This window comes from Paraburkholderia sp. J76 (genome assembly GCF_905220295.1).
In the GTDB taxonomy this organism is placed as follows: domain Bacteria; phylum Pseudomonadota; class Gammaproteobacteria; order Burkholderiales; family Burkholderiaceae; genus Paraburkholderia.
Genome location: NZ_CAJMZJ010000009.1, coordinates 228,932 through 282,617, shown reverse-complemented (window position 1 = coordinate 282,617; position 53,686 = coordinate 228,932). Strand labels below are relative to the sequence as shown.

46 protein-coding genes (1 of these 46 only partly in view) are annotated in these 53,686 nt (G+C 66.0%); 8 read left to right on the top strand and 38 right to left on the bottom strand.

The genetic code is table 11. The annotated features are described in order from the left end of the window. The 13 genes from U5768_RS19475 to U5768_RS19415 all read right to left on the bottom strand — a co-directional run. Window positions 1-1,866: ESPR-type extended signal peptide-containing protein (locus U5768_RS19475; RefSeq protein ID WP_322032021.1), on the bottom strand; the 1,866-nt coding region annotated here is incomplete at its 3' end. An 823-nt stretch (window positions 1,867-2,689) separates the two neighbouring features. Next, window positions 2,690-3,118, bottom strand: coding sequence for a nuclear transport factor 2 family protein (locus U5768_RS19470; RefSeq protein WP_322032020.1), 429 nt, complete (start codon window positions 3,116-3,118; stop codon window positions 2,690-2,692). A 182-nt stretch (window positions 3,119-3,300) separates the two neighbouring features. After that, a complete protein-coding gene (gene pyrF / locus U5768_RS19465) occupies window positions 3,301-4,116 on the bottom strand; it encodes an orotidine-5'-phosphate decarboxylase (RefSeq protein ID WP_322032019.1) in 816 nt (271 codons plus the stop codon). 135 nt (window positions 4,117-4,251) lie between these two features. After that, window positions 4,252-5,430 carry an aldose 1-epimerase gene (locus U5768_RS19460; protein ID WP_322032018.1) on the bottom strand — a complete coding sequence of 393 codons (1,179 nt, stop codon included), beginning with the start codon at window positions 5,428-5,430 and terminating at the stop codon, window positions 4,252-4,254. 319 nt (window positions 5,431-5,749) lie between these two features. Then, complete coding sequence (locus U5768_RS19455; protein ID WP_322032017.1) at window positions 5,750-6,664, bottom strand: SMP-30/gluconolactonase/LRE family protein; 915 nt, start codon at window positions 6,662-6,664, stop codon at window positions 5,750-5,752. After that, window positions 6,661-7,461 (bottom strand): SDR family NAD(P)-dependent oxidoreductase, encoded by an 801-nt coding sequence (locus U5768_RS19450; RefSeq protein ID WP_322032016.1) that lies wholly within the window; start codon window positions 7,459-7,461, stop codon window positions 6,661-6,663. The genes U5768_RS19455 and U5768_RS19450 overlap by 4 nt, the downstream gene beginning before the upstream one ends. A 50-nt stretch (window positions 7,462-7,511) precedes the next feature. Continuing rightward, window positions 7,512-8,540 carry an L-arabinose ABC transporter permease AraH gene (gene araH / locus U5768_RS19445; protein ID WP_322032015.1) on the bottom strand — a complete coding sequence of 343 codons (1,029 nt, stop codon included), beginning with the start codon at window positions 8,538-8,540 and terminating at the stop codon, window positions 7,512-7,514. Window positions 8,541-8,561: 21 nt separating this feature from the next. After that, on the bottom strand, window positions 8,562-10,073 hold the full coding sequence (gene araG, locus U5768_RS19440; RefSeq protein ID WP_322032014.1) for an L-arabinose ABC transporter ATP-binding protein AraG: 1,512 nt from the start codon (window positions 10,071-10,073) through the stop codon (window positions 8,562-8,564). Window positions 10,074-10,150: 77 nt separating this feature from the next. Further along, the gene (locus U5768_RS19435; protein ID WP_322032013.1) at window positions 10,151-11,152 is read right to left on the bottom strand and encodes an arabinose ABC transporter substrate-binding protein; all 1,002 of its coding nucleotides are present in this window, start codon (window positions 11,150-11,152) and stop codon (window positions 10,151-10,153) included. Between the two features lie 157 nt (window positions 11,153-11,309). Continuing rightward, the gene (locus tag U5768_RS19430; RefSeq protein WP_322032012.1) at window positions 11,310-12,089 is read right to left on the bottom strand and encodes an SDR family oxidoreductase; all 780 of its coding nucleotides are present in this window, start codon (window positions 12,087-12,089) and stop codon (window positions 11,310-11,312) included. Further along, window positions 12,086-12,775 (bottom strand): 2-dehydro-3-deoxy-6-phosphogalactonate aldolase, encoded by a 690-nt coding sequence (locus U5768_RS19425; RefSeq protein ID WP_322032011.1) that lies wholly within the window; start codon window positions 12,773-12,775, stop codon window positions 12,086-12,088. Before U5768_RS19425 ends, U5768_RS19430 begins: the two co-directional genes overlap by 4 nt. A 66-nt stretch (window positions 12,776-12,841) precedes the next feature. After that, complete coding sequence (locus U5768_RS19420) at window positions 12,842-13,867, bottom strand: 2-dehydro-3-deoxygalactonokinase (RefSeq protein ID WP_322032010.1); 1,026 nt, start codon at window positions 13,865-13,867, stop codon at window positions 12,842-12,844. Then, complete coding sequence (locus U5768_RS19415) at window positions 13,864-14,811, bottom strand: IclR family transcriptional regulator (RefSeq protein WP_322032009.1); 948 nt, start codon at window positions 14,809-14,811, stop codon at window positions 13,864-13,866. Before U5768_RS19415 ends, U5768_RS19420 begins: the two co-directional genes overlap by 4 nt. A gap of 498 nt (window positions 14,812-15,309) precedes the next feature. On the opposite strand from U5768_RS19415, the gene U5768_RS19410 reads away from it, so the two are divergent. Further along, window positions 15,310-15,681 carry a type II toxin-antitoxin system RelE/ParE family toxin gene (locus tag U5768_RS19410; RefSeq protein WP_322032008.1) on the top strand — a complete coding sequence of 124 codons (372 nt, stop codon included), beginning with the start codon at window positions 15,310-15,312 and terminating at the stop codon, window positions 15,679-15,681. Further along, window positions 15,653-15,997, top strand: a complete 345-nt coding sequence (locus U5768_RS19405; protein WP_322032007.1) for a helix-turn-helix domain-containing protein — start codon at window positions 15,653-15,655, stop codon at window positions 15,995-15,997. Before U5768_RS19410 ends, U5768_RS19405 begins: the two co-directional genes overlap by 29 nt. 47 nt (window positions 15,998-16,044) lie before the next feature. Here the strand turns inward: U5768_RS19405 and U5768_RS19400 are convergent, their stop codons facing one another. The 3 genes from U5768_RS19400 to U5768_RS19390 form a co-directional block, all read right to left on the bottom strand. Further along, window positions 16,045-16,434 carry a RidA family protein gene (locus U5768_RS19400; RefSeq protein WP_322032006.1) on the bottom strand — a complete coding sequence of 130 codons (390 nt, stop codon included), beginning with the start codon at window positions 16,432-16,434 and terminating at the stop codon, window positions 16,045-16,047. Between the two features lie 83 nt (window positions 16,435-16,517). Beyond that, window positions 16,518-17,999 (bottom strand): D-aminoacylase, encoded by a 1,482-nt coding sequence (locus U5768_RS19395; RefSeq protein ID WP_322032005.1) that lies wholly within the window; start codon window positions 17,997-17,999, stop codon window positions 16,518-16,520. Between the two features lie 32 nt (window positions 18,000-18,031). Next, window positions 18,032-18,958, bottom strand: coding sequence for a MurR/RpiR family transcriptional regulator (locus tag U5768_RS19390; protein WP_322032004.1), 927 nt, complete (start codon window positions 18,956-18,958; stop codon window positions 18,032-18,034). 127 nt (window positions 18,959-19,085) lie between these two features. Between U5768_RS19390 and U5768_RS19385 the strand changes: the two genes are divergently transcribed. Next, window positions 19,086-20,366, top strand: coding sequence for an amino acid deaminase (locus U5768_RS19385; RefSeq protein WP_322032003.1), 1,281 nt, complete (start codon window positions 19,086-19,088; stop codon window positions 20,364-20,366). Window positions 20,367-20,399: 33 nt separating this feature from the next. On the opposite strand, the gene U5768_RS19380 is transcribed toward U5768_RS19385, so the two are convergent. Together U5768_RS19380 and U5768_RS19375 are read right to left on the bottom strand one after the other, a co-directional pair. Continuing rightward, window positions 20,400-20,870 carry a MarR family winged helix-turn-helix transcriptional regulator gene (locus tag U5768_RS19380; protein WP_322032002.1) on the bottom strand — a complete coding sequence of 157 codons (471 nt, stop codon included), beginning with the start codon at window positions 20,868-20,870 and terminating at the stop codon, window positions 20,400-20,402. A 50-nt stretch (window positions 20,871-20,920) separates the two neighbouring features. Next, complete coding sequence (locus U5768_RS19375) at window positions 20,921-22,516, bottom strand: MDR family MFS transporter (RefSeq protein ID WP_322032001.1); 1,596 nt, start codon at window positions 22,514-22,516, stop codon at window positions 20,921-20,923. A gap of 122 nt (window positions 22,517-22,638) precedes the next feature. Between U5768_RS19375 and U5768_RS19370 the strand changes: the two genes are divergently transcribed. Beyond that, a complete protein-coding gene (locus U5768_RS19370) occupies window positions 22,639-23,538 on the top strand; it encodes an EcsC family protein (RefSeq protein WP_415913934.1) in 900 nt (299 codons plus the stop codon). Here U5768_RS19370 and U5768_RS19365 read toward each other — a convergent pair. The 3 genes from U5768_RS19365 to U5768_RS19355 form a co-directional block, all read right to left on the bottom strand. Continuing rightward, complete coding sequence (locus tag U5768_RS19365; RefSeq protein WP_322032000.1) at window positions 23,508-24,476, bottom strand: alpha/beta hydrolase; 969 nt, start codon at window positions 24,474-24,476, stop codon at window positions 23,508-23,510. The genes U5768_RS19370 and U5768_RS19365 overlap by 31 nt on opposite strands. Window positions 24,477-24,530: 54 nt before the next feature. Beyond that, the gene (locus U5768_RS19360) at window positions 24,531-24,965 is read right to left on the bottom strand and encodes a CHRD domain-containing protein (RefSeq protein WP_322031999.1); all 435 of its coding nucleotides are present in this window, start codon (window positions 24,963-24,965) and stop codon (window positions 24,531-24,533) included. A gap of 248 nt (window positions 24,966-25,213) precedes the next feature. Continuing rightward, a complete protein-coding gene (locus U5768_RS19355) occupies window positions 25,214-26,344 on the bottom strand; it encodes a porin (RefSeq protein WP_322031998.1) in 1,131 nt (376 codons plus the stop codon). 453 nt (window positions 26,345-26,797) lie between these two features. Here U5768_RS19355 and U5768_RS19350 point away from each other — a divergent pair, with 453 nt between their 5' ends. After that, the gene (locus tag U5768_RS19350; protein ID WP_322031997.1) at window positions 26,798-27,742 is read left to right on the top strand and encodes a LysR family transcriptional regulator; all 945 of its coding nucleotides are present in this window, start codon (window positions 26,798-26,800) and stop codon (window positions 27,740-27,742) included. 148 nt (window positions 27,743-27,890) lie between these two features. Here U5768_RS19350 and U5768_RS19345 read toward each other — a convergent pair whose 3' ends face one another. The 6 genes from U5768_RS19345 to U5768_RS19320 form a co-directional block, all read right to left on the bottom strand. Continuing rightward, window positions 27,891-32,495: an ATP-binding protein gene (locus tag U5768_RS19345; protein WP_322031996.1), complete on the bottom strand. Its 4,605-nt coding sequence runs from the start codon at window positions 32,493-32,495 to the stop codon at window positions 27,891-27,893. Between the two features lie 21 nt (window positions 32,496-32,516). After that, window positions 32,517-33,248 (bottom strand): aquaporin, encoded by a 732-nt coding sequence (locus tag U5768_RS19340; RefSeq protein WP_322031995.1) that lies wholly within the window; start codon window positions 33,246-33,248, stop codon window positions 32,517-32,519. 239 nt (window positions 33,249-33,487) lie between these two features. Then, window positions 33,488-34,171 (bottom strand): response regulator transcription factor, encoded by a 684-nt coding sequence (locus tag U5768_RS19335; RefSeq protein ID WP_322031994.1) that lies wholly within the window; start codon window positions 34,169-34,171, stop codon window positions 33,488-33,490. 26 nt (window positions 34,172-34,197) lie between these two features. Continuing rightward, on the bottom strand, window positions 34,198-35,001 hold the full coding sequence (locus U5768_RS19330; RefSeq protein ID WP_322031993.1) for a response regulator transcription factor: 804 nt from the start codon (window positions 34,999-35,001) through the stop codon (window positions 34,198-34,200). Then, window positions 34,998-35,639, bottom strand: a complete 642-nt coding sequence (locus tag U5768_RS19325) for a response regulator transcription factor (protein ID WP_322031992.1) — start codon at window positions 35,637-35,639, stop codon at window positions 34,998-35,000. Before U5768_RS19325 ends, U5768_RS19330 begins: the two co-directional genes overlap by 4 nt. A 244-nt stretch (window positions 35,640-35,883) precedes the next feature. Further along, window positions 35,884-37,206 (bottom strand): MFS transporter, encoded by a 1,323-nt coding sequence (locus U5768_RS19320; protein WP_322031991.1) that lies wholly within the window; start codon window positions 37,204-37,206, stop codon window positions 35,884-35,886. A gap of 149 nt (window positions 37,207-37,355) precedes the next feature. On the opposite strand from U5768_RS19320, the gene U5768_RS19315 reads away from it, so the two are divergent. Beyond that, entirely contained in the window at window positions 37,356-38,231 is an 876-nt protein-coding gene (locus U5768_RS19315; RefSeq protein WP_322031990.1) for a LysR family transcriptional regulator, read from the top strand. 19 nt (window positions 38,232-38,250) lie between these two features. Here U5768_RS19315 and U5768_RS19310 read toward each other — a convergent pair whose 3' ends face one another. The 6 genes from U5768_RS19310 to U5768_RS19285 all read right to left on the bottom strand — a co-directional run bounded on the left by U5768_RS19310 (window position 38,251) and on the right by U5768_RS19285 (window position 44,879). Continuing rightward, window positions 38,251-39,222: a threo-3-hydroxy-L-aspartate ammonia-lyase gene (locus U5768_RS19310; protein ID WP_322031989.1), complete on the bottom strand. Its 972-nt coding sequence runs from the start codon at window positions 39,220-39,222 to the stop codon at window positions 38,251-38,253. Beyond that, window positions 39,219-39,878, bottom strand: a complete 660-nt coding sequence (locus U5768_RS19305) for a helix-turn-helix transcriptional regulator (protein ID WP_415913933.1) — start codon at window positions 39,876-39,878, stop codon at window positions 39,219-39,221. The genes U5768_RS19310 and U5768_RS19305 overlap by 4 nt, the downstream gene beginning before the upstream one ends. Window positions 39,879-40,026: 148 nt before the next feature. Then, complete coding sequence (locus U5768_RS19300) at window positions 40,027-41,049, bottom strand: 2Fe-2S iron-sulfur cluster binding domain-containing protein (RefSeq protein ID WP_322031988.1); 1,023 nt, start codon at window positions 41,047-41,049, stop codon at window positions 40,027-40,029. Between the two features lie 17 nt (window positions 41,050-41,066). After that, window positions 41,067-42,734, bottom strand: coding sequence for a hydroxylamine reductase (gene hcp / locus U5768_RS19295; RefSeq protein WP_322031987.1), 1,668 nt, complete (start codon window positions 42,732-42,734; stop codon window positions 41,067-41,069). 269 nt (window positions 42,735-43,003) lie between these two features. Beyond that, complete coding sequence (locus U5768_RS19290) at window positions 43,004-43,552, bottom strand: single-stranded DNA-binding protein (protein WP_322031986.1); 549 nt, start codon at window positions 43,550-43,552, stop codon at window positions 43,004-43,006. Between the two features lie 151 nt (window positions 43,553-43,703). After that, on the bottom strand, window positions 43,704-44,879 hold the full coding sequence (locus U5768_RS19285; protein ID WP_322032031.1) for an MFS transporter: 1,176 nt from the start codon (window positions 44,877-44,879) through the stop codon (window positions 43,704-43,706). A 220-nt stretch (window positions 44,880-45,099) separates the two neighbouring features. Between U5768_RS19285 and uvrA the strand changes: the two genes are divergently transcribed. Together uvrA and U5768_RS19275 are read left to right on the top strand one after the other, a co-directional pair. Continuing rightward, complete coding sequence (uvrA, locus tag U5768_RS19280) at window positions 45,100-47,991, top strand: excinuclease ABC subunit UvrA (protein ID WP_322031985.1); 2,892 nt, start codon at window positions 45,100-45,102, stop codon at window positions 47,989-47,991. Between the two features lie 111 nt (window positions 47,992-48,102). Continuing rightward, a complete protein-coding gene (locus U5768_RS19275) occupies window positions 48,103-49,188 on the top strand; it encodes an AI-2E family transporter (RefSeq protein WP_322031984.1) in 1,086 nt (361 codons plus the stop codon). Window positions 49,189-49,218: 30 nt separating this feature from the next. Here the strand turns inward: U5768_RS19275 and U5768_RS19270 are convergent, their stop codons facing one another. From U5768_RS19270 to narH, 5 genes are all read right to left on the bottom strand, one after another. Then, on the bottom strand, window positions 49,219-49,932 hold the full coding sequence (locus U5768_RS19270; protein WP_322031983.1) for a response regulator transcription factor: 714 nt from the start codon (window positions 49,930-49,932) through the stop codon (window positions 49,219-49,221). Window positions 49,933-49,958: 26 nt separating this feature from the next. Continuing rightward, a complete protein-coding gene (locus tag U5768_RS19265; protein WP_322031982.1) occupies window positions 49,959-51,950 on the bottom strand; it encodes a type IV pili methyl-accepting chemotaxis transducer N-terminal domain-containing protein in 1,992 nt (663 codons plus the stop codon). Window positions 51,951-52,189: 239 nt separating this feature from the next. Continuing rightward, a complete protein-coding gene (gene narI, locus U5768_RS19260; protein ID WP_322031981.1) occupies window positions 52,190-52,873 on the bottom strand; it encodes a respiratory nitrate reductase subunit gamma in 684 nt (227 codons plus the stop codon). Further along, on the bottom strand, window positions 52,870-53,598 hold the full coding sequence (narJ, locus tag U5768_RS19255; RefSeq protein WP_322031980.1) for a nitrate reductase molybdenum cofactor assembly chaperone: 729 nt from the start codon (window positions 53,596-53,598) through the stop codon (window positions 52,870-52,872). Before narJ ends, narI begins: the two co-directional genes overlap by 4 nt. Before the next feature lie 16 nt (window positions 53,599-53,614). Continuing rightward, a protein-coding gene (gene narH / locus U5768_RS19250) for a nitrate reductase subunit beta (RefSeq protein ID WP_322031979.1) crosses the window boundary here: on the bottom strand, window positions 53,615-53,686 show its 3' end. The gene runs 1,482 nt beyond the window's last position; the window shows 72 of its 1,554 coding nt (coding positions 1,483-1,554); the start codon falls outside the window, past its right edge — the gene reads right to left on this strand; its stop codon occupies window positions 53,615-53,617.

Below are 53,686 nucleotides of genomic sequence, written 5' to 3'. Positions count from 1 at the left end.
TTGCGAACCGTTCACCGCGTCCATGCTCGTCGCGCTCAGCGTGCCGTTGGCCACGTTGTGCAGCGCCACTGCCGTGGTCGAACCAACACCACCCAGCGTCACCGACGTATGCGCCGACGAGTCGTACATCACCGCGTCGTTGAGCTTGCCGTTGATGTTGGTGATCTGGCTGTTGATGCTCGTGATCTGACCGTTGAGTGTCGTCACGTTGCCCTGGAGGGTCGTGACGTTGCCTTGCAGCGTGGTCACCTGACCGTTAAGCGTCGTGATGCTGCTCGTGTTCGCCGTAATCTGCGAATCCGCTGCGTACAGTTGCGAACCGTTGACCGCGTCCGTGCTCGTCGCCGTCACCTGGCCCGCCGCCACGTTCGTGATCTGACGTGTCGCGCCCGAGGTGCCGACGCTCACCACGCCGGTCGGCGTGCCGCCCGCATACGTGTAGGTCGTACCGCCGATCACGCCGCTTGCCGTCGTGACAGCCGCCGCCGTGGTCGCGCCATTGCCCAGCGCAACGGAATTCGCCACCGAGGCATTCGCACCATTGCCGAGTGCGATTGCATTTTGCGCGGCTGCAGCGGAATTCTGGCCAACCGCAACCGCGCCGGTCGGGAGCGCTGTCGCACCGAAGCCAACGGCTACCGCGCCGCTGCTGTATCCGGGCTGTCCGGCAAGCGCGGCATTACCCAGTGCCACGCTGCTTATACCTGTGGCACTTGCCGCCGAGCCGATGGCGATCAGGTTGCCGTCAGAGTTGTAAAGAGTACCCGTTTCCGTCTGCGCGCCGTTGCCCATGGCGATGGAGCCCTGCACAAACGCACTGGCATTCGCGCCAATGGCAATCGTTTGCCCTTGGGAGGCATATCCGGTTTTGCCAGAGACAGCATTTCCGCCAATGGAAATCGCATCCGCGCCATACGTCGTCGAATCGGCCAGCGTCGAATTCGTGTGGAAATACTTGATCCCGCCACCGTTCATGATGTTGTTCACGGTGTTCGTGACGGTCGTCACGTTGCCTTGCAGCGTGGTGATGCTGCCCGTGTTCGCCGTGATCTGCGAATCCGCTGCATACAGTTGCGAACCGTTGACCGCGTCCGTGCTCGTCGCCGTCACACGGCCTGCCGCCACGTTCGTGATCGTGCGCTCAGCGCCCGCTGCGCCTACGCTGACCGTGCCCGTCGGGCTCGTGCCTGCATACGTGTACGTCGTGCCGCCGATCGTGCCGCTGGTCGTGCCCACGGCCGCTGCCGTGCTCGCACCGCTGCCCAGCGCCACCGAGTTCGCGTTGTTCGACACCGCGCCGTTGCCGATCGCGATCGAGTTGCTCGCGCCCGAGCCAACCGTCGCGGACGTGCCCAAAGCAATCGAATTCGTGGCGCCGGACATGGCGCCATAGCCGACAGCATTCGAATAATCCCCTGCCGCGGTGTTGTATCCACCCAGCGACATCGAATAGTTGCCGGTCGCCTGGTTATGGGAACCCATCGACAGCGCCATCGTGCCCGAAGCGGTCGTGTGGTAGCCCAGCGCAACACCGCCCGGGGTCGTTGCCGTTGCACCGACACCGACGGCAACGGAACTGTCGCCCGTTGCGCTGCTCGCCACGCCAGCCGCAAACGCCCCCATGCCAGAAGCGATGGAACTGGTGCCGTATGCCGTTGCCGGGCCATAGGTCGAGGTAGCTCCGGTAGCCGTACCGCCGTCGAGCGTATTGGCAAACGCTACCGCGGAAGCGCCAAGCCCCGCCGTCGCCAGAAGTGCAATGGCCGCTTTGCGCGACGTTCCCTTTGTGCGTCCCTTGGCGTTTTCCTGAGCGGGAACCCAGGTCTGAGTCGACTCATTCCAGACGGACCGATATGTCTTGTTCACGTATATTCCTTAAACACGTTCATCAACCGACCCGCTGAAAATCAGGATGCCGGCCGAACTCAATCAGAAGCATCGGCACCCGACCGGCCAAGCACCGGTTGATTCCGACAACAGTTCGTACTACTAATAAAATTGGATTTTCGTTAAAGCATCTTCCCTGCGCCGGCATCCCTTCAATCGTTGATTTCCGGGTTCAAGCCTTTGCCTGGAACGCTTTATAAAAGTCTAGAATCCGCGTTGCCCTCTTTGAATAGGAGGACTTCGAAAGCCTTGGTTTCGCCATGGGAGAAGCCCCCAAATCAGGTGCCCTCTGCAAACATGACGCTCACCCCGTTACGGCGCATGCGGCACGCGGGACGTAGCAATACCGCCTCGCCGCGCGCGACATGCGATTTATGGTTGGCCAACTTTTTTATGCCGGTTCAGCACTTTTCACACGAGAGCGTGAGCTGGACGCATGGTCGACGTCCGCTCTGTCTCCGGTGAAATTCGTGAAAAGCTGGGCATTTGAGACTCTTCGCACGAAGAGCGACCCGTCTGGGATCTTAGAGAAACAGATAGAGAGGTCGAATAAGACAACTCTTATTTTCTTCGGACCAATCTAAAGAAATCTGACAGTTCCCCAGAATTCTGGTGCGATTTTGGGGGATTGACTTACGCTAAATCGAGTACTCAGGCGCGCGATGTTGCCAGGGGTGACTCGATCTCCGCTGTGCGGAATCGCCTGGATGGGACGCTTGTCCCAGTTGCGAGCAACGTGAAATTAAAGTGAAAAGCGGGAGGGGGCGCCGCTGCTGCATACGCCCCGCGATCGATGACCGGCTCAGCGGCGTGCCATTCTCGACGTCACGACTCGCCAAACGCCATCGCGGCGCGCGAATTCATCGTAGAACGAATAATCGGAGAAGTCGCCCTTCAGCGCGCTTTGATACCGGTCGATGCCGGTCACAACGGCCGAATCGCCATTGACCTGCACCTGCATGTCGCGCAACGTTTGCGTCGCTCCCGGCGGCGGCGGCGGCGCTTTCAGGACTTGCGCCTTTGTCCGCTGCACACCGGTCGGGGTGATCTCGACATAGGAATCGTCGAGCATGCGGTTGAGCGCTTCACGGTCGTGAGTGCGCCCGGCTTCCAGCCAGTTCTGTTCGAATTGCTGCAGCGTACGCTCGTCATCGGAAGGTTGTGCCGCGTGCGCAGCGCTTGCGCACGCGATTGACAGCAAAGCAAATGCGGTAAGGCATGGACGTTTCATGATTCGGGTCCTGTCGACGTTTTCAAATGGGGCGCAAGCCTATCAAACGCAGACAGGCAAAAGACAATGCGCTGTGTGGAAAACGTTCGAATCAGCCAACACCTTGATCTTAATAATCCAGATGCCAACGTCGAATAGGAATCTTTCGAAAAGAACCGCCTCGCCCGTACTCAGACCAACCTTCAGCGATACGCGTTGATGCGCTCCTGCGTGTCTTTCGCGGCCCTTGCAGCCGCCTGCGCGTAATCCTCGCCCTTGCTCGCGTAGATGATCGCGCGCGACGAGTTGATGAGCATGCCCGTGCCGTTGGCGGTGCGGCCAGCCTTCACGGTCGCCTCGACGTCGCCGCCCTGCGCGCCGATACCCGGAATGAGGAGCGGCATGTCGCCGACGATCGCGCGCACCGTTTCGATTTCCTTGGGGAACGTCGCGCCCACCACGAGGCCGAGTTCGCCGCTCGCGTTCCACTTTTGCGCCGCGAGGTCTGCTACGACCTGATACAGAGGCTTGCCGTCGACGGTGAGGAACTGCAGATCGGAGCCGCCGGGGTTCGAGGTGCGGCACAGCACGATCACGCCCTTGCCTCCATGCGCGAGCCACGGCTCGATGGAATCGAACCCCATATAGGGATTGACCGTCACCGCGTCAGCCTGGAAGCGCTCGAACGCCTCGCGCGCGTACTGCTCCGCCGTGCTGCCGATATCGCCGCGCTTGGCGTCGAGAATCACCGGCAGGCCCGGATGCTTTTCGTGGATGTGGGCGATCAGTGCTTCGAGCTGGTCTTCGGCGCGATGCGCGGCAAAGTAGGCGATCTGGGGCTTGAACGAGCACGCATAGGGAGCCGTGGCGTCGACGATGTCACGGCAGAATTCGAAGATTGCGTCGCTGCGGCCGGCCAGCGCGGCGGGGAATTTATTGGGCTCGGGGTCGAGGCCCACGCACAGCAGCGAACCGGTGCGCTGCCAGGCAGCCGAAAGGGTCTGGGTGAAGGAGGTCATGGTGGGCACCCGCAGGCGGGCCGTAGAGGGGAAAACGGCGCGTATTTTACCCGGCTTGTGAGAGGCGACGATGCCCCGCGGCGGCGCAGGCCGCCGAGCCTGCGCCCACGCCCGTGCCCGTGCCCGCGCTCAGGATCAGCGCGCGTCGGCGCGCGTGCGCGCCGGCTTCGCGCTGCGCGCGCCCGCGCGGCCACGCGCCCCGGCGCGATGCGGGTTCGCCGCCGCCCGCATGTCCATGCGCTCGACGGTGAAAGAAAAGCGCCGCACGAGCCGCTCGCCGTGCGCGAGCACTGTCATGCCGTTCGCATCGCCACCGCCGCGCAGGTTCATCGCGTTGATCGGATGATCGACGGGCTCGAAGCAGAAGAAGTCCTTCCCGGGCGGCGTGTAGAGCACGTAATAACCGGCGTCCGCGCAAATCGACAGCGAGATCCGCTTGCGCTCCCACACCACCGCCGCCCGCCCGCTCCAGCCGCTGAACGCGTGATTGACGAGCTGATCGGGCAACGGATACGCCACGCCGAACTGCCAGGCAGGCGGCGCGGGCACGTGGCGCACCGGCAGCCAGTCCTGGCCCGAGAGCCACAGGCCGCTCGCGGGCGCGGAAAGCTCGGTGCTCGCGTCGCGCGCGAGAAACGGATGGACGCCCAGGCCGAACGGCAGCGCGTCGCGGCCCGTGTTTTCCACTTCGAGCGCGATCGCGAGCGTCGCGCCATCGAGCGTGTAGGTGAGCGCCGCGCGGTACGAATACGGCTCGCCGTCGCTGCGGTCGAGCACGAGCCGCACGCTCTCGCGATCCGCGCTCTCGACGCTCCAGGGCGCGAGCCAGCCGTCGCCGTGAATCGGCAGCGGTTCACCCGCGCGGTTGCGCGGCACCTCGATTTCGCGTCCGCCGAAGTGAAAACGTCCTTCGCCGATGCGGTTCGAATACGGCAGCAGGGGATAGCACGCGAGTTCGTTCGGGTCCATGCGTGCGCTCACGCGCTCGCAGCGGCGGAACACGGGTTCGAGCGCGCCTTCGCTGCGCCAGTCGAAGCGCGTAATTCCGCCGCCCAGTTGGGGCGCGACGTCGAGCCTCAGATACGCGTTCGCGAGCGTCACGCAGGCCACGTCGCTTGCGCCCGCCGCGCCAATCGCGACCGCCGAGGTGCTGGGCCCCGGCAGGACAGGATGAGTGGCGGCTTCGAGCCGCGCGCGGCGCGCGGCGGCGGCAGGCGAGACAACGGATGTGGAAGGCGGCACGCTTGCGGCGGCTGCGCCTGCGTTGGCGGTGGAACGCGTGGGTCGACGCACTGCGGAATTCGCGACGCTCATAAGATGCTCCTCGAGAGGCATGTTTGATTGCCGCCCCAAAAGGCGGCTCACCGGTGGCCTTTCGACGCCGTGCGCTGGCTCATTTGCCCGCTCATGCACGCGCCTGCGGCCGCTTCTTGTGTTCGCCCTTCTAGTGGTACTGGCAAAGCCAACTGCACACTATCGATCGACTGCATCTGTTGCCGAACTGCAACGTCTTATCCGTCTATCCGGGCCGCGCGTGACCTGCGGTGGCTTGCGAGTTCACCGCACGCCGCGCGCACCTATCGTCCGATGAGAGCGCACGCGCGCCTTTCAGCCTGCGTGCGATCCAGCGCGCTCAGGCGCGCCGACGCCCCTGAAACCGCGGTTCTTCAAGGCCCTGGCGGCCGATTCGAACCGCGAACACGCCACCTGCATGCGGCTCGCGCGCGAGGGCCTCCTCGTCCATTTCCTCGCGCGCGCTCGTGACATAAAGCGTGTCCAAAAGCGCACCGCCGAGCGTAACGCAGCTTGGCTGCGCTGTGGGAATCTTTACGCGCTCGGTTTCCACGCCATCGGCGCCGTAACGCACCACGCGCTCGCCGCCCCATTGTGCGTTCCAGAGGCCGCCTTCGGCATCGACCGTCGAGCCGTCGGGTACGCCGGTGTCGTCGGCGAGCCGGACGAAAGTGCGCTCGTTTGCAATCGTTCCGTCTGCGCCGTAATCGCACGCGCGAATCTCCCGCGAGAGCGTGTCGCAGTAATACATCGTCGCGCCGTCCGGGCTGAAGGCGATGCTGTTCGAGATCGCCGGCGCGGGCAACGGCAGGCGTTCGAGCGTGAGGTCGTGATTGAGCCGGTAAAAGCCGCCGATCGCCTGCCTCGGCGTGCCCTCGTACTTCGTGCCGAACACAAAGCGGCCCTGGCGATCGCAGCGTCCGTCGTTCAGGCGCGTGGGCACGCCGGGCTCGACCTCGACGATGGTTTCGATCGCGCCCGTTTCCAGATCGAAGAACGCGAGCCGCGATTCCAGACCCAGCAAGAGCGCGCGCTCGTCCTCGCAAAGCGCGAAGCATGCAAGGCGCTCCGGCATCGCCCAGGTCACATGCTTGCCGTCGCGCGCGTCGTAGCGCGCCAGGTGCTTGCCCGTGATGTCGACCCAGTAGAGCCGGCCGCGGCGCGCGCACCAGGTCGCGCATTCGCCCAGTTCGCACTTCGCGTGCACGAGCAGTTCGGCCACCGCCTCGCTGGAGGCGCTTTCGTTCGCGCTCATGCCCAGCCTCCATCCACGACGATGTCCTGCGACGTGATCATGCGGCTGTCGTCGGCGGCGAGAAAGAGCGCCATGCGGGCGAGATCGTCGGGCAGCAGTTCGGCGTCGATGCACTGGCCGCGCTTGATGCTTTCGCGGCCCTCGTCGGTGAGCCACAGGCGCCGCTGTTTCTCGGTCATCACCCAGCCCGGCACGAGCGAATTCACGCGAATGCCGTAGCGGCCCAGGTCCTTCGCAAGCCCGCGCGTGAGACCCTGCACCGCCGATTTGCTCATCGTGTAGACGGGCATTTCCGACTGCTTGAGCATCCAGCTAATCGAGCCCAGATTGATGATCGAGCCCGCGCGGGCGGCCTTCATGTCTTCCGCCACGGCCTGCGCCGCAAAAAGCTGATGCCGCAGGTTCACGGCGACGCCCGCATCGAACGATTCCGGCGTGACTTCGGCGAGCGTATGGCGGCGGTCGTTGGCCGCGTTGTTCACGAGCACCTCGATCGGCCCGAGCGCCGCCTTCACGTCGGCGACGGCGGCGCGCAGCGCGGAAATGTCGGTGAGATCGACGGTGGCGAAAAGCGGCTTGTGGCGCGAGTCGCCGAGTTCGTCGGCGAGCGCCTGGCCCGCGCTCGTGTCGATGTCGAAGAACGCGACGCGCGCGCCCTGCGCCGCGAAGTGCTCGACGAACGACGCGCCGATGCCCGTCGCGCCGCCCGTGACGAGCACGACGCGGCCTGCAAGGCTCGGATAGCGCGCGTAGCTTTCGTGCGCATGGCGCGCGACAGCGTTAGCGGGAGACGACATCGTATAAGGCTCCTGATGAATGGCTCTGGCCGGGGTTCGACCGGCGAGGTTTAATCGCGCGTGCCGCGGTTCTTCAACTGGTCGAGCAGCACCGCCGCGAGCAGAATCGCGCCGCGCACGAGGTACTGGTAGAACGCGTCGATGTTGAGCAGGTTCATCACGTTTTCGACCGTGCCCATGATCAGCACGCCGATCACCACACCCGAAATCGTCGCGCGGCCGCCCAGCAGCGAGACGCCGCCCAGCACGCACGCCGAGATTACGTTCAGCTCGAAGCCTTCGGCCGCGTTCGGCTGGCCCGACGTGATGCGCGAGGCGAGAATCACGCCCGCGAGCGCCGTGACCGCGCCCTGGATCAGGAAGATCCATACGCGCGTGCGCTCGACCTTGATACCGGCGAGGCGCGACGCCTCCGGGTTCCCGCCGATGGCGAGTGTATTGCGCCCGTACACCGTTTGATTGAGCATCACGCCGAACACGATAAAGCACACGAGCGTGACCCAGATCGGCAACTGCACGCCGAAGATCGAGGCCGTGCCCATGGCGATGAACGTATCCGACGACACGCCCACGGCCTGGCCGTGCGAGGCGATGAAGCCGAGTCCGCGCACGATTTCCATGGTCGCGAGCGTGGTGATCAGCGCATTGATGCGCAGATACGCGATCACCGCGCCGTTCACGAAGCCGATCACGGCGCCCGCCGCTACCGCCGCAACGATGGCGATGAACGTGTTGTTCGTGGCGTTGAGCACCATCGCGCAGAGCACGCCCGCGAACGCGACCGTCGAGCCCACCGAAAGATCGAAGTCGCGCGAGGCGAGACAGAACATCATCGTGCAGGCCACCATGCCGATCTGCGAGACCGACAGCGCGAGGCCGAGCATGTTCTCGATCGAGAAGAAGTGATCGACGGTCAGCGACATCACGATGAACATGATCACGAAGATCACGATCAGGCTGTACTCGGTGATCTGCTGCCACCACTTCTGCTTGTCGGTGGTACTCGGAATCAGCGCGTCGGCGACGCTCTTGGCCGCGCTGTTGGCAGATTCCGCCGCCAGGTTTTCTCTTGCTTGCATTTCAGTTTCCTCCCCGTCCACTCATGCGGCCCTGGCCTGCGTGCGCTTTGGCAGCGCGAGGTCAAGCACCGCGTGTTCGCTCGCCGCGCTGCGCGGCAACTCGCCCGAAATACGGCCTTCGCGCATCACCACGATGCGATCCGACACGCCGAGCACTTCCGGCAACTCCGACGACACCATCACGATCGCGCAGCCGCGCGCGGCGAGCTGGTAGATCACGTTGTAGATCTCGTGCTTCGCGCCGACGTCGATACCGCGCGTCGGTTCGTCCAGAATCACGACCTTCAGGTCGGGCTCGGCGAGCCAGCGCGAAAGAATCGCCTTCTGCTGGTTGCCGCCCGAGAGAAAGCGGATTTTCTGGCGGCGGCTCGGCGTCTTGATCTTCAGCAGCTTGATGAAGCGATCCGCCGTTTCCGCCTCCTTCTTGCGGTCGAGGAACATGCCCGCGCGCAGAAAGTGGCGGCGGCAACTGATGTTGATGTTCTCCGAAACCGTTGCCATCGCAACGATGCCCTGCTCCTTGCGGTCTTCCGGGCACAGCACGATGCCGTGGCGAATCGCGTCGCTCGCGCTCTTCACGCGAATGGTCTTGCCGTCCAGTTCGATCTGGCCCGCGCGCCGCTTGTGCGTGCCGTAGATGAGCTGCATCAGTTCGCTGCGCCCCGCGCCCACGAGCCCGAAAAAGCCGACGATCTCGCCCGCCTTCACTTCGAAGCTGGCCGCTTCGCGGAGCGGATGGCCTTCGACGCCGCGCACGGCGAAGCGCACGTTGCCGTGCTCGCGCGCCGAATAGTTATAGATGTCGCTGATCTCGCGGCCCACCATTTCCGCCACGAGCGTTTCGCGCTTCACCTCTTCGAGCTTCTCGTGCGAGGCGACCTTGCGGCCGTCGCGGAAGATCGTGCAGGCATTGCACAGCTCGTAGATCTCGTCCATGCGGTGCGAGATGTAGATGAGCGCGCGGTTGTCGGCGCGCAGCTCGCGCACGAGCTTGAAGAGCACCTCGGTCTCGCGGTGCGAGAGCGAGCTGGTCGGTTCGTCGAGCGCGATCACGCGCGCGTTGCGCAGGAGCGCCTTGCAGATTTCCACCATCTGCCGCTGTGCGATGGAAAGCTTGCGCAGCTTCGCGGCCGGATCGAGATCCACGCCCATCGCGGCCAGCCGTTCGCGCACGAACTTGCGCGCCTCGGCGCGCTTCACCCAGCCAAGCGCATTGGGCAACGCCCCGAGCAGCAGGTTTTCTGCCACCGTGAGGTCGGGCACGTATTGCAGTTCCTGGTGGATCACCGCGATGCCCGAGCCGATCGAAGCCGCGGCGTCGGAGAAGCGCACCTCGTTGCCGTCCATCAGGATGCGGCCGGAATCGGGCTGATACTCGCCGCCCAGAATCTTCAGGAGCGTGGACTTGCCCGCCCCGTTCTCGCCCATGAGGCCGTGCACCTGGCCTGCGTTCACCTCGAACGACACGCCGTCGAGCGCGCGCACGCCTGGGAACACCTTGCCGATATTGTCAAAACGCAGTGTCGCTGACACTTCGGTTTCCTCTCGTTCGATGCGTTGCGGGGCACTCGCCCCGCAACGGGAAACACCTCAAACCCCTTCTCTCAGCCTTACTTCGAAGCGAGACCCATCTGCTGGCGCACGCTTTCCACGTTGTCGCGCGTGGCCAGCATGCCCGTCGTCAGCGTAAGCATCGGCGGCTCCTTGCCTTGCGTGATCCACGTGTACATCAGGTCCGAGGTTTCCTCGCCATGGCGCTTCGGGCTGATGATGACGGTGCCGTAGAAGCCCGTGGGCTGCGGCTTCTTGAACTCGTTCAACGCCGAGTCCGAACCGCCGATGCCGATGCCGATCATGTTGTCGGCCTTGAAGCCGCGGCCTTCCGCTGCGCGCACGGCGCCGAGCACGGCTTCGTCGTTCAGGCCGTAGGCCACCCAGTGCTTGTACTGCGGGTTCTTCGTGAGCGCGATGTTGGCGGCGTTGAAGGCGTTTTCCGTGTCGGTCTTCGCTTGCGGCGCCATGACGATGTTCGCCTTCGGGAAGCCCGCGGCCACGAGCGCGTCGGTCGCGCCCGTCGTGCGGTCGTGCGCCGTCGGCAGTTGCTCGTAGGTCACGTCGATCGCGCCCACGTCCTTCATGTCCCAGCCGCGCTTCTTGATTTCGGCGGCAATGCCGTCACCCACCTGCTTGCCGATGTTGTACGCCGAGATGCCCATGTGCGGCACCGACTCGATCGGCTTGCCCGCGCCGTCAACGAGGCGGTCGTCCACCGTCATCATCTTGAGATTGTCGGCCTTGGCCTTCGCAACGATGCCCGGTCCGAGCTTCACGTCAGGCGTGCAGATGATGAAACCCTGCGCCTTTTGCGCGGCCAGGTTGTCGATCGCGCTCATCACCTTTTCGCCCGAGGGCGCGCCGATCTTCACCAGCGTGAAGCCCTTTTCCTTCGCGGCCATTTCCGCGAATTTCCATTCGTCCTGGAACCACGGCTCTTCGGGCTGCTTCACGAGAAAGCCGATCTTCACCTGGTCGGCGGCTTGCGCGACGGGCGCTTGCGCGAACATGGCGGTAGCGGCGGCAGCCACCAGCGTCAGAAAGATGCGTCGTTGCATTTTGTCAGTCTCCTGTCTTCTTCAGTCACGGGAAGGGTTTCCGGCCGCCTCTTCTTTTACCCGCCGCGGCGCGCGGCCAGCGCTTCGGCGGATTCCTGCATATTCTTTCCAACCTCGATTTATTTCCTTCGTGCTGCGAATTATTTTTTCCACTCTTTCATTCGTGATGCAGCGCCGTGCGGCCGCCGTCTATCGTGATGCAGCTCGCGTTGATGAAGGGCGCTTCGTCCGAGGCGAGGAACACTGCCGTCATCGCGACTTCCTCCGGGCGGCCGATACGCTTCATCGGCGGCAATTCCAGCGTGGCCTTGCGCGCCGCTTCGGGGTCGGGCTGCGCGTTCCACCAGTCGTGCGTGAGTTGCGTTTCGATGTAGCCCGGCGCGATGGCGTTCACGCGCACGTTCCTCGGCGCGTACTCGATGCCGAGCGCGCGCGTGAGCCCGATCACGCCGTGCTTGGCCACCGGGTACGGAAAGCAGCCAGGAATGATCTGGAACGCGTGCGTCGAGGCAATGTTGATGATGCTGCCCGCGCTGCGCTCGACCATGCCCGGCAGCACCGCGCGACAGCCGTTCCACACGCCGTCCAGATCGACGGCGAAGCAGCGGCGCCAGTCGTCGTCGGTCATCGTGAGCGGATCGGCGAACACGTTGATGCCGGCGTTGTTCACGAGCACGTCGACCGGGCCGAACGTGCGTTGCGCTTCTTCCACGGCGGCGCGCAGCGAAGCGGACTGCGTCACGTCGGTTTGCACGGCGAGCGTTTGCGCGCCTTCGCATGCGTTCGCGATCTCGCGCGCCGTGGCAGCGGCGGCCGCGCCATCAAGTTCCGCGAGCACGACGGCGGCGCCTTCGGCCGCGAACGCGCGCGCGATCGCCGCACCGATGCCGCGTCCGGCGCCGGTGACGAGCGCTACCTTGCCCGCGAGGCGATTCACTTTTGCGCTCCGTGCAAGCTCAGTTGCGTCACCCGCCAGCCTTCGATGAAAGCCAGCGCGTTCGCACGCGTGGCCGCCTCGTCCTGGCCCGGCTTGTAGAGCGCCGAGCCAAGGCCGAAGCCGCTCGCGCCCGCGGCCAGTTGCGCTCCCATGTTGTCGGGGTTCACGCCGCCCACGGGCAGCAAGGGCACCACCGGCGGAATCACGGCGCGCCACGCCTTCGTCACGGCCGGCCCGAGTTGCTCGGCCGGGAACATCTTGAGCGCGTCGGCGCCGTGCCTGAGCGCCGCGAACGCTTCGGTCGGCGTGGCGACGCCCGGCACGCATGCCAGGCCCTGGAGCTTCGCGGCGAGGATCACATCGGTATCGGCGTGCGGCATGACGATCAGCTCGCCGCCGGCTTCGCGCACGTCGCGCACGCGCGCGGTGGTGAGCACCGTGCCCGCGCCGATCATCGCGTCTTCAGGGAGCGCCTCGCGCAGCGCCGCAATGCTGTCGAGCGGCTGCGGCGAATTGAGCGGCACCTCGATGATCCGGAAGCCCGCTTCGTACAGCGCGCGCCCATGCCCGGCGGCCTCGGCGGGCTTGATGCCGCGCACGATCGCGACCATGCCGCACGCGCCGAACGCGGCGACGAAGCCGGCATGGGGCGTGTAAGGGGCAGGCAGATTCAGTTCGGGTTCCATGTCGGTTTCCTGTTGCTTGGCTTCGTGTCCGGTTCGATTCAGCGGGTTCGATTCGTCGGCATACGTTCAGCGCGGCACGACGAGCCCGGCCTGCACCGCGATGCGCCAGAGCCCATGTTCGGTCGCTTGACGCACGAGATGCGCGCCGCCGCAGCCGAATGCGGCAAGCGCCATGCGGTAGCGCTCGCACAGCGCCTGCGCGCCGATGAGCTGCGGCGCGCAGCCGGCCAGCGCCACGTCGCGCCGCGCGAGCGCGGCTTCGAGGCCCGCCAGTTCGTGCCCGATCACGAGGCCCGACAGATAGTCGGGCTGCTCGTCGGCGGCGAGCTGGGCCGTGAGGCCGAGCGTGCGCGTGCTGAACGCCGTGGCGAGCAGGCCCACGCAGCCCTGCTCGCGCGCCACGCTCACGCCGCGCATGAACGCGGCCGTGTCGGGCTCGGCGGGATGCTTCATCGTGCGGCCGAGAATCGTATGCGCGCACAGCGCGGCATAGACCTCGCCTGTCATGAAGGTGTAGAAGCGCGCAATGTGCTCGCCCTCCACGACCACCCATTTCGCGTGCGTGCCGGGCAGGCCGACGAGCGAGGTTTGCGGCGCCGCTTCGTCGCTCGAATCGCTTAACGCGCCAAAAATCTGCGTTTCCTCGCCGCGCATCACATTGGGCAGCGCGCCCGGCTCCAGCACGCCCGGCACCACGGCGACTTCGGCGCCGCTCGCGGCGCGTACGCGCACGATGCCGGCCACCAGCGCCTGGGCGCTCGCGGGCGTTTCGACATAAGGCGCCTGCACCCAGCCCTGGGCGCTGCCGACCATGCCCGCCGCCAGCACCGGCAGCGATGGCGCTTGCGCGAGCCATACGCCACATGCTTCGTCGAAGGCGGCGTCGAAGCCGCCCTCTTCGGCAGGCACGGGCAGGTTCATGATTCCCGCCGTCGAAACGCGGGTGGCGATCACCTCGCCCGCCGCATCGAACAGATACGCACGCAGCGAAGTCGTGCCCCAGTCGAGCGCGATGAGCGCGGCTTCGCGGGCGTTCACGCCGTTGCTGCCGTCGAGGGTTGCTCCGCTTGCGGGCTTCTCGCGCGCTTTCATCGGCGAATCCTGCGTGTGGTGGGCTGCGGCGCGCGCCAGCCCAGTTCCTGCGAAATGGCGCGCGCCTCGCGCTGCACGACCGGAATCAGTTCGTCCATGCGCTCGAGCGGCATGTAGGGAATCGTGCTCGCCACCGAAAGCGCGGCCACGATCGCGCCGGAAGCGTCGCGCACCGGCGCCGCCACGCAGCGGATCGAAATTTCGTTCTCCTCCAGATCGAACGTATAGCCGCCCGCCGAGTAGGTGGCCATGCGCTTGAGGAAGGTATCCGGTTCGAGGCTGTGATCGGGACGGAAGCTCACGCCCGCAAGCGTGCGGCGCGACGCGTCGAACAGGTCGCGCCACGTTTGGGGCGCGAGGTCGAGCATCATCGCCTTGCCGATGCCCGTGGACGCGAGCGGCATGCGGTGGCCCACGCGCGAACGCATCTCGAGGCCGCGCTGGCCGGGAATCTTGTCGATGTACAGCACGTCGTCGCCGTCGCGCACGCCGAGGTGGATCGTGTCGAGCGATTCGTCGGCGAGCGCCTGCAGATGCGGACGGGCAACGGCCGTGAGCGGCATCTGTTCGAGCGCGATGGTGCCGAGTTCGATGAGCTTCGGCCCGAGCAGATAGCCGCCCTGCACCTGGCGCAGGTAGCGCGCTTGCACAAGGCTCGAAACCAGCCGATGCGTAGTACTGCGCGTGGTGCCGAGCACCGCGCCGAACGAGCGCAAGTCGCGCACGCCGGCGGCGGCCGCTTCGAGAATGGCTAGACCGCGCAGGAGCGTCTGGGTGCCGGCCTGCTGCATCGAGCCGTCGAGCAGCGTGCTCGCGACGCCGATTTCATCGGCGGCGGAACGCGCTTTCGGCTGCGCCTGAGCGGCGGTTGCCGCGGGGCTTTGCACCGGCGCGGCCTCGTCGGGGAGGTTCGCGGCGAGTGTGGAAGACATCGCTTTGTTCATGGCGAGGGCGATGAAGGGAGACGATCGAAAGGCGCGCGCCGTCAGGCGGCGCGCGAACCCAGCTTCGGGAGACAGCCCGACGCGTACGCAAACGGGGCGCAGCGGGCAGGTAGCGGCGGGCGGCGCGTGGCCGCGCAAAGCGCTGGCTGAAGCATGGCGAACGTCTCCTTGTGCGATCCGGTTCGCTCCGCGTCGCGCGCGTGCGCCGGATTTATCTGGGTCTGCCGATAAGGTTCGCTACAGAGATTGCCGCGGCGCCTTATCGGATGGACTGGATTGTAGGCAGGTTTTTTCCAGTTCTCCAATATGTGATTGGGTCGCTCATATATTGGGAAATAACGAAAACTGGGATCCCTCTACCGAACGGCTAACGAGGGACAGAAGATGCGAGACGCTTGACGCAAGCGTGGGCGAGCCGGCGCTAGCCTCCCCAGACTTGAGCGAAGTCATACCCGGTGCATACCGGGCCGCTCAATCTATTAGAGGCTATATAAAAACTTGTATAATCCTGCTCATGCCAAGCCATTGGAATTTTGCGGCAGTGCGCTAGCCGATCTGCGGAAGTTTCCGGATGAGGTGCGTCAGGAGGCCGGGCGGCAGTTGCGGCGCGTTCAACGCGGCCTCGACCCGAACGACTGGAAGCCCGTGAATCCCGTTGGCCGTGGCGCGCGTGAAATCCGCATTCGCGACGCGAGCGGCGCGTTCCGTGTGATTTACGTGGCGCACATTCGCGATGCCATTCATGTGCTGCATTGTTTTCAGAAGAAGTCCGAGAAAACGGCCTTCGTCGATCTTTCGCTCGCCGCGCGCCGCTATCGCGCCGCCTTAAGGAGTCCAAACCATGAGCCGCCAGAATCACGGGAACCATGAACGCCAGCGCTTCGACAGCGTGTGGGACGCGCTCGAAGACACGCCCGAAGCCGCCCAGAACATGACGCTGCGCAGCGACCTCATGATCACGCTCGAAGAGCACATCAAGCGCAACAAGCTTACTCAAACGCAGGCCGCCGCGCTCTTCGGCGTGACGCAGCCGCGCGTGTCCGACCTCATGCGCGGCAAGATCGATCTGTTCTCGCTCGATTCGCTCATCAACATGGCCGTGGCGGCCGGCATGAAGGTCGAGCTGCGCATCACCGCCGCCTCTCCGCGCGACGGCGGCACGCAAGAAAAAACGGCCGCCGGGTAACGCCGGCGGCCTCTTCCTGTCTCACTGCGCGCAACCGCGCCGCGCCCTTACTTCCCGGCGGGCGCCTTGTATGCCACGCAGTCCACTTCGACCTTGCAGTCCACTACCATGCTCGACTGCACGCAGGCGCGCGCCGGCGGATGCTCGCCGAAATACTCGCGAAACACCTTGTTGAACGAGGTGAAATCGCGCGCATCGTCAAGCCACACGCCGCAGCGCACCACGTGCTCCGCGCCATAGCCCGCTTCCTTCAGGATTGCGAAAAGATTCTGGATGGCCTTGTGCGACTGCTCGACAATGTTGCCGTTGATCACCTCGCCGCCTTCCATCGGCGTCTGGCCCGAGACGTACAGCCAGCCGTCGGCTTCCACGGCGCGCGCGAACGGCAGATGTTGTCCGCCCTGGCCCTTGCCGCCTTCCGCTCCAATTCGTTTCATTGTTTGCTCCTTTGAGATCGTGCGGCGCACGCAGCTTGTCGGCTACGCGCGCCGGGGGTCGAAATTCGATAGATAAAGTTTGCCTAAAACGCCGTCGCCTCGGCCTGCGCCTCGCGCTCGCCGCGCGCGACGAAGTGGCCCGCGCGCTCGCCCGTGGGCTGGCCGTCGCGATAAGAAAGCACGCCGTTCACCCACACCGCGTCGATGCCTTCCGCCACCTGCTGCGGCTTCTCGAAGGTCGCGGCGTCGCGCACTTTCGCGGGGTCGAACAGCACGAGGTCGGCGTGCCAGCCCACGTGCACTTCGCCGCGTTGCGAAAGGCCGAAGCGCCGCGCGGAGAGGCCCGTCATCTTGCGCACCGCTTCTTCGAGCGGCAGCAGCGCCGCGTCGCGCGCGTAGTGGCCGAGCACGCGCGGAAACGCACCCCACAGGCGCGGATGCGGCAACGGGTCGTTCGGCAGGCCGTCCGAGCCGACCATCGTGGCCGGATGCGAAAGAATGCGGCGCACGTCGTCTTCGGACATGTTGTGGTACACGGCGCCCGCCGGTTGCAGGCGCTTGCCCGCTTCCTGCTGCGAAACGCCCCACTGCGCCGCGATGTCCTTGATGAGCTTGCCCGCCTGCTCCGGGTGCGGCGTAGACCACGTGATCGTGATGTCGATGTCGCCCGTCACCTGCTTGAGATCCAGCGTCGAAGAACTGCGACTATACGGATAACAGTCGCAACCCACCGGCTGATACTTGCGCGCGCTTTCCAGCGACGCGAGCACTTCCGTGCTGCGTCCCCAGTTGGAAGGACCCGCGCATTTCAGGTGCGAGATCACTACCGGCACGCGCGCGTGCTGGCCGATGTGATACGCCTCGTTCATCGCTTCGAGAATCGCGTCGAACTCCGTGCGCATGTGCGTCGTGTAGAGCGCGCCAGCGGCGGCGAGCGGCTGGGCAAGCGAGGCGACCTCTTCGGTTGAAGCCTCGAACGCCGAACCATACGCGAGCCCCGTGGAAAGGCCGAGCGCGCCGTGCGCGAGCGCGTCTTCGAGTTGCGCGCGCATGGCCGCGATCTCGTCGCCGGTGGCGGCGCGCTTCAGGTCGCTCATGTGATTGTTGCGCAGCGCCGTATGGCCGATCAGCGCGCCCACGTTCACGGCGGGCCGCGCCGCGTTCACCGCGTCCACATAGGCGGAGAAAGTCGGATAGCTGAACGCGTCGCGCTCGCCGAGCAGATTCATCGGGTCGGGGGGATCGCCCTTGAGCGTCACCGGCGACGCGCTGATCCCGCAGTTGCCTACCACCACCGTCGTCACGCCCTGGCTGATCTTGGGCAGCATTTGCGGCGCACGGATCACGTGCGTGTCGTCGTGCGTATGAACGTCGATGAAACCCGGCGCGAGCGCGCGCCCATTGGCCTCGATCACCTCTTCCGCGAGCCAGTTCGACAGGTTGCCGATCGCGACGATGCGCCCGTCGCGCACCGCCACGTCGCGCTCGACGGGCGGCGCGCCGGTGCCGTCGTAAAGCATGGCGCCGACGATTAACGTGTCGGCGGCTTCGGGGTGCGAATGCATACGCGTCTCCTCTGGATGGCTCTTGGTTACGCTCAGTCGCCGAGCGGCTGGCGTTCGCCGCCGCCGCGATGCGCGTCCAGCGTGTGCTTCATGCGGCGCAGCAACTCGCGGCTTTGGTCGGGTTGCGCGAGCGCCAGTTCGGTTACGAGCACGTCGAGTGCCATCATCATCGCGTAACGCGACGAAGACGGCTTGTAGATGAAATCGGTCTCGCTCGCGACGATCGGCACGAGCCAGTCGGCGAGTGCGGCAAGCGGCGAAGCCGGCGCGGTGAGCGCAACGAGCTTCGCGCCGTAGTCGCGCGCGATGCGGCACGCATCGACGAGTTCGGGCACGCGCCCTGTTACGGAAAGCGCGACTACCACGTCTTCGGAGGAGAGCGTGCTCGCCACCATGCGCTGCAGCAGGCTGTCCTGATACGACGCCACCGGACGGCCCAGGCGCACGAGGCGAAAGCGCATTTCGTCGGCGAGCGCGCTGGAGCCGCCGCCCATGCCGAACACGTAGATCATGCGGGCGCGCGCCAGCGCCGCGGCGGCTTGCGCAAACGGCGCCTGGCGCAGCAGTTCGTGATTGCGCGCGAGCGCCGTGTGAATTTCGTCGTAGACGCGCGTGGCGAGCGGCTCGGCTTCGGCATCGGCGGCACGCGGCTTGCCTGCGCCTTCGACAGCGCCGGCGTGGCCGCCGCGCAGGAAGCGGTCGCCCACAGCGGCCGCCTGAGCGAGCCGCAGCTTGAGTTCGCGCACGTCGTGGCAGCCCACCGCCTTCGCGAACCGCGTGACGGAGGCGATGCTCACGCCCGCGCGCTGCGCCAGCTCGCCGATGCTCGCGCGCGCGGCGCGGGCGAGATCGTCGAGGATCAGCGCGGCCACGTCGCGCTCGGCCGGACGCAAATCGGGCACGCATTGCGCAATATGCGCGACGATGTCGAAGCGGGCCGGATCGGCGGCGGTGTTCATTGCAGGGCGGCTGTTAATAAATAACAATTCACGAAGCGATGTTACTTTGTGTACTATCTCCGAGTCAACGCCGGCTCACAAGACGCCGGTGTAGCCGGGACGCATGACGCATATGGAGCGAAGGGAAATGAAAGTTACAAACTATCAGAGTGCAACGATCGATCCGGATAGCAAGGGCCTCGGCAACCTGCCGGGGGCGAGCGTGCCGCTCGGGGACGCCGGGCGCCTCGAATGGAATCTACTCGAAGAAGACGTGAGCCTGCCCGCTGCTGTGCTTTATGCCGATCGCGTCGAGCACAACCTCAAGTGGATGCAGGACTTCGTCACGCGCTACGGCGTGAAGCTCGCCCCGCACGGCAAGACGACGATGGCGCCGCAGCTCTTTCGCCGCCAGATCGAAACCGGCGCGTGGGGCATCACGCTCGCCACGGCGCACCAGACGCGCGCCGCCTACCGCGGCGGCATCTCGCGCGTGCTGATGGCGAACCAGCTCGTGGGCCGCCGCAACATGGCGATCATCGCCGAGTTGCTCAGCGACGCGACCTTCGAGTTCTTCTGCCTCGTCGATTCCGTGGAAGGCGTGGAGCACCTGGGCGAGTTCTTCCGCGCTGCGGGCCGCACGCTCCAGGTGCTGCTCGAACTGGGCGTGCCGCGCGGCCGCACGGGCGTGCGCGACGCCGACACGCGCAACGCCGTGCTCGCCGCCCTCGCGCGCTACCCTGATTCGCTCAAGCTCGCAGGCGTGGAAATCTATGAAGGCATCCTCAAGGAAGAAAGCGAAGTGCGCACTTTCCTGCGCGACGCGCTGAACGTCACCGAGGAACTGGCCGCCGCGGGACGCTTCGCGCGCACGCCCGCGCTGCTTTCGGGCGCGGGATCGGCCTGGTACGACGTCGTCGCGGAGGAGTTCGCGCCGGCCACGCAGGCGGGCACGATCGACGTGGTGCTGCGCCCCGGCTGCTACGTGACGCACGACGTCGGCGTCTACAAACAGGCTCAGTCGCAGATCCTCACGCGCAACCCCGTGGCGCGCGAGATGGGCGTGGCGCTATTGCCCGCGCTGCAACTTTGGGCGTATGTGCAGTCGATTCCGGAGCCGGGCCGCGCCATCATCGGCTTCGGCAAACGCGACGCCGCATTCGACGCCGGCTTTCCGGAGCCCTCACGCCACTATCGCCCCGCGAATGGCGGCGCGCCGCGCGAAGTGGAGGCAAGCGAAGGTTGGGAAGTGTTCCAGATGATGGATCAGCACGCCTACCTGAAGATTCCGGCGGGCGCGGATCTGAAGGTCGGCGACATGATCGCGTTCGACATCTCGCACCCCTGCCTCACGTTCGACAAGTGGCGCCAGGTGCTGATGGTGGATGCGAATTATCGCGTGACGGAAGTGATCGAGACGTTCTTCTGAGTGCGGCGCGGGCTTAGCCCGCTTTAGCGTGCTTTAGCCCGCCTCGCGCCCCGCCTCCCGCGCAAGCGCGGCCGCCGCCGTGGCCGCCTCGCCGATGCGCGCCTCCATCATCCCCAACGCGCCCGACAGCGCCGCGAGCGCGTCGTCGGGCAGCGACATCGTCACGCTCAGGAACGCGTTGCGGCGCGGCAGGCCCTCTTCGATCACGGCGCGGCCCGCGCCGGTCAGCGTGACGTTGGTGATGCGGTTGTCGCGCTCGTCGGCGCGGCGCGCGATCCAGTCGAGCGACTCCAGCGCCTTCAATTGCCGCGTAAGCGCGCCGGGGTCCACGCGCAGCCGCTCGACGAGCCGCTTTTGCGACGACTCGCCGTCCTGCTCGTAAAGCGCGAGCAGAATGCGCCAGCGCGGCAGCGGATGTCCGACCTGCGCCTCGAACGCCGACATGAACGCCCGGTAGGTCCGCCCGAACTGCTGCACGATGGCGATGCGATCCTGAATTTCCATGCTTTGTTTTCCTGCCGGCTTCTGCCGGTATCCATTACGGGCGAGGCCATTCAATCCGCGTGAATCACGGGCTCCGCCTTGCGATGCAGCTTGATCGGCGGCACGCGCCGGGTTTGCCAGATTGACACTACCGCGATCATCGCCGCCACCGCGATGCCCAGGTGAATCGCGCCCACGAGCGCCTCGCGCGCGGCTTCGAGCAGCGGCGCGCCGTTATGCCCCGCGTGCGCGAGATCGGCGATGAGCGTTGCCTGCGCGTCGCGATTGATGAGGATCTGCGGGTCGGCTAGCTGCGGCAGCCAGTGGGTGGCGTGATCGGCGTCCAGCGCGCGTTGCACACCGCTCGAATAAAGCTGCGTGACCATCGTGCCGGTGAGCGCCGTGCCGATCATGCCGCCGATCATCCGCAGCGACTGCAGCAGCGCCGTGGCGATGCCCAGATGCTCGCGCCCGGCCGTCTGCTGCGCGAACACGGTAAGGTTCGGCATGACGAAGCCAAGGCCGATGCCAGCCACGATCATGAGCGCCATGAGCAGCCCGCGCGGCGTGCCCCGCGTGACGAGCGCAACCGCGAAGCACGACGCCGCGATCATCGTAAAGCCGATGTAGAGCATCAGGTTCGGATTGCGGATGCGCGAAACGATGCGCCCGTTCGCAATACTGCCGATCGTGATGAACACCACGAGCGGCGTGATGACTACGCCCGCTTCCTTCGGCGTCATGCCGAAGCCGCCCTGGAACAGGAGCGGCGCATAGAAAAGCAGGGAAAACATCGTGAAGCCGCCCAGCACGGCGAGCGTGAAGAGCGCGTTCAGGCTCGCGTTGCGGAACATGTCGACGGGCAGGATAGCCTGCGGGCAGCGCCGCTCCCATTGCCAGAGCGCCCAGCCGGCCGCCAGCGCGAGGGCGAGCAGGCCGATGGCCGAAGCGCCCACGCCGTGCCCCGGCAGACGCTCCACGAAAAGCTGCAGGCTGCCGAGCGCGACCGCGATGAGGAGCGCCCCCGGCCAGTCGAGGCGCATACGCGCCTCGTGCGCGACGTGGCGCAAGTGCGGCAGATACTTCCACACGAAAAACAGCGAAAGCGGACCAACGGGCAGGTTCACGTAGAACACCGAGCGCCAGCCGTAGTACTGCGTGAGAAAGCCGCCGAGCGACGGACCGACCGCGTTGGCGATACCGAACGCGGAACTCATGAGCACCTGCCAGCGCAGGCGCACGACGGAATCGGGAAAGAGATCCGGAATGCAGGCGAACGCCGTGCCGACCAGCATGCCGCCGCCGATGCCTTGCAGCCCGCGTGCGATCACGAGGAACAACATGCTGTTGGCCGCCCCGCACAGCACAGAAGCGGCGGTGAAGACGACGATCGATGCGATCACGAACGGCTTGCGCCCGTAGTAGTCGCCGAGGCGCCCAAAAATGGGGACGGTGATGACCGACGTGAGCAGATAAGACGTGGCGACCCACGCGTACAACTCGAAGCCGCGCAGTTCAGCGACGATGGTCGGCAGCGCGGTGCCCACAACGGTCTGGTCGAGCGCGACGAGCATCGTCACGAACGAGATGCCGAGCATTGCGAGCAGGGACTCGCGGAACGGCAGAACCTGCCCGCTCGAATGGTGGGCAGCGGTATGAACGGCCATTTTTTGATCCAGCAACGATTGACACGTCAAAGATTGATCATCATAGCATGGCGGGTTCCATTACACTGAGGCGTCGATCGGCGGCTGTAGTCCGCCATCGTTGCTGAAAATCCGGGAGCGCAATGAAGCCCATGACCGAACGCACGACCGAAAGCACAAGCGAGCCCACAGCCGCCAATCCTGACCGCGCCGGCCTCCTGGCGGCCCTCACCGAGGCCGATCTCGACGCGCTGCGGCGCGCGAGGCACCAGCTTGAAACGCCGCCGCTCGGCATGAAGCTCGCGGCCATCGTGGGTGCGCCGGTGGAAAAGCTGATGGCGCGGCTGCCCGGCGTCGCGAACGACAAGGTGGCCGACGCAACGCAAGCCGCACTGCGCAAGTGCCTGCAGCTCGCGCTGAAAACGCTCGGCAAGCAAGACGCGCTTGCCGGCGGCGAAACCCGCAGGAACGCCAGGCCGAACAACCTGATGCACAAATTCGCGGTCGCGACCACGGGAGCGGCGGGCGGCGCATTTGGCCTTTTCGCACTGCCGGTCGAGTTGCCCGTCACGACCACGCTGATGTTCCGCTCGATCTGCGACATCGCGCGCAGCGAAGGCGAGGACCTGACGAGCACCGGCACCCAGTTGCAATGCCTGACCGTGTTCGGCATGGGTGGCCGCTCGGCCGCCGACGACGAAGCCGACTTCGGCTATTTCATCGTGCGCGGCGCGCTCGCGAAGGCGGTCTCGGCGGCATCGTCGGAAATGGCGACGAAGGGCTTCGCTGCGCACGGCTCAACTGCGCTCCTCAAGCTCATGCAGACCGTGGCCGCGCGCTTTTCCGTGCAGGTGAGCGAGCAGGTCGCCGCGAAATCGATACCGGCCATCGGCGCGGTGCTCGGCGCGATGGTCAACACCATGTTCATCGATCATTTCCAGCAGGTGGCGCACGGGCACTTCACCGTGCGCCGGCTCGAGCGCCTTTACGGCGAAACCGCCGTACGCGCGGCCTACGAAGCGATCGACCTCTCGCTCGACTGACGCGGCTGCGGTTTCTCTTCGCCGCGCGCGGGCGCCGGCGTCACGCGGCGCACGAAGCTCGCGGCGACGTCGAGGGTGAGGCGTGCTTCGGGCATGAAAGGCGCGTAGATCGGCCAGATGTGCGGCATGCCGCTCGCAATCTCGCATTCCACCGCCACGCCTGCGTTGCGCGCGCGCTCAGCTACGCGGCGCGTGTCGTCGAGCAGCGTTTCGGAGCTTCCCACGAAGAGGCTGAGTGGAGGCAAACCGCGAAAGTCGGCGTACAACGGAGAGACGTAGGGATCGGTCGCACTGGCCGAGCCGAGGTAGAACGGCGCGATGCGCGCGAACACCTCGCCGCAGAACATGGGATCGCGCCCGTCGTTCTCGCGTATCGAGGCACCTGTCGCGGCAAGGTCCGTCCAGGGCGAAAAGAGCACGGCGCCGGCTGGCAGCGGATCGCCCGCGTCGCGCAAGGCGACGAGTGAGGCTAGCGCAAGCCCGCCGCCCGCCGAGTCGCCGCCGATCACAATCGAGCCGGCCGGCGTTCCTTTGGCCAGCAGATGGCGATAGGCGGCTAACGCGTCCTCAAGCGCGGCGGGAAACGGATGCTCGGGCGCGAGGCGATAGTCGAGCGAAAAAACGTCGGCGCCGGCGCGCTTGCCCAGACCGAACGAAATGGCGCGCTGCGAGCGCGGCGAGCAGAAGTAATACCCGCCGCCATGCAGGTAAAGGACCGTGCGCGGCGCGGGCGAGTGCTCACAGATGAGCCACTCGCCGCGCAACGGAACATCGGAGGGGTCGTACTGTTCGCGCAAACGCCAGCCGCCCGGCACGCCCGGCGTCCAGATGCGCCTTGCCGTCAGCATGCGCACACGCGCGACGTTGATCGATTTGCGGGTTTGCGGAAGAAAAGTGCGGCGCAAGAACCTGCATATCAGCCTGCTTTGCCAGCTCATCGGCTTCAGCCCTCCGCGGCGCTCAAACTGCGCCCGACTGGCATTCGGCGGTGGTCAATTAGCGGGCAGCACCTGGCCGCGAATCTCGCCCGACGGATTCTGCGCCGTATGAACGTTGAAATACCACTTGCCGCCCATCAACTGCGTGACCTGCTGCTCGTTGAGCGTCGCGGAGCCCTTGATCGGACTTGCCAGTTCGCCCTTCGGAATCGGCACCTGCACGCCCGCGTTCTGTCCCACCGGCGCGGGGCCGTGGAAGTGCGCGGCCGTCGCCGGCCCGGAAAGCCCGTCGTAAGTGACCGTCCAGTTAAGCGATTTCGTGGACGTGTCGAAGGTGGCGTTGAGCATGCCATGGCCCTGGCTCACACGCGGCGGGACTTCGCTGGACGGTTCGAGATCGGCTTTCAGCGCGACGGTGTCGGCGTAAGCGGCACTGGAAGCGAGAACACACAGAGCGAGAGCGAACTGCAGCGGACGAAGCACGTTCATGGCATTTCTCCTGTTTTTGTGGCGCGCTGCACCAGAAGGCGCAAAACCGCGTCCCCACATGCTAGAGCAAATCCGGGGCGCGCGTCCGCTGCGCCGATGTCGGCCCAACGTAAGCGACGTGCAATAAAAAAAGGCGCCGCAAGCGGCGCCTTTCAACCCAGGTACTACCTTCGTGCCATCCGGCGTTACGCGCTCCCGTTCGAGATGCTGGTGACAGCCACGAGCGGGAGCACGACAGCTCCGAATTTTTAGAAGCGGTGACGGATACCCGTCGTGATGATCCCCTGGTTCTTCGACGACGAGAAGTTGTCGTTGCCCTGGAAGCCGACTTGCGTGATACCCACGGCGTTCTGGCCAGCGCCCCACATGCCGACGCCTTCGAGGTACACGTCGGTACGCTTCGAGAGCGAGTAGTCGGCCTGCAGCGCGAACTGGTGCCAGTGCGCCGAGTTGCTGCCGTTCGCGTCGAGCACCGAGCCGTTCGCGTTCGTGTACGTGTACATCGCGCCGATGCCGAGAGCCGGCGTCAGGTTGTAGCGCAGGTTGCCTTCAATGTTGTTGAAGCGCAGCGAATTGCCGATCGCATCGTTGACGCGCGACTGCGTGAACACGACGCCGCCGATCATCGGACCGTAGGTGTAGCTTGCGCCCGCACCCCAGTTGCGCTGACGCTCGTTGCCGCCAAGCGCGGCCAGCGCGCCAAGCGTGTTCGCGATCGGCGAACCCTGGACGGCGCCGCCGCCGGTGGCGTTCACGCCATTGACTTGCGTGTAGGCCGCGCCAAGACGCAGGCCCTGGTATGCGTAGCTCATACCGGCGCTATACGCGCGGTTGACCGCAAAGCCGCCAGCCTGGTTCGAGAACGCGTAGAGGCCGCCGAACTGGAAGCCAGAGAAGTTCGGGCTGGTGTACTTGACCGAGTTGTTGAGCGAGAACGTGCCGTTCAGGTCGTCGTTGTCCATGAGGTGCGCCGTGTAGGTGCCGCCCCAGGTGCCGACAGCCGTGAGCGGACCCACGTAGTCGATCATCGAGTCGAACTGGCGACCGAACGTGAGCGTGCCGAACTGGTCTTGCGTCAGGCCGACGTACGCCTGACGATTGAACAGGCCGCCATTCTGCTGGCCGTTCGCGACGTCAAAGCCGCTTTCGAGGGTAAAGATCGTCTTCAGGCCGCCGCCGAGATCTTCAACGCCACGCAGGCCCCAACGGCTTGCCTGGATGTTGCCGCTCGTCAGCGCAAAATTCTTGTTGCCGTTGACATTGGTCGTGTAGGTAATGCCGGCGTCGACAATACCGTAGAGCGTGACGCTGCTTTGCGCGTACGACGCCGATGCAAAAGTCGCCGCAACTGCTGCCGCGATCGCCAGTTTCATTTTCATATGCTTCCCTTGATGCAAGGCCTTTCGGCAAAGATGGATGCCGTCGCCGACCTCACGCCGGCATAGCAATTCCGTAGTGCGGTGAATGCACACCGCGCTTATCCGCATCGAGAAGTTTATGGGCGCCCCCTTTCGACAGACCACCCGATATTTCGGCAAAAGCCTTTTTGAATTAGTTGAATTTCGCTGAGGCAAGCCCTCAAACGCTTGCGACTCAATGCTCACGACTTATCTCGTTTTCCTGCGCTTTCGCCATTTCATTCGGTATCCAAATAAAGCGTTGTAGCTGGACAACATCGCTATTTCGGGATAACCCATCGATTCGCACGAATCCGATTCCGCTCGCACAATGCGCATCGGTAACACGTTTACTGCACGCGCCCGCGCGCCTCTGCCGACCTCATTATTTTCATCGCAATAGCCATCCCGCTCGTGTCCACGCTCCCCAAAAACATGAATCAGCTTCAGGCCATGCGCGTGTTCGTCAGCGTTGCCGAGCACGGCTCGTTCGGCCGCGCAGCGGCGAGCCTGAACTTGTCGAATGCAGTGGTCACGCGCTACGTGGCGTTGCTCGAAGCTCATCTGGAAACGCGGCTCATCAACCGCAACACGCGCAGCGCGTCGCTCACGGAGGCAGGCGCCGAGTATGCGCAAGGATGCCGCCAGGTACTGGACGATCTGGCGCGCATCGAAACGCACATCGTGCATGGCGTGTCGGTGCCGTCGGGCACGCTGCGCGTCGTCGCGCACGCATCGTTTTCGCTGCACGACCTCACGCCGATGCTCAAGTGCTACCTCGACGCGTTCCCGAAAGTCCGGCTCTCGCTGACGCTGCTGCACCGGCCGGTCGATCTGATCGAGGAAGGGTTCGATGCCGGCATCGTGGCGCCGCGTCAGGTGAGCGGCGGCACGCTGATCCGCCGTCCGCTTCTGAGCGTCGCCCCGGTCGCCGTCGCCGCGCCCGCCTATCTCGCGCGCCATGCGGCGCCGCAATTTCCTGCGCAGCTCGCGGGCCACACGCTGCTTGCGCCTTCCGCCGATATTCACGGCAACGAATGGCACTTCGAAGGCCCGGGAGGCGCCCGCGAACCGGTGCTGATCGAACCCGCATACGCGGTGAACAATTCCGTGATGCTGCGCCAGGCCGCGATCGCGGGCATGGGCATTACGATCCTGCCGGCGAACCAGGTGGACGCCGATCTCGCCACCGGGCAGCTCGTGCGCGTGCTCGCCGGTTGGGACATCCGTGACGCGGACAAGGAACTGTCGCTCGTCTACCCCGGCCGCCGCCATGTTCCCGCAAAAACACGGTCGTTCGTTGACTTCACGGTCGAATGGTTTCGGCGGCACGACATCGCAACGGCAAGCGCGATTACCAGCATTCCCTGTAATAGTTAATTGATCGAAATTATCTCGATTAATCGTCGCCCGGCGACTAAGCTACCCGGTGCGAGAAGTGACTCTTCATCGAAGGGTCTCCAAGCTTGAACGCGGCTTCGGCCGCGTTTTTTTTCGCCCGCTTTTTTGTATTCCTGATGGACGTCCATCACGCGAGCAGCGCGGCCTGCTGCTCGATTGCGCCGAGCATCGCCTGGCACGTGCGGATGAGCGCATAGCCCTCGGCACGCAGTTGCGCGGCAGTATGCGTGTTCATGTGACTGCGAAACGTCTCCAGTTCGGCGAGCAGCGCGGGGTATTGCAGCACGCCCACCGCGCCGGCGAGCCGGTGATGCCACTCGCGCAAGCGGGCGACATCGGCTTGTTCGAGAAGCGCCGGCAACGCGTCGAGGTCGTCGCGCATGGCCGTGACGAACGAGCCGAGCAACGTCTTGAGGGTAGCCTCCCCGCCCCAGACCTGAGTCATATGCGCGAGATCCAGCGGCTCGAACGTGCGCGAGTTTGCCTGCTTTGCTGCGGGCGTTCCCCCGGAAGGCGCGCCCTGCGCGGGCGCAGACTCCGAGGCCCCCGTCGCGGCTGGCGCCCTTGAAGCCCTCGGCGCGGCCTGCCCGCTCGCACCGCCCTCGCGCGTGGCTTCGTCCTGCGAAGCGCGCTGCATGCCTTCCACGCCGAACCAGCGCGCGAGATGCTCGCGCAGCGTGGCCACGCGCGTGGGCTTGATCAGGCAGTCATCCATGCCCGCCTCGCTGCACTGGCTCATGTTCTCGGGCGCCGTGTTCGCCGTGATGCCGAGTATCGGCAGGCGCCGGCCGCCGCGCGCCTGCTCCATTTCGCGCACGCGCCGCGCGAGATCGTAGCCGGAGACGTTCGGCATATGGCAGTCGGTGATCAGGCAGCCGTACTCGCAAGCGGCCAACGCTTCGAGCGCCTGCGCGCCGTCGTCAACGACATCGCATGCGAATCCGATCAACGCCAGTTGATGGCGGATCAATTCCTGATTCACAGGGTGATCCTCGGCCACGAGGATGAGGCGCCCGGCAACGCGTTCCCGCCCGCGATCCGGCACCGGCAGCGTCGACTCGACGGCGGCGGCGGGATGCACCGCGCTGCCGGCGTTGAGCGGCAGACCCGCCAGCGCCATCGCGCACGCGGCGCTCAAGCCGCGCCAGGACAATGGATTGACGCTCACGCGCACTCCGTTCTCGGCGACGCGATAACCGCTTGCCTTCGGATTCTCCGTCAGACACAGCACCGGCGTGCCCAGCTTGCCCAGTCGCCCGACCAGCGCTTCAGATGCGAATATCAGATCGACTTTGTTCGCGCTCGCGGCGCGCGCAAGCGCCGCCGGCGCGACACGGCGCATTTTCATGCCGAGCGCCGTCCCAAAGTGCATCAATGCGGCGGCCACGCTCTCGTCTTCGCTTGCGACCAAAGCGCGCTTGCCGCGTAGGCCGCCGGCCACGCAGCTACGCTTCTCCACCGGCAATTCGATGTGCAGCGTGAGGCAGGTGCCGCGATCCGGTTCGCTCGTCAGGACGAGCGTGCCGTTCATCAGCGCCGCGAGCTTGCGGCAGATCGTCAGGCCGAGCCCCGTGCCGCCGAAACGTCGCGTGGTCGATGTCTCGGCCTGCACGAACGGTTCGAAAAGTTGCGCCTGCACTTCGGACGCGATACCGATACCCGTATCCGTCACGGAGATCGAGAGCCGCTGGCGTGGGACCGCCTCGCCGCGGGCGCCCAGGTCGAGCGCGCGAACTTGCACGCTGACCTCGCCCGCCAGCGTGAACTTGATGGCGTTGCTGAGCAGATTGAAGAGAATCTGCCGCAGCCGCACGCTGTCGCCGCGCAGGAGCGCCGCGACGTCGGACTCCACGTCCACGCGCACCTTCAGGCCCTTCTCGTGCGCACGCGCGGCCAGCAGCCCGACGGCATTGTCGACGAGTTCGCGCACGTCGAACGGCTGCGAGTCGATCACGAGGTGGCCGGCCTGGATCTTCGAGTAGTCGAGCAGATCGTCGAGTATTTGCAGCAGCGCGCCCGCCGATTCGTGCACCATTCCCACCATCTGCGTCTGGTCGGGGTTCAGCGGCGTGCGCTCCAGCACCTCCACGAGACCCAGCACGCCGTTCATCGGCGTGCGGATCTCGTGGCTCATCATGGCGAGGAAGTCGTCTTTCGCGCGCGAGGCGGCTTCGGCGGTGTCGCGCGCGTGCTCCAGCTCGCGGGCGCGTGCGTGCTCGACGTTCGCATCGAGCGCGTAGCCGCTCCACACGATCGCGCCGTCTTCGGCGCGGCGCGGCGCGAACTCCGCGCGCACCCACGCCAGTCCCGCCGCGCCGTGGAAGCGGAACTCGGCCTGCACAGGGATGAACCGGCGGGCGGAGCGCTCGAGCTGGGCGACAAGGCGCGCGCGATCGTGCCGTCCCACCCGCGAGAGGTCGATCGAAGGCGCGTGACGAAGCGCGTCGGCAGTATCGCCGAGGAGCCGCTGCGTGTCGCCGCCGATATACGGAAACGAGTAGCGGCCGTCGGGCGCGCGGCGCAACTGGAACACGACGGCCGGCAGCGAACCCGTGACCTCCGAGAGGAGCCGCATCGAGTCGCGTTCGCGCAGCTCGGCCCGGCGAATGCCGGTGACGTCGATCATCGTGCCTAGCACGCAGAACGGCGCACCCTGCGGGTCGCGGCACAGACGCGTCCAGAAGATGCCATGACGCGCCTCCCCTGCCGCGTTCTCGAAGGTCAGCTCGACGCGCTGGCTCTCCCCCTCGACCACGGTGAGCCGGTACAGCTCGTCCATGTGGCGGCTGTTTTCGGCGCCCCATGCCATCACGTCCGAACCCGTGCGCCCGAGCACGAGGGCGCGCGAGCGGCCCGTCGCCTCCTCGTAGGCGCGATTGATCGCGAGGTAACGGTTCTCGAGATCCCGCGCACCGAGCGGATACGGGATCATCTCCATCATCGTGTCCTGCAGTTCCACCTGCCGCGCGAGCACCTGCTCCGCGCGCCGCCGCCTGCGCATCTCGCGCTGGAGCAACACATAGGCGCGCAGCGTGACGAGAAGCAACACGCCGAACACGATGAGCAGCGGCAGCAGGCGCAGCGCGTTCACGCTCCAGCCGCCGGTTCGCGTGGAGACGGCGGCGGTCCAGCGATTGCGGATTTGCTGCTGCTCGGCGGGCGACATCGCACCGAGCGCGCGATTCATGATGCCCGCGAGCGGAGCGAGGTTGCAGCTCACGGCAAAAGCCGTCGAATCGTCCAGACCCACCGCGCCCAGCACCTTCAGCGTCTCCAGATAGGCGCCGCTGAGCGGCGCGTCGAGCGCGGCGGCATTGCCCACCAGTACGTCGGCTTCGTGGCGCGCAACCATCGCGAGCCCCGCGTCGAGGCTTGCGGCGCGCACGACCTGCGTGCTGCCTGCGGTGTCGCGCGGCATACCCGGCAGATCATCCAGTTCCAGTGCGTGCGGCGCCAGCACGATACGGCGCCCCGCGAAATCGGCAAGCGAGCGCACCATAGGCTCGCCGCGGCGCCCCACCATGACGAGCGGATAGTGCTCGAACGCTTCCGTATACGCCACGCGGGAGCCGAGCACGCCATCACCCACCGAGGTCGCGGCAAGCGAAATCTCGCCACGCTGCATCGCCGCCCCCGCGCTCGTCCACGGAGAAATCGGCACGCGTTCGAAGGTCACGCCGAGCCTGCGCCCCAGATAGTCGAGATAGTCGTTGGCCATGCCCGACGGCTCGCGAGCCTCTTTCGTAAAGCTAAACGGGAACCAGCTACTGTCGTAGCCCACTTTCAGCGGCGGCAAGGTGCGCAGCCATGCCCGCTCGCCGGCGCTCAGGCTGAAAGTGGACGGCGCCGTTTCTCCGGGCGCGCCGCCGTCGAACCAGCGTGCCCGCTCGGCCTGCGCCGCAGCGGGCCGCACGGCGGCAAGAAGAAGGTCGAGCCGATCGCGCAGGACCGCCTTGGAGAGCGGCACGCCGTAACGCAGCTCGCGCATGCGGTCGCGCTCCTCGAAGGCGACGCGCAGATCGCCGAATCCGTCGAGCGTAAGCTGATAGTGCGCCACGGGCGAAAAGCCTGCATAGACGTCGGCCTTGCCTTGAGAGACCGCACGCAGCGCTGCCTGCGTGCTCGTGAACGTTTCGATGCGCGCCTGCGTGAAGCGCGCGCGCAATGCGGATTCGAGGGCGTAGCCGCGCTCGACGGCAAATGTCGCGCGCGCGAGGCGCGCGGGCTGCGTTGCGAGCGACGTATTCCCGGCTCGCGTGACAAAGGCGGTGGTGCCGTTCAGATAGGGCACCGTGAAAGCGAGACAGCGCTCGCGCGTGGGCGTGCGCGCAAGGCTCATCACGATGTCGATGTCGCCGGCACAAGCCGCCGTGAGCAATGCCGGCATGTCCGAAAAGATGCGCGGCTGCAGCTTGACGCCGGCGCCGACCAGGAGGCGCAAATAGTCGGCGCTAAAGCCTGTAAGCGTAGTGCCGTCGAGCACTTCGAGGGGTGCCCAGCCGCCCGCCACCACGCCGACGACGAGCCGCGGCGGCAACGCCGTGGCGACCTCCCGCGAAAGCGCGACGCCCTCGCCGGGCAGTTCACACGGCGTCGCTGCGCCCGCGGCTGCCGCGCCCGTGAGCACGCATGCCGCGACGAGCGCGTACGCAAACCCGCATGCAGGCGCGCGCCGCAGCCACGATGCAGCCGTGCGCGCGCGAAGACAAAGAATGCGGAAAATGGACCTCATCGCCACGCGCCATACCGGAATTCAAACGCCTTCGCGAACCGGCGCGGGGACAAGACGCGAGCGACGGCTCACGAGGCGATACATCGCGCCGGCCGCGGCTCCCCCTGACAACGGCGCCGCCCAGAAAAGCCAGAGCTGATCGAGCGCCCACTCGCCGACGAACAGCGCGGGACCGGTCGAGCGCGCCGGATTCGCGCCGCCGTTGCTCACGGGAATGGCGAGGAGATAAACGACGGCAAGGCAGGCGCCGGTGGCGAGCGCCGCGGCCTTGCGGCGCTCGGCCCTGCTCGACATCAGCAAATGAAAGAAGACGAACACGAACGAGACCGCCGCTTCCAGCATGAATACGGCCCAGAGCGCGTATTCGGTTGGCGAATGGTCGTCATAGCCGTTGCTACCGAGGTCGGACACCGCGAGGGAAAAGCCCGGACGCCCGCTCGCCACGCGAACGAGCAACGCGGCGCCGACAATGGCGCCGATGGTTTGCGCCGCGAGGTAGGGCCCGGTGTCGCGCACGGGAAAACGCCCGGAAACCGCGTAGCCAATCGTGACGGCGGGATTGAAGTGGGCGCTCGCCGCGCGCGCGGCGGCATAGTTCGCCACCGCGAGCGCGAGCCCGAAGGCCACGGCCATTCCCAGCGTGTTGCAGCCCTGCGAGGGCGGACTCGCGTTCAGCGCCGTGGCGGCGCAACCGGCGAACACGAGCCACGCAGTGCCCGCACCTTCGACCGCTAAACGCCCACCGAGCTTCATTATTTCGCCCCCGAGTCCGGACTGCACCTCGCCGCCGATCCGACCGCGCCGTCCATTGATCGCATTGCGGGGACAGCACTATCTGACGAGCCATAAGTTGAGCTTGGGATTATGAGGAGACGACGCCCGCAATCAGATAGGAGAAGTCCTAAAACGCTGTGCGCCTTGCGCAGGTCAAGGTGAGAGAAATTCCTACGGAAACTGGAATGATTTCGGGATGCACGCCGCTCGGGGATGAATCAGGTCAGCCCCATCTGCGTAGCGAAGTCGCTCAGGTCGCGCTCCGTGGCGAGCCCGAGCTTGCGCATGGTGCTGCGTTTTTGCGCGCTGATTGTTTTGCCGCTGCGTTGAAACCGTTCGGCAATCTGACAGACCGACATCCCCTGCGCGTAAAGCTGGAAGACTTCCCATTCGCGCGCGCTCGGCATGCCCGCGCAGGGAGCGCACGTGGGGTCGACGCGTGCGAGCGTTTCGCGTGCGCGGCGTGAGAGGAACGGCGTGCGGACGCGCGCGGCGGCAACGGCAAGCAGGAGATCGTGCGCGACGTCGCGCTTGTCGACAATGACGTTTAGCCCGCGATGCACGAGGCCCATCAGAACCTGCGGCGTCGACACCATGCTCAGGACCACAACCGCAGGCGCGCCGCGCGTATGGGCGAGGCGCCTCAGCAACGTGAGCGAGCCGTATTCGCCGTCCAGCCCCGGCATGCAGAGATCGGAGACGACGACGTCGCAGGCGGTCATGTCGAGTTGCGTGGCGAGCGCAAGCGTGTTGTCCGCTTCGCCCACGACGAGCGCTCTCGCGGTTGCGTGCAGCAGATTGGCTACGCCGAGCCGGATGCACGCGTGGTCGTCGGCAACAATCACGCGCAGCGGCTCGCCTGGAAGAAGCGCGGTTTCCCGGGCGCGCCGGACGTGTTGCATGGAAGCCCTTGCGTGCGAGAAGTCGCTCAGGTTGGCTCGCCCTGCGTCACGCCGCATTCGACAACGAAGCGATAAAGCTCGATGTCGTTGCTGAGCGCGAGCTTCTTCATTGCCGCGCACTTTTGCGCGCTGATCGTCTTGACGCTGCGCCCGAGCAAACCCGCTATTTCCGTCACGCCGAGCCCCGTTGCATAGTGCGAGATCACCTCGAGTTCGCGCCGGGTGAGAACGCGGTGCACCTCTTCGCGCCGCTCGGCGCGCGCCGCCTCGGCGAGCAGATCGCGCACGACAGGCCCAACGTATTGTTCCTGCGCCATCGCAGACATGATCGCAACCGGAATCAGGTCGATGCGGTCACGCTTGCTGAGCACCGCATTCACTTCGAGATCGATGGCCTTGCGCAGTACCGACGCCTCGCTTTCCATCGTGAGCACCACCACTGCCTTTTGCGGGAACCCGGTGCGAAAGGCGCGGATGGCCTCGGGTCCGTCCAGCTCGCCGGGCAACGCCATGTAGAGGTCCATCAGGACGAGATCGAAGGCGTGCTGCCCGGCCACTTCGAACAGCTCGGCCACGCTGCGCGCACGCGCGACGATCTGCACGTTCGGATAGTTGACGAGCATGCTTTCCAGCGCATAGACCACGAGCGGATGATCGTCGGCGATGATCACGCGCACGGGCGCCGCGGGATCGGCCGTATCAGGCATGACGTTGCGCGCCTCCACTGGCGTGCGCCGTTCGTCGTGCTCATGCGTGGTGTGGCGGGGAGCGGCGGCCGCAGGAACGGTCGCAGCGGCGGCGTCGGCCAGCGGCAAGGAAAGCGGGTTCATAGGAGTCCGTGCGCCCTGACAAAGGCGAAGAGCCCGGCGTCGTTGCTCACGCCGAGCTTCGCCATGGCGTCGCGCTTCTGGCTGCTCACGGTACGCACATCGCGGCCGAGGGCGCGCGCAATTTCCGTGATCGAATTGCCGCCCGCGAACTGGCGGATGACCTCCGACTCGCGCGGCGTCAAACGCGGCACGCACATGTCGGGCGGGCAGGCGGCGGCAGTCAGTTCGCGCTCGATGGCCGGGCTGAGATGGGCAAGCCCTTTGGCGGCGCCGCGCACGATGGTCGCGAGGTCGTCCATGGGCTCGGTTTTACGCAACATGGCGACCACCCCCGAGTGCGCCACTGCGCGCAGGACGACGGCGTTCGCCACGCTGGTCAGCACGACCACGGGAATATCGGGCCACTCGCGGCGCAAACGCCGTACGAGGCGCAGACCGTCTTCGGGTTCGCCGGGAGCCGGCGGCATGTTGAGATCGGTGATCACGACGTCGCACGGGACGGTTTCGAGCGTCTGCAACAGCTCTCGCGCGCCGCACGCTTCACCCACGACCTCGATATCGTCCCCCGCGAGGAGCGCGGAGCGAACACCAAGCAGAACGAATGGATGATCGTCGGCGAGGACGACACGTAGCTTCACACTGAATCTCCTTCGAGGTGGACTTGTGCGGGCGCGGTGCGCCTCTTGAGCGCACCGGCAACCAACAACATCGACAAGGTCGTTCATCTGACCATTGAATGCCAGCGATCGAAATCGGAGATTTCCGAAACGTTAAATGTTCCTTAATTTTATTTTTCACCAAACTTATGCCACGTGTTTAACGTTTTTGAGAATATTACGCGGCCCATCCCCATTCCTGAGATAAATCCTACGCACAACCTCACTACGCCGTAACGCGAGTCCGAGCGCGTTGTCTAGCTTCGCCGGAGGCCCCGGCGCCGCAGCGCTCGCGAGGCGCGGCGAATGCCGGCCATGCCAGCGCTGCGCACAGCGCGGCCGCGGCCCAGACCGCGGGCCACCCGAACGTCGACAGCAGCAGCGGGATCGCCGAAGGCGCGACGAAGAACGCCAGGAACGCGCCGGTGTTACCCATTGCAAGCGCGGTCCCCACACGGCCGTTGCCTGCGAGCGTCGCGAGTTCGGTGAAAGCGACGCCATGCCACGCGGAAGCGGCAATGCCGCCCAGCACGATCACCACGGCGAGCAGCACGACCAATGCGCCGCTCGGGCGATGCGTATGCGAGACAAAAGCCGTCAGCGCCGCAAGCACGACGAACAGCGCGACGGTGAGCGCAGCGCTGCCGCGCAGCCAGATGCGTCGCTCGCCGTGGCGATCGGTCCAGCGGCCGCCGTACACACGCATGAACGCCGCGCCGCCCTGCACCGCCGCGAGCGTCGCGCTGACCGCCGCCGTGCCCGCATGGCCGACGTCGTGCAAAAAGATGCTGGCGAACGAGAGCACGGCCACCTGCGGAATGCACAGCACGCCAATGCCCGTCACCATGCGCCATACGGTCGCGCTGCGCAGGGGCGAAACGGCACGTTGCACGGGCACAGCGGGATCGTGCGAGGCAAGCGTCGCATTCGCGGCGTCCTGCGCGTGCGCGGGTTCGTGCAACCAGACTATCGTGAGCACGGCGGACACCGCGCACATCAGCGCGAGCGCGCCGTACACCGCCGCGAATCCAGCATGCTCGGCGAGCGCCGGCAGCACGAGCGCGCCAAGGCCGCCTCCGGCTGGCACCGCGGTTTGCCGGATGCTCATCGCAAGGCCGCGCTCGTGGGTGGCGAACCACGCCATCACCGCGCGCCCGCTCGAACCGTTCACACTGCCGCCAAGGAGGCCGAGCGCGAGCAGGCCTGCCGCGAGCATCGTCGTACCGGGGGCGTGCGGGCCCGCCGGTGCGCCCCACAGCGCCATCGCGACGAGCGCGAGCGCTGTGGTGGTCAGCCCCGTGAGAAGCACGCGGCGGTCGCCCCAGCGATCCGTGAGGAGTCCCCAGGGAAGCTCGCTCAGCACGATGCCGAGCCCCAGCATGCCGAGCACAACGCCCAGTTCGCCCGTGCCGAGGTGGTAATCCGAGCGGATCAACACGCCCGTTGCGGGAATGCCGCCGAGCGCCGCCGCAAAACTGGCGTTGGCCGCCACCCCCACTGCGAGCACTTTCCAGCGGTGTGCCGCGCCCCGCGTGTTACTTCGTTCCATGATGACCTCTAGAAAACGGTTGACTGAGGCCATCGTAGAGGCGCACCATCTATCGGAAAAGCGGGAAATTCCAATTTATAAATTCGGAATTTACGAATCATATTTCCGAATCAACGAGCAGGCAGAAACGAACCGGATCCAGTTGAGCCATGAACGCACGCGGTTTCGATCTCGCGCAGTTGCGCACCTTTATCGCCGTAACCGAAGCGGGCAGCGTGTCCGCGGGAGCGGAGCGGGTGTTCCTTTCGCAGTCGTCGGTGAGCGAGCAGTTGAAGAAGCTCGAAGAGCGCGTCGGCCAGCCGCTTTTCGTGCGCAGCAAACAGGGGATGTCGGCCACGCCGGCGGGCGTGAAGCTGCTCGACCACGCGCGCCGCATCGTCGCGCTTTGCGACGCCGCGTTCGACGACATGCTCGGACGCTCGCTCGACGGCGAGGTGCGCATCGCCATCACCGACTATTACCGTCCCCATGACGTCGCCGAGATCATCCGGCGCTTCGCGAACCAGCATCCGCGCCTGCGCCTGCATGTGACCGTGATGCCGAGCGCCGTGATCGACAGCAGCGCCGACGAGAACGCCTACGACATCGGGCTCTCGCTGCGGCTGACGGAAGAAGGGCGCGGCGCGCACAGGAGCACGTCGATACGGCGCGAAAAACTGGTGTGGGTGGGCGCGGCGCAAACGCTGCGCGAGCGGCCCGCGCTCACGCCGCCCTGGCCGCTCGTGCTGCTGCCGGCGACCTGCCAGTTGCAGCGCCGCGTAGTGAGAGTGCTCGACGAAGCGCGCATGCCCTACCTGATTTCGCATTCGGCTTCGGGCGTGGCCGGGTTGCAACTCGCGCTCAAGGCCGGGCTGGGGATCTCGTGTCTGAACGAATCGGCGATCGGCGAAGGGCTCATGCCGTGTCCGGCTTCATTCGGCTTGCCCGCGTTGCCCGCGGCCGAATTCCATCTGTTGCCGGCCCGGCCCGGCGAGTCCGCGCACGTGACGAACGCGCGCGCGGCGCTCGCGGAACTGCTCGGCTGACGCGCTCCCGGCCAGGCGCTTAACCAGCAGCCTGAACCAGCTCCGCAAAACGCAGCAGATCGACGTTGCCGCCGGAGATGACCACGCCCACGCGCTTGCCGCGCACGTCCACCTTGCCGTGCAGCACCGCCGCCGCCGCGAGGCAGCCCGTGGGTTCGACCACGATTTTCATGCGGCTCGCGAAGAACTTCATCGTGTCGACGAGTTCCGCATCGCTCACCGTCACGATCTCGCTCACGCGCTCGCGAATCACCGCGAAGGTCAGATTGCCGAGGTGCTGGGTTTGCGCGCCGTCGGCCAGCGTTTTCGGCGTGTCGATGTGGACGATTTCGCCCGTCTGAAGGCTGCGTTGACCGTCGTTGCCCGCTTCCGGCTCCACGCCGATCACCGTGCACGCGGGCGAAAGCGCATGCGCGGCGGTCGCGCAGCCCGACAGCAGTCCGCCGCCGCCGAGCGGCGTGATCAGCAGATCGAGTTCGCCCGTTTCCTCGAAAAGCTCCTTCGCGGCGGTGCCCTGCCCGGCCATCACGTGCGCGTGATCGTAAGGGGGAATCAGCGTGAGCCCGCGCTCGGCGGCAAGCCGCTTGCCGAGCGCCTCGCGGTCCTCGGTGTAGCGATCGTAAAAGACGACTTCGCCGCCATAGCCGCGCGTGGCCTCCACCTTCACGGCGGGCGCGTCGTGCGGCATGACGATCACGGCCTTCACGCCGAGCAGGCTCGCCGAAAGCGCGATTGCCTGCGCATGGTTGCCCGACGAAAACGTGATCACACCGCCCGCCTTCTGCTCCGGCGTGAACTGCGCAATCGCGTTATAGGCGCCGCGGAACTTGAACGCGCCCATGCGCTGGAGGTTTTCGCATTTGAAGAAAAGCTGCGCGCCCGTGCGTTCGTTCGCGGTGCGCGAGGTCAGAACCGGCGTGCGGTGCGCGATGCCGCGCAGGCGTTCGTGGGCGGCGGCGACGTCTTCGAAAGTAATAGGCAAAGTGCTCATGATCGTTCTTCGGCTGGCAGGTAGGTGTAGACGGTCGAGCGCGCCACGCCGAGCGTGGCGGCCACGTCGGCGAGCGCATGACGCAGGTTCAGAAGTCCGTTCGCCGCGAGTTCGCGCACGGCCTCGCGGCGCTGCGCGAGCGTCATGCCGATGGGCGTGGTGTTGCGCGCGGCGGCGAAGCGTTCGAGCGCCTCGCGCACACCGGCCGCGCCGCGCGGCGCGAGCGTTTCGGTCACGGGCGCGGTCGTGCCGGTCTGGATCAGTTGACCGAGACCCGCCGTCACCGCGCCGAGCAGCGAGACATCCATGTTCAGGCAGAGCGCGGCGACGCACTCGCCCGCGCTGTTCTTCAGGCCGACGGAAGTGCTTTTGGCCGGACGCCCGTCGGGAAAGCGGTTCGGATAGTTGGACACGACTTCGGGAAAGCCGGGGTCGGTGATGCGCGCGAGGCCCATTTCGGTGGCGGCGTCGCCGACTTGCCGCCCTGACAAATTGTTCGAGATCGCGACGACGGAGTGGTCGGGCCGCGTGAGGTCGTGCAACACCACCTCGACGAGGGGCGCGAGCGTCTGGCCGAGCGCCGCGACGATCTTCTCGCCCTCGCGCAGGAGCAGGGCGTTTTCGTCGATGGAAGGGGCTTTGCGGTTTGGCATCATGATATTGGACATTTTGACAGTTAATGACTGAATGTCAATCGGTTAAATCTGGCGGATCAAGCTCGCGGGTTGCCGTATGCGGCGGCTCAACGCGCGAAAAAAAACCCCGCCCGAAGGCGAGGTCAATCAGACACGAGGAAAATGCCGCTCACACCGTGAAGCGCTCGCTGATGAACTGCGCAGACGGCACGCCCGAGCGCGCCGCCACCGCTTGCGCGGCGCTCACCATCGCCGGCGGACCGCAGACGTAGAGATCGGGCACCGCGCCGCCGGCCGCGAGCGCGCCGGCGAGCGCGTCGACGGGCGTACCGTGCGAGCCTTGCCAGTCGTCGCTGGCGTCGCGCACGCAAAGCTCCACATGCAGTTGCGGCAGCGCCGCCCGAAGCGCGTTCAGCTCGTCGAGCAGAAACAGCTCGGTCTCGCGATTCACGCCGAAGAACAAACGCGCCTCGTTCGTCTCGCCGTACTCGGCCATGCGGCGCAGCATCGAGAGCACGGGCGCGAGGCCCGTGCCGCCCGCCACGAACCAGCGCGGGCGCAGACTGTCGGCGATCAAACCGAAACCGCCTTGCGGACCGTGAACGGTCAGCACGTCGCCCGGCTGCGCCCGCTCGCGCAGATACGCCGAAAACTCGCCGTGCGGCCGCAACCGGATCAGGAACTCAAGGCGCCCTTCCCAATTGCTCGTGTTCGAAAGCGAGAACGGGCGCTTCACGCCTGCCTCGGGCAATTCCAGCTCCGCGAACTGGCCCGCTTCGAACTCGGCGGCGCTGCCGCTCGCTTCGTCGGCGTCGAGAAGCAGTTCGAGACGGCGCGTGTCGTCGGCGATCGTTTCCAGCGCGGCGATGCGCGCCGTGCGCACGGCGACCGGCTGCAGCAACACCTTCGTGCGGTCGTAGGGCGCGGCGATGCGCAAGTCGGCCGCAGGCAGCGTGCGGCATAGCAGCACCGCTCGCGGCTCGTCCGGGGACAGCGCGTGAGCGCTGTGATCGCCGAGTGTGTACGCGCCTTCGGTCACGATGGCGTGGCATGCGCCGCAACTGCCGCGGCGGCACTGCGAGGGTAGCGTGATGTCGGCCGCCGCCGCTGCGCTCAGCACGTCCTGCCCCGGCTCGCACGCGAAGCCGAATGCCTCGCCGTCGCGCGTGGTCAGCTCGATTTGATAGCTCATGACGTTTTCACCCGCGCTTAAGCGGCCTTGCGCGCAAGCGCCGCGCTCAGGTCCGCCTGCGCATCGCCGATGGGCGAAATGCCGAACTGCTTGACGAGAATGTCGAGAACGTTCGGCGTGAGGAAGGCCGGCAGCGTGGGTCCGAGGTGGATGTTGCGCAGCCCGAGCGCGAGCAGCGTGAGCAGCACCGCGGCGGCCTTCTGCTCGAACCACGACACCACGAGCGTGAGCGGCAGATCGTTCACACCGCAGCCGAAGGCCTTCGAGAGCGCGATGGCGATCTGGATCGCCGAGTAGCTGTCGTTGCACTGGCCCAGATCGAGCAGGCGCGGAATGCCGCCGATGTCGCCGAATTCGTGGCGGTTGAAGCGGTACTTGTTGCAGCCGAGCGTCATGACGACGGTGTCGTCCGGCGCGCCCTGCGCGAACTCCGTGTAGTAGTTGCGGCCGGGCGCGGCGCCGTCGCAGCCGCCGATCAGGAAGAAGTGGCGGATCTGGCCTGCCTTCACGGCGTCGATCACCTTGTCGGCCACGCCGAGCACCGTGTTGCGCGCAAAGCCGATGGTGATGGTTTCCTCGGGTGCCGTTTCGCGGAAGCCCGGCAGCGCGAGCGCGGCCTGCACGAGCGGCGCGAACGCATGATGTTCCAGATGGCGCACGCCCGCCCAGCCCACCGGACCTGTCGTGAAGATGCGCTGACGGTACTGCGGCAGCGGCTCGATCAGGCAGTTGGACGTCATGAGGATCGGGCCGGGGAAGTTCGCGAAGTCCGACTGCTGGTCCTGCCATGCGCCGCCGTAGTTGCCTGCCAGATGCGCATACGCCTTGAGTTTGGGGTAGGCATGGGCGGGCAGCATTTCGCCGTGCGTGTAAATCTGCACGCCGGTGCCCTTGGTCGCTTCGAGCAGCGCTTCCAGATCGCCGAGGTCGTGGCCCGAAACCAGGATTGCTTTGCCCGCGGCGGCAGTCATGCGGACGGCAGTGGGTTCGGGCATGCCGAAGCGGCCCGTGTTCGCGGCGTCGAGCAGTTCCATCACCTTGAGATTCAGGTTGCCGAGCGCGAGCGCATGTTCGAGCAGATCGCCCGCCTGCGCGGGTTCGCTCGCGAGAAACACGAGGGCGGCTTCGACGCCCGCGTAGACTTCCTCGCTCTCGTAGCCGAGCACGCGCGCGTGATGGGCGTAAGCACACACGCCTTTGAGCCCGTAGAGCACGAGGGCGCGCAAGCCCACGACGTCCTCGCCCACTATCGAGAGCCCCGCCTTGATGCCGACGAGCGCAGCCTGCGCCTGCAGTTCGGCGAGGTCGTTGCCCGGCTGCCAGAGCGCGGCGCCGCCCGGCTGTACGGCGGCGACGCCTTGCGCCAGCGCGAGCGCCTCGCAGGCCGACTTCACGCGGTCGCGATGTTGCGCGGCTTGGCGCAGCATCGCCACGAAACGGCTCGCATTGAAGTTGACGTTGGTGAGCGTCGTGAACAGCGCGTAGAGGATGAAGCGGTCGGCTTCGCGATCGGGGGCGCCGAGGCCGCGCGCGAGCGCGCCATACTGCGCGATGCCCCTGGCTGCGTAGATCAGCAGATCCTGCAGATCCGCAGTGGGGGCGTCCTTGCCGCAGTTGCCCCTGGCCGAGGCGCACCCCGGGGCGGCTTGGGTGCGGTCGGTCTGTTCACATTGATAGCAAAACACGGCTTTCTCCTTTTCCTTGTGGGGTGACGGCGCGAGCAGTCTTGAAGATGCAAAATTCATGCATCTTTTTTATGGTGGCGCGCCGGCGGGAGTTCTGCCGTGACAAAAATCAGAAAACGCGTCGCTTGAGGCGAAGAAGCGGCTGGGTGGGCGAAAAGGTCGCAGTGGCCGGCACCAGAGTCGTTCGGTTCGAGCGCGCAAAGAAAAAGCCCCGGTTCGACCTCGTGGTCGAACCGGGGCTTCGGGTCCCGCGATTTCGATCGGATGTTTTAGAACGGAATATCGTCGTCCATCTCGTCGAAGCCGCCGCCAGCCGGCGCGCTCGAACGGCCGCCGCCTGCGCCGCCGCCCGCACCGCCGCCGCTCGAACGCGGCGCGCCGCCGCCGTTGCCACCCGCGGCACGGCCACCGCCGCGCGGAGCCGACTGCTCACGGCTGTAGCCGCCGTCGTCGCCCATGTCGCCGCCCATCGACGCCCCGCCGCTGCGGCCGCCCAGCATCTGCATCTGGTCGGCGACGATTTCCGTCGAGTAACGGTCGGTGCCGTCCTGCGCCTGCCACTTGCGCGTGCGGATACGGCCTTCGATATAGACCGACGAGCCCTTCTTCAGGTACTCCGAGACGATCTCGGCCAGGCGCCCGAAGAACGACACGCGGTGCCATTCGGTCATTTCCTTGAACTCGCCGGACGCCTTGTCCTTGTAGCGGTCGGTCGTCGCGAGGCGAATGTTCGCCACGGCGTCGCCGCTCGGCAGATAGCGCACTTCCGGATCGGCGCCGAGGTTGCCGACGAGGATCACCTTGTTCACGGATGCCATGAATTTCTCCTGTTTGATTCCGTTGCGAGGAGCGGCCGCGCGGTGCGCGCCGGCAAGCGCCCGATGTGTCTCGAGCGCCTTCGCCGGCTACGAACCGCCTCCGCGAATTGCGTTGCTGTGAACCGCTGGTTCCGAATCAGGCCCGCTCGGGTCAAGCCCGCGTGGCTTCAGCCCGCCTGGGCGGCGCCTTCATATTGGCCGCGATTATAAGCCAGCACAAGACGAGCCCCGAGCATGCGTAAAAGACCGCGCTCGCGCCCTCGTGCTTGAGCAGATAGCCGCCCACCACGCCGCCGAGCGCAAGCCCGATCGACTGCGTGGTGTTGTACACGCCCGTGGCCGCGCCCTTGCGGTTGCCCGGCGCGAGCTTCGACACGAGCGAGGGCTGCGAGGCCTCCAGGATGTTGAAGCCGAGGAAGTACACGAACAGCACGGCCGACACGATGACAAGTGTATGCGCAAGCGAGCCGAGCAAAAGCTGGCCGATCAGGATAAGACCGATCGCAGAAACGAGCACGGCCTTCATCTTGCCCCGCTTCTCCGCGACGATGATGGCCGGCACCATCATGACGAACGCGAGTCCCATGACCGGCAGGTAGATCTTCCAGTGCGACGCCACCGGCAGCCCCGCGTCCACGAGCAGGCGCGGCACGACGAGAAAGAGCGCCGTTTGCGTGGCGTGCAGCACCAGCACGCCGAAGTTCAGGCGCAGCAGTTCCACGTTGTGCAACACCTCGCCAAACGGGGCGCGCACGTGCACGGGCTTGCTGGGCGCGTCGGGCACGACCCAGATCACCACGCCCACGGCGAGAATCGAGAACACGCCAACGAGCGCGAAGAGGCCGCTCATGCCGACCCAATGGAACACGATCGGCGCGCCGACGATAGCCACGGCGAACGACATGCCGATCGAGCCGCCCACCATCGCCATGGCCTTGGTGCGATGCTCCTCGGCGGTCAGGTCGGCGATGAACGCGAGCACCGCCGAAGAAACGGCGCCCATGCCCTGGATCACCCGCCCGACAATGATCCACGTCATGTCGTGCGCGCCCGCGGCGACGAAGCTGCCGATGGCGAAGATGACGAGGCCGGCGGCGATGACAGGCTTTCTGCCCACCATGTCCGACACCCAGCCGTAGAAAATATAAAGAAGCGACTGCGTGACGCCGTACGCGCCGAGCGCGATGCCGACCAGCAGAAGGTTGTCGCCGCCGGGAACGGTTTTCGCGTAGACGGAAAACACCGGCATGATCATGAAGAGACCGAGCATGCGCAGCGCGAAGATCGCCGCGAGCGAGACGGTCGCGCGCAACTCGGGCGCGCTCATGCGTGAGGAGGTAGCGGGTGAATTGGAGGACATCGGAGCGTTATGTGTTCGGACCGCAGGTGCCCGCACGTTTATTGACCGGGACGCTCCCTGACGCGCCTCTTTCGAGGCCCTTGCACTTGCCGCTCCGGGCCCTTTCAAAGACCGTCAGCAAGCCGTAACGGCGGTCTGGAAAAGTCGTTATAGTAGCAGGTTTGGTTTCCCTTTCTCCCGCAGGTTCATGGAACAGATCCGTATCCGTGGGGCCCGAACCCACAACCTGAAGAACGTCAATCTGGACCTGCCGCGCCACAAGCTCGTGGTGATCACCGGGCTGTCGGGCTCGGGCAAGTCCTCGCTGGCCTTCGACACGCTCTACGCGGAAGGTCAGCGCCGCTACGTGGAAAGCCTCTCGGCCTACGCGCGCCAGTTCCTGCAGCTCATGGAGAAGCCCGACGTCGACCTGATCGAGGGTCTGTCACCGGCTATTTCCATCGAGCAGAAGGCGACGTCGCACAATCCGCGCTCCACGGTCGGCACCGTCACGGAGATCCACGACTATTTGCGTCTGCTCTACGCGCGCATCGGCACGCCGTACTGCCCGGATCACGAGATACCGCTGGAGTCGCAAAGCGTCTCGCAGATGGTGGACGCCGCGCTCGCCCTGCCCGAAGAAACGAAGCTGATGATCCTCGCGCCCGTGATCGTGGACCGCAAGGGCGAACACGCCGAGCTTTTCGACGATATGCAGGCGCAAGGCTTCGTGCGCTTCCGGGTGCGCTCGGGCGGCGGCACGGCCAACGAAGGGGAAGCGAAGATCTACGAGGTGGAGTCGCTGCCCAAGCTCAAGAAGAGCGAGCGCCACACCATCGACGTGGTGGTGGACCGCCTGAAGGTGCGCCCCGACATGAAGCAGCGCCTCGCGGAGTCGTTCGAAACCGCGCTGCGTCTGGCCGACGGCCGCGCCATCGCGCTCGAAATGGACACGAACCGCGAGCATCTTTTCAGCTCGAAATTCGCCTGCCCGATCTGCTCGTATTCGCTGCCGGAGCTGGAGCCGCGCCTCTTCTCGTTCAACAACCCCATGGGCGCGTGCCCCGAGTGCGACGGTCTGGGCCAGATCACGTTCTTCGATCCGAAGCGCGTGGTGGCGCACCCGTCCCTGTCGCTCGCGGCGGGCGCGGTGAAGGGCTGGGACCGGCGCAACCAGTTTTACTTCCAGATGCTGCAGAGTCTCGCGGCGTTCTACGACTTCGACATCGACACCGCGTTCGAGGACCTGCCGGAGAAAGTGCGCAAGATCCTGCTCTACGGTTCGGGCAAGCAGGAAATTCCGTTCTCGTACATCAACGAGCGCGGCCGCACGTCGGTGCGCGAGCACGTGTTCGAAGGAATCATCCCGAACCTGGAGCGCCGCTATCGCGAGACCGATTCGGCCGCCGTGCGCGAAGAGCTCTCGAAGTACCAGAACAACCAGGCCTGCCCGCACTGCGAAGGCACGCGCCTGCGCCGCGAAGCGCGTTTCGTGCGCATCGGCCTGAATGAAGACGCGCGCGCCATCTACGAAGTGAGCGGCTGGCCGCTGCGCGACACGCTCGGCTACTTCCAGACGCTGCGGCTCGAAGGCGCCAAACGCGAGATCGCCGACAAGGTGGTCAAGGAAATCGTCGCGCGCCTCATGTTCCTCAACAACGTCGGGCTCGACTATCTTTCGCTCGAACGCAGCGCCGAAACGCTTTCGGGCGGCGAGGCGCAGCGCATCCGCCTCGCCTCGCAAATCGGCTCGGGCTTGACGGGCGTGATGTACGTGCTCGACGAGCCGTCCATCGGCCTGCATCAGCGCGACAACGACCGCCTCATCTCCACGCTCAAGCATCTGCGCGACCTTGGCAATTCGGTGATCGTCGTCGAGCACGACGAGGACATGATCCGCATGGCCGACTACGTGGTCGACATGGGTCCGGGCGCGGGCGAGCACGGCGGCATGGTGATTTCGCAGGGCACGCCTGCGCAGGTCGAGCACGATCCGGCCTCGCTGACGGGCCAGTATCTCTCGGGCGCGCGCCGCATCGACTATCCCGACGAACGCATCGAGCCCGGCGAGCGCCGCCTGCGCATCGTCGAGGCCTACGGCAACAACCTTAAGCACGTGACGCTCGACCTGCCCGTGGGTCTGTTGACCTGCGTGACGGGCGTCTCGGGCTCGGGCAAGTCCACGCTCATCAACGACACGCTGTATCACGCCGTGTCGCAGCATCTGTATGGATCGTCGGCGGAACCGGCGCCGTTCGAGGCGATCGAGGGCATGGAGCACTTCGACAAGGTCATCAACGTCGACCAGTCGCCCATCGGCCGCACGCCGCGCTCGAATCCCGCCACCTACACGGGCCTCTTCACGCCCATCCGCGAGTTGTTCGCGGGCGTGCCGGCGGCCAAGGAACGCGGCTACGAATCGGGCCGCTTTTCGTTCAACGTGAAGGGCGGCCGCTGCGAAAGCTGTCAGGGCGACGGCGTGCTGAAGGTGGAAATGCACTTTCTGCCCGATGTGTACGTGCCCTGCGACGTCTGCCACGGCAAGCGCTACAACCGCGAAACGCTGGAGATCCAGTACAAGGGCCGGAACATCAGCGAAGTGCTCGACATGACGGTCGAAGCCGCCTGTGAGTTCTTCAAGGCGGTGCCGGTCGTGGCGCGCAAGCTCAAGACGCTGCTCGATGTCGGCCTTGGCTATATCCGCCTCGGCCAGTCGGCCACCACGCTCTCGGGCGGCGAGGCGCAGCGCGTGAAGCTCTCGCTGGAACTTTCCAAGCGGGACACGGGCCGCACGCTGTATATACTCGACGAGCCGACCACGGGCCTGCACTTCCACGACATCGCGCTCCTGCTGGAGGTGATTCACCGGCTTCGCGATCAGGGCAACACGGTGGTCATCATCGAGCATAATCTCGATGTCATCAAAACCGCCGACTGGGTCGTGGACATGGGTCCGGAAGGCGGCGCGGGCGGCGGCCAGATCGTGGCCCAGGGGACGCCCGAACAGGTGGCGAAGTCGAAGGCAAGCTTCACGGGCCGTTATCTCGCGCCGCTGCTCAAGCGCCAGATTGCGGCGCTGGACACGGCCTCGGGAAAATGACGCGCTAACCTGGCACGTGGCCAGGCCGGAAATTTAGCAGTAGAAATAGCTGCGGCAACAACGGGTTGGGGCGCGTGCGCCCCCGAAGTTTGGAGACGGAATACACCCAACATGGTCAAGCGCAACGAAGCGACCGAAGATAAACAGGTGCGCGACCTGCGGCCAAGGCCGGTCAGGCTCACGAGCGACATGAGCCTGCCGAAGCTTTCGGCAGTGGAGGCAGGCAGCTATGTGGCCGCGCTTGCCGGCATGTGGGCGATCCTGCACCTGAACCTGCTCGGGGCGCTGCTCGCGGGCATGCTCGTCTTCCAGCTCGTGCATACCATTTCGCCGATCATCGAGCGGCGCATGTCGAGCAGCCGCGCGCGCTGGCTCTCCGTGGTGCTCGTCTCCATCGTGATCGTGGGCATCCTCACGGGCCTCACCGTGGGCGTGATCGAGCAGTTCGAAAACGACGTGCCGAGCGTGCAGAAGGTCATGGCGCAGATGATGACGTTCGTCGATCAGGCGCGCGGGCGCATCCCCGAGTCCATCGCCGCGTATCTGCCCGTGGACGTCGCCCAGATGAAGCTCAAGGCGCTCGCGCTCATGCACGAGCACGCCACGCAGCTCGGCCAGGGCGGCAAGAACGCGGCGCGCATCTTCGGGCATATTGTGATCGGCATGATCATCGGCGCGATCATCGCCATCGGCGCGCAGAAGAACGCCACGCGGCTGCCGCTTTCCACGGCGTTCGTCACGCGCGTGTCCCGTTTCGCCGACGCGTTTCGCCGCATCGTGTTCGCGCAGGTGAAGATTTCGGCCATCAACACGGTGTTCACGGGCCTTTTCCTGCTGCTTGCGCTGCCGGTGTTTCATGCGCCGCTGCCGCTCGCGAAGATGCTGGTCGTGGTGACCTTCGTGGTGGGCCTGTTGCCCGTGATCGGCAATCTGATCTCGAATACGCTGATCGTCGCCATCGCGCTCACCGTGAGCCTGCCCGCGGCAGTCACGGCGCTCGTGTTCCTCATCCTCATTCACAAACTCGAATACTTCCTGAACGCGCGCATCGTGGGCGGCCAGATCGAGGCGCGCACGTGGGAACTGCTCGTTGCGATGCTCGTGATGGAAGCCGCGTTCGGCATTCAAGGCGTGATCGCCGCGCCTGTTTTTTACGCCTATATCAAGCGCGAACTGATTTATCTGCGGCTTGTTTGAGGCGCCCTGCCCCACGCTCGCGCGCGGCCTTCAGTGCCCGCGCGGCTCGCCTGGCGCGTCCGTCATCCCGTCGTGCTCGATCGCATAGATCGCCACCTGCACGCGGCTCGATAAATTGAGCTTGCGCAGAATATTGCGCACGTGGATCTTCACCGTGCTCTCGGCGAGGTCGAGCGTGCGCGCAATCTCCTTGTTGCTCGCGCCGCGCGCCAGTTCGCGCACGATGTCGCGCTCGCGCGCCGTGAGCGTCTCCGCACTCGCGCGCGCGGCGCCGGGCGCGCCTGGCGTTCCCGGCGCGCCGCTCGCGCCGACGGAGTGAGCGGGCTTGCGCATCTGCTCCACGAGCTTCGCCGTCATATGCTCGGTGATGACCGGCTGGCCGCTCGCGGCCTTGCGGATCGCCGCCACCAGCGCGTCGGCGTCGATGCTCTTGAGCAGAAAGCCGCGCGCCCCCGCGCGCATCGCGGCAGTGAGTTCGTCGGCTTCCTCGGAGACAGTGAGCATCACGACCGCCGCTTCCGGCAGGTCTTCCACGAGCAGTTGCAGCGTTTCGAGCCCGGAGAGACCCGGCATGTTCAGGTCGAGCAGGATGACGTCGGCCCGGTGCTGCTTCGCGCGCTTGACGCCCTCCACGCCGTCCGACGCCTCGCCCACCACTTGCAGGTCGGGCTGGCGCTGCAGGAGCGCGCTCACGCCGGAGCGAAAGAGCGTGTGATCGTCGATGAGCAGGATGCGTATGGTCATGGGATTCGTTTTATTGTCGTGGGGCCTTACGCGGCCAGGCGGCTCGCGGCGGGCAGCACCAGTTCGACGCGCGCGCCGCGTCCCGGCGCGCTTTGCAGCGTGAGCACGGCAGCAAGACGACGCGCGCGCTCATGCATGATGTGAAAGCCCACGTGCGATTCGCCGCGCGAGGCGATATCGGCGGGATCGTAGCCCACGCCGTCGTCCTCGATCGTGAGGCGGAAGTCGCGCGCATTCACCACACTGACCTGCATGTGCAGCGCCTCGGCGTGCTTGCGCGCATTCGAAAGCGCCTCCTGCAAGACGAAGAGCACCTGCAACTGCTGGTCGGGCGGCAGCGGCGGCCCGTCTTCGTCGCGATAGTCGAGCGTCAGCTCGGCGTCCGACTGGCGGCGAAAACGCGCCACGGTGTCCTCCACGGCGAGGCGCAGCTTGCCCGGGCCGAGCTTCGTGCGGAAATTCAGCAGCAGCTCGCGCACGTCGTCGTAGCTTTCTTCCACGCCGCCCGCGAGCAGCGGCACGATCTCGCGAATCTCGTCGAGATCGCCGCGCTGCGCCGCGCCGTCGAGCAAATGCACCTGCATCTTCAGGAAGCTCAGGCTTTGCGCGATGCTGTCGTGCAGCCCTTGAGCGACAAGATTGCGCTCCTCGGATACGGCAAGCTGACGCCCGAGCGCCACGAGCCGCCGGTTCATGAGCGCCACGCCGAGGTGACGCCCGAGCGTCTGAAGCAACTGGACGCCCGACGGCGGAATTTCCCGCTCGCGGCGGAAGTGCAGCGAAAACGTGCCGAGCGTCTCGTTCTGCGCGACGATGGCCGAGACCGCGACGCTCACGAAGCCCGCCTTCAGGCAGCGTTGCGCGAAGGCGCCGCCTGGGTCGCCCGGCTGCGCCATCAGGCCGAATACGACCGGCGCCTGCGCCGTTGCGACGCCGCACGTGCAGTCCGCCGCCGGCATGCAGTGTTCCGCGCGCGTGATCGATTCGGGCATGCCTTCCGAGACCAGCAGGTGCAGATTGCCGTCGTCGGGCGAAACGACGCGCACCGTGCCGCCGTCGGCGTCGAATTCGCGCATCACGCGCGTGAGGAAATCGTGGCACACGCTTTCCGCCGGGCCGGGCGTGTTGAGAAACGCCGCCATTTCGTAGAGCGTGGCGAGTTCGCGGTTTTGCGCGGCCAGTTGCGCGGTCTTGGCGTCCACGCGCTCGGCCAGGTCCTGGTACAGCGCCTGCAGCTCCGCGACCATGCGGTTGAAGCCTTGCGTGAGATGACCGAATTCGTCGGACGTTTCGACCGGCAAGCGCGTGTCGAACTCGCGCGCCTCGATGCGCGCGAGCCCGTCCTGCAAGCGCTGCACGGGCGCGACGAACCACTGGTAAAGCAGATAGACGATCGCCATGGTGCCCACGCACGAAAGCGCCGCGAGCGCGACCTGCGAAATGCGCAGCCACGCGGTCTTGCGCGCGTTCTCGCGCTCGATCAGGCTCACCAGCCGGTTCGCCTCGTCGACGAAACCGGGCAGCAGGCCGATATACGTCGAAGGCTCGCCGCCGCTCGCCGCGAGATCGGTCAGCGCAGCGGGCTTGAGCGCCTGGTTCCAGGCGGTCGCGACGCGATCGAACTGCGCATGGATGCCGGCATCGGCGGGAAGAAAGAGCGGCCGCGCCGGGTCGCCGTCGCGCAATTCGCGCAGAGTCCCGTCGAGCTGGCGCATCTGGGCGTCGACCTGCGCGGGCTTGCCGGTGCGCGCTTCCCACAGGGCGATCGCCACCGCGTTCGCGCGCATGCGCAGGCTGCCCGCGTCGTTGATCGCGGCGCCGCCGCCTTCGAGCTGCCAGGAGAGCCAGAGCGTGCCGCCGATCATCGCGAGCACGAGCGCGAGCGCGACCGTGGAAAGCACGACGATGCGCGTGGAGAGCCGCCTCGGGAACGGCGCGGCCTGCGCGCCGGCCCCGGCGCCAGGAGCGCTGACGGGAGGGGGGACAGAAGCGGTTGCGGAATCGGAAGACGAGGTCATGGCCCGTACCGGGAATCGGCTGCGCCCAAACGGCGGCGCCTATGCCCTACATTATCTGACGGAGCGCGGCCGCCCGCGCGCCCGGTCGCGGTCGCAACGGCCAACTGCGACACTATGCGCCAGCTCAACTGCGTTGCCGGCGAGCCCGCGTATCGCGAAAAAAGCGGGGAATGCGAGCACGGCTCGCTCCCCGCAAGGAACGGCCATCCGCACGGCCGTCCAGAGGCAAACCCCGGCCGCTAGCGGCTGCGCACCAGTTGCCAGGCGCGCGAGAGATAGGTCACCGAGGCGAACCCGCTCCATACGTGCACGAGGCGCGTGAACGGGAAGATCACGAACAGCGTCATGCCCATGAAGAGGTGCAGGCGGAAGATGAGCGGGGCGCTCGCCACGTAGCTCGCGGCGTCGCCGCGGAACGTGACGATGTGCTGCGCCCAGGTCATGAGCCGCACCATCATCGCGCCGTCCATGTGGCTCGCCGATTCGCCGATGGTGGAAAGCCCGAGCAGCAGCGTGACGAGCAGCCACAGCAGCAGCACCTTGTCGCCCGCGCGCGTCACGGCGGAAACGCGCGCGTTCGAAAGCCGCCGGTGCAGCAGGATCGCGAGGCCCACCAGACACATCGAGCCCATCACCCCGCCCGCGACCATCGCCACGAGTTGCTTGACCGCATGCGGCACGCCGAGCCAGTCCCACACCGCAACGGGCGTGAGCAGGCCGAACAGATGCCCGAAGAAGAGCCCGAGCACGCCAACGTGAAAGAGAATGTTGCCGAGGCGCAGATGCCCGCGATAGAGCATTTGCGAGCTGTCCGCCTTCCACGTGTACTGCTCCCGCTCGAAGCGCGCGAGGCTGCCGAACAGGAAGATGGCGGCGGCGATATACGGGTAGATGCCGAACAAAAACTGGTTGAACGTGTTCATGGCGATTCCTTTGCGCAAGCGGTCGCGCAGTCAGCCGCGCAGTCAGCCGCGCGGGCAGCCGAATGAGCCGCGGCGTACTCCGCTCGCGGGTGGAATTGAACGACCTGCGGCGAGTTGCTCGCGCCGAACGCGTGCATGAGCGGCTCGACGCCATCCGCGCCGGTGCCGAAGCGTTCGAGCGCCTCGTCCATGTCGCGCACGGGCGCGCCCACGAGCGGCAGCGGCTCGACATCGCTCAGCTCGCACAGCACCGTGAAGATGCCCGCATACGGGCTTTCGCTCTGCTCAAGCTGGTTGCCGAGCGCCGCGAGCACGTGAATCGCCTCGCCCAGCAGCGCGCGCGCCTCGTCCTCATCGATCAGACCGAGCACTTCGAGAAAGAGCGGCACGTAGTCGGGCAGCTCGCTCGTCGCCACGTCGAGGCCGTGGTTGCGGTATTCGTCGAGCAGATCGACCATCGCCTGGCCGCGCGCGCGGCTCTCGCCGTGCACGTGCTCAAACAGATGCAGCGAATGGCGGGGATTGCGATCGAACGTGGCCACGTAGGCTTCCTGCGACTCGACGAGCGAGCGCTCGCGCAGCGTAGCGACGAGCGGCGCGAGTTCGCGCGCCTCGCAAGCGCCATTCGGTTCGGCTTCGAGCGCGGCTTCGATCTCGTCGAGCGCGTCGAGCAAGGGCTGCTCGGGATAATCGAGCAGCGCGGAAAGAACCGGATAAAGCGACATGATGGAGTCCTCCCGCTCAAGCTTGCGAAGGCGTCTTGCGACGCGACTTCGGCATATCCACGTACACCACGCTGCCTTCGGCCTTCGA

Bases quoted from the DNA above. Each gene is read 5' to 3' on its own strand.
- U5768_RS19470 (WP_322032020.1), bottom strand. From the start codon at position 3,118: ATGAAACGTCCATGCCTTACCGCATTTGCTTTGCTGTCAATCGCGTGC.
- pyrF (WP_322032019.1), bottom strand. From the start codon at position 4,116: ATGACCTCCTTCACCCAGACCCTTTCGGCTGCCTGGCAGCGCACCGGT.
- U5768_RS19460 (WP_322032018.1), bottom strand. From the start codon at position 5,430: ATGAGCGTCGCGAATTCCGCAGTGCGTCGACCCACGCGTTCCACCGCC.
- U5768_RS19455 (WP_322032017.1), bottom strand. From the start codon at position 6,664: ATGAGCGCGAACGAAAGCGCCTCCAGCGAGGCGGTGGCCGAACTGCTC.
- U5768_RS19450 (WP_322032016.1), bottom strand. From the start codon at position 7,461: ATGTCGTCTCCCGCTAACGCTGTCGCGCGCCATGCGCACGAAAGCTAC.
- araH (WP_322032015.1), bottom strand. From the start codon at position 8,540: ATGCAAGCAAGAGAAAACCTGGCGGCGGAATCTGCCAACAGCGCGGCC.
- U5768_RS19435 (WP_322032013.1), bottom strand. From the start codon at position 11,152: ATGCAACGACGCATCTTTCTGACGCTGGTGGCTGCCGCCGCTACCGCC.
- U5768_RS19425 (WP_322032011.1), bottom strand. From the start codon at position 12,775: ATGGAACCCGAACTGAATCTGCCTGCCCCTTACACGCCCCATGCCGGC.
- U5768_RS19420 (WP_322032010.1), bottom strand. From the start codon at position 13,867: ATGAAAGCGCGCGAGAAGCCCGCAAGCGGAGCAACCCTCGACGGCAGC.
- U5768_RS19415 (WP_322032009.1), bottom strand. From the start codon at position 14,811: ATGAACAAAGCGATGTCTTCCACACTCGCCGCGAACCTCCCCGACGAG.
- U5768_RS19405 (WP_322032007.1), top strand. From the start codon at position 15,653: ATGAGCCGCCAGAATCACGGGAACCATGAACGCCAGCGCTTCGACAGC.
- U5768_RS19400 (WP_322032006.1), bottom strand. From the start codon at position 16,434: ATGAAACGAATTGGAGCGGAAGGCGGCAAGGGCCAGGGCGGACAACAT.
- U5768_RS19395 (WP_322032005.1), bottom strand. From the start codon at position 17,999: ATGCATTCGCACCCCGAAGCCGCCGACACGTTAATCGTCGGCGCCATG.
- U5768_RS19390 (WP_322032004.1), bottom strand. From the start codon at position 18,958: ATGAACACCGCCGCCGATCCGGCCCGCTTCGACATCGTCGCGCATATT.
- U5768_RS19385 (WP_322032003.1), top strand. From the start codon at position 19,086: ATGAAAGTTACAAACTATCAGAGTGCAACGATCGATCCGGATAGCAAG.
- U5768_RS19380 (WP_322032002.1), bottom strand. From the start codon at position 20,870: ATGGAAATTCAGGATCGCATCGCCATCGTGCAGCAGTTCGGGCGGACC.
- U5768_RS19375 (WP_322032001.1), bottom strand. From the start codon at position 22,516: ATGGCCGTTCATACCGCTGCCCACCATTCGAGCGGGCAGGTTCTGCCG.
- U5768_RS19370 (WP_415913934.1), top strand. From the start codon at position 22,639: ATGAAGCCCATGACCGAACGCACGACCGAAAGCACAAGCGAGCCCACA.
- U5768_RS19365 (WP_322032000.1), bottom strand. From the start codon at position 24,476: ATGAGCTGGCAAAGCAGGCTGATATGCAGGTTCTTGCGCCGCACTTTT.
- U5768_RS19360 (WP_322031999.1), bottom strand. From the start codon at position 24,965: ATGAACGTGCTTCGTCCGCTGCAGTTCGCTCTCGCTCTGTGTGTTCTC.
- U5768_RS19355 (WP_322031998.1), bottom strand. From the start codon at position 26,344: ATGAAAATGAAACTGGCGATCGCGGCAGCAGTTGCGGCGACTTTTGCA.
- U5768_RS19350 (WP_322031997.1), top strand. From the start codon at position 26,798: ATGAATCAGCTTCAGGCCATGCGCGTGTTCGTCAGCGTTGCCGAGCAC.
- U5768_RS19345 (WP_322031996.1), bottom strand. From the start codon at position 32,495: ATGAGGTCCATTTTCCGCATTCTTTGTCTTCGCGCGCGCACGGCTGCA.
- U5768_RS19340 (WP_322031995.1), bottom strand. From the start codon at position 33,248: ATGAAGCTCGGTGGGCGTTTAGCGGTCGAAGGTGCGGGCACTGCGTGG.
- U5768_RS19335 (WP_322031994.1), bottom strand. From the start codon at position 34,171: ATGCAACACGTCCGGCGCGCCCGGGAAACCGCGCTTCTTCCAGGCGAG.
- U5768_RS19330 (WP_322031993.1), bottom strand. From the start codon at position 35,001: ATGAACCCGCTTTCCTTGCCGCTGGCCGACGCCGCCGCTGCGACCGTT.
- U5768_RS19320 (WP_322031991.1), bottom strand. From the start codon at position 37,206: ATGGAACGAAGTAACACGCGGGGCGCGGCACACCGCTGGAAAGTGCTC.
- U5768_RS19315 (WP_322031990.1), top strand. From the start codon at position 37,356: ATGAACGCACGCGGTTTCGATCTCGCGCAGTTGCGCACCTTTATCGCC.
- U5768_RS19310 (WP_322031989.1), bottom strand. From the start codon at position 39,222: ATGAGCACTTTGCCTATTACTTTCGAAGACGTCGCCGCCGCCCACGAA.
- U5768_RS19305 (WP_415913933.1), bottom strand. From the start codon at position 39,878: ATGATGCCAAACCGCAAAGCCCCTTCCATCGACGAAAACGCCCTGCTC.
- U5768_RS19300 (WP_322031988.1), bottom strand. From the start codon at position 41,049: ATGAGCTATCAAATCGAGCTGACCACGCGCGACGGCGAGGCATTCGGC.
- U5768_RS19290 (WP_322031986.1), bottom strand. From the start codon at position 43,552: ATGGCATCCGTGAACAAGGTGATCCTCGTCGGCAACCTCGGCGCCGAT.
- U5768_RS19285 (WP_322032031.1), bottom strand. From the start codon at position 44,879: ATGAGCGCGCCCGAGTTGCGCGCGACCGTCTCGCTCGCGGCGATCTTC.
- uvrA (WP_322031985.1), top strand. From the start codon at position 45,100: ATGGAACAGATCCGTATCCGTGGGGCCCGAACCCACAACCTGAAGAAC.
- U5768_RS19275 (WP_322031984.1), top strand. From the start codon at position 48,103: ATGGTCAAGCGCAACGAAGCGACCGAAGATAAACAGGTGCGCGACCTG.
- U5768_RS19270 (WP_322031983.1), bottom strand. From the start codon at position 49,932: ATGACCATACGCATCCTGCTCATCGACGATCACACGCTCTTTCGCTCC.
- U5768_RS19265 (WP_322031982.1), bottom strand. From the start codon at position 51,950: ATGACCTCGTCTTCCGATTCCGCAACCGCTTCTGTCCCCCCTCCCGTC.
- narI (WP_322031981.1), bottom strand. From the start codon at position 52,873: ATGAACACGTTCAACCAGTTTTTGTTCGGCATCTACCCGTATATCGCC.
- narJ (WP_322031980.1), bottom strand. From the start codon at position 53,598: ATGTCGCTTTATCCGGTTCTTTCCGCGCTGCTCGATTATCCCGAGCAG.